This is a genomic window from Nesterenkonia sp. NBAIMH1 (assembly GCF_007922635.1).
Lineage (GTDB): Bacteria > Actinomycetota > Actinomycetes > Actinomycetales > Micrococcaceae > Nesterenkonia > Nesterenkonia pannonica.
Genome location: NZ_CP042335.1, coordinates 514,921 through 572,328, shown reverse-complemented (window position 1 = coordinate 572,328; position 57,408 = coordinate 514,921). Strand labels below are relative to the sequence as shown.

Below are 57,408 nucleotides of genomic sequence, written 5' to 3'. Positions count from 1 at the left end.
CTGGGGGTACTCGCCCGGCAGCGCGCCCAGCCCATGCCTGTTGCTGATCACCCCGTACGGGACCCGCGGGGTCAGCTCCTGGATGTCCACCCGCAGCAGGTCGCCCGGCTTCGCGCCCTCCACACGGATCGGACCGGTCACCACATGAGGCCCCGGGGCCTCGCCGGCGCGTTCGGCGCGGGCGGCGACGTCCACCGCATCCTGCAGGACCTCCTGCACCTCGTACTGGCCGAAGAAGCGCTCCGGGTCCTGTCCCTGATCCGGAAGGATCCCCTCGTGCGAGAGCGTGTCGACGGTCACCGAGGCGCCTGAGGAGACCTCGAGAACCGGGTCTGTGGCGGAGGTGGGAAGCCACCCCCACTGGGCGGTGTCCGGCGAGGTGGACAGGTAGTGCTCACCGGGAATGGGTCCGGTGCCGGGCTGAAGGACGGGGCGGTGGCTCATGGCTCTCCTCACAGAGCGGGGGCAACTGTTGAATGCTGAATTTCAGCACATTGTTTGTGCAGGCGGGACGCTTCTTTAACCATTTGGAACGATCCAAGATACGTGGCTGTAACACGCAATCCTTAGTGTCTTCACCTATGTATACATCAATGTCCACAGATGGGCATAACGTCGATATCGCCGCTCCCGGCACCGGAGGCTCCGCAGCCGACAAGGTCTACTACGGGCTGCGCGAAGACATCCGCGCCGGCAGCGTCTACCCCTGGGACCGTATGACCGAAAAGACCGTCGCCGCGCACTTCGGCGTCTCCCGGACCCCCGTGCGGGAGGCCGTGGGACGGCTCTCCGCCGAGGGGCTGCTGCAGCGGCACCCGGACGGCTTCGGCCTGGTGCTGCCCAGCGCCGAGACCATCAGCGGCCTCTACGAAGCCCGCGTGGCCATCGAGCTGCAGGGCATCCGCCGGGTGGCCGAAGGCCGAGGCGAGTACGACCGTGCGCGCCTGCAGCGCCAGCAGGCCCGGTGGGAGCAGGTCGTCGCCGAACCGCCGGCCGCCGAGCCCTGGCTGACGGCCTGGGATGAGGAGTTCCACCGCGAGATCCTCGCCGCCTCCGGCGAGCCCGCCCTGGTGGACGTGCTCAGCCACATCAACGACCGCATCCGTGCCCTGCGCATGTACGGCTACATCGCCCTCGAGCAGCTCGTCTCATCGGCCCGCGACCACCTGAAGATCCTCGAGGCCCTGCTGGTCGGCGACTACGCAGCAGCCCAGGCGGCCCTGGAGGAGCACATCGTCTCCACCCGCAACGACTCGCTGGCCCGGGCCCTCCAAGGCTCCGGGGCGGCCGGCTTCACACGCCGGGCCCCCAGCCTGGTCACCCCCGAGCCCTCACACCGCACACCGACAGAGTTCGCACCCGAATCGAACGAGGAGAAGAACCGATGAAGAAGACAGCACCCCTGCTCTCAGCTGCCGCCATCACCGGGCTGGTCGTCTCAGCCTGCGGCGACGGAGGAGCCGCATCCGCCGGCGAGCCGGAGGAGGACTTCCCTTCCAGCGACATCGAAATGGTCATCCCCTACCCGCCCGGAGGAGGCTCCGACGTGCTCTTCCGCCTCATGGCCGAGTATGCCTCCGAAGAGCTCCCGGTGACCATCACCCCTTCCAACGTCGAGGGCGCCTCCGCCACCGTGGGATCCCGCCAGGTCATGGACTCCGACCCGGACGGCTACACCATCCTTGGATCGCACCAGGTGGTTGCCGCGGCGTACCACAACGACATCGTCGACTACGGCTTCGACGCCTTCGACCCCATCGCCCTGGGAACCGTCACCCCGCACCTGCCCTCAGTCTCCGCGGACTTCGCCGAGGAGCACGGCATCGAGGACCTCCAGGACTTCCTCGACCACGTGGAGGCCAACCCCAACACCGTGAACTGGGGCTTCACCACCGGCTCCGAGGACCACTACTCCATCGCCGCCGTCCTCGACGCCGCGGGCCTGGACACCGGCATCCTCAACTATGTCGACTACGACGGCACCGGCCCGCAGTACGCCGGGCTCGTCGCCGGGGAGATCGACGGCATGACCGGCGACTACGCCTCCGCCGAGGGCTACATCGAAGACGGCGACCTCATGCCCCTGGGCATCGTCGCCGAGGAGCGCGACGAGAACCTTCCGGACCTGCCCACTGTGGCCGAGCAGGGCGTGGACTATGAGCTCACGGTCGACCGCGGCTTCTTCGCCCCCGAAGGCACCCCGGAGGAGCACATCGAGATCATCGCCGAGGCCATCGAGACCGCCGTGAACAACCCCGAGTTCCAAGAGGACGTCGAGAACCTCGGCTCCTACTCCGACTACCTCGGCCCGGAGGACTACCAGGCGCACCTCGACGAGCTCGACGAGGCCATGGCAGGGCTGTCCGACCAGATGCAGGAGTTCTGAGCCGACGTGGCAGACCGAGTATTCGCCCTGGTGCTGATGGTGCTGGTGGCCGCCTTCTGGACAGAGTCCGGGCAGCTTCCGCCGGCGTCCGGGGGCGCAGCCGTGGGGCCGGCGTTCATGCCGCGGGTCCTCCTGGCCGCCCTGTTCGCCCTGGCGGTGCTCATGCTCATCCGCAGCTTCACCAAGGCGGAGGACGCCGTGCGGTTCACCGGGATCGCAGGCTTCCTCCGCCTCCACTGGCGGGTGCCGGCCCTGCTGGCCGCCATCGGCGCCTACATCGCACTGATGGACGCACTGGGATTCGTCCTGGCATCGATCATCTTCCTGCTGGGCTCATTCGCCCTGCTGATCCGCGAGCGCACCCGCGGCATCCTCATCGCCGCGCTCCTGCTGGCCGTGGGGCTGCCCTTCGGGCTGTCCTGGCTCTTCGAAACCGCCCTGCGCACGTTCCTGCCCTAGGGGAGACACATGGATATCGCCAACATTCTTGAGGCCGCCGGCGAGCTGGCCCAGCCGATGGTGCTGCTGACCATCTTCTTCGGCGTCTTCTTCGGCATCGTGGCCGGCTCCATCCCGGGGTTCACGTTCACGATGGCGCTGGTGCTGGCCTTCCCCTTCACCTTTGCCATGGGCCCGGTCCAAGGGCTGGCGCTGATGATCGGCATCTACATCGGCGGCCTCTCCGGCGGCCTGATCGCCGGAACCCTGCTGGGCATACCCGGCACACCGTCGTCGGTGGTGACCATCTTCGACGGCTTCCCCATGACCAAGAACGGCGAGCCCGCCCGAGCACTGGGCATCGGCATCGCCGCCAGCGTCATCGGCACCATCCTCGGAGCCATCGTGCTCTTCCTGCTCGGGCCGGTGATCGGACGGCTGACCCTGAACTTCGGCCCCTGGGAGATCTTCTCCCTGGTCCTGTTCGCACTGACCCTGGTGGCAGGGCTGTCCGGAAAGCACCTGGTCAAGGGGCTCATCGCCGGGTGCCTGGGCCTGCTGGTGGCGATGGTGGGCGTGGCCCCCACCGGGCAGCTGCGCTTCAACTTCGACAACCCCCAGCTCTCAGGCGGGCTGGACGTCATCCCGGTGCTGATCGGACTCTTCGCCATCTCCCAGCTGCTCATCAACGTGGAGGAATCGCGGATCGACTCCCGCTCAGCAGCCGGGCACATCGCCAAGATACGAGTGCCGGTGCGCACCGTGGCCAAAGACATTTGGCGGGAGAAGCGCAACGTAGGCCGATCCTCCATGATCGGCACCTTCGTCGGCACCCTGCCCGCGGCCGGCGCAGAATCGGCGAACTTCATCAGCTATGACCGTGCCAAGAAGGCCGAGAAGCGAGACCCCGACGGCTACGGCAAAGGCCACCCGGGCGGGGTGGTCGCCTCCGAGGCCTCCAACTCTTCCGTGGCCGGAGGAGCGTTCATCCCCACCATCAGCCTCGGAATCCCCGGCGACGTGGCCCAGGCGATCATGATGGGCGCGCTCATCCTCCACGGCATCGCGCCCGGGCCCGGGCTCTTCGACCGGGAGCCGGTCCTGGTGAACTCGATCTACCTCTCCATCATCATCGCCGCCGTCGGAGTGCTGATCATCCAGACCCTGCTGCTGCCGTTCCTGGCCCGGGTCACCATGGTGCCCAAAGCCGTCCTGGTGCCCTGTGTGCTGGTGCTGACCGCAGTGGGCGCCTTCGCGCTGAACAACCGCATCTTCGACATGTGGGTGGTGCTCGTCTTCGGAGTGATCGGCTACATCCTCGTCAAGCTCTCGGTGCCGCTGCCTCCGGTGATCCTGGGCCTCATCCTCGGCGGGACCCTGGAGGAGTCCATGCTGCGGGCCCTGCAGATCGGAGATCCCAGCGAGTTCCTCACCCGGCCCATCTCCGCAGCGTTCCTCCTGCTGGCCGTCGCATCGATCGGCTGGGCGGTCTACCGCAGCATCCGGCAGACCTCACGGCAGCCGACCGGCTACGAAACCCAGTCCACCGGCTGAGCGCACTCCGGGCGGACGTGGCGCCCTCAGCCCGTCAGTGAGGAGCCGGACCGCTTGGCACCCGCAGGTGCGGAGCCGAACGCCCGTCGGTAGGCGCGGCTGAACGTCGCCGGGTCGCTGAACCCGCAGGCGAAGGCCGCATCCGTCACCCCGGCGCCGTCCTGAAGCAGCGCCCGCCCCTTCTGCAGCCGGGCCATGCGGATCTCCCGGGCGGGGGAGGTCTGGTGCTCACGGAAGGCGGCCTGCAGGGTGCGCAGCGAGACCCCAGCCTGGCGGGCCAGGCGCTCGGGGGTCAGCAGCGGGTCGGAGCAGGCCTGGCGCACGTACTCCACAAGATCGTCGAAGGCGACGGACGCCGACCCCGGGCATCGTGGGGCGCCTTCCGGGTCCGGCGTGAAGGTCAGCAGCCGGTGGTCCGAGTCGCGCAGCTGCGTGATCCTCCACCGCACGTGCACCATCCGGCCGCGCCGGTCCACGAAATCCTCAGAGTGGCTGCGGTGCACCGTGCCGGAGGTGGTGATGATGGGGCACTGATGGATCGGATACGGGGAGCCGTCAGGGCGCCGCGAATGCAGCGCCTCGTGGCTGCACCGGCCGATGAGCTGACCCTCACTGCTGTATCCCAGCACCGAGGCGGCCGCCTCATTGACCAGAGTGACTGCACCGTCCGGGCCGATCACCCACATGGGAGTGGGGGAGGCGTCGATGACGGGTCGGAGGAGTCCGGCGGTACCGGGGCTCATGGTGGTCCTGCTCCTTTGTCGGATGAGGAGGGTCCTATGGCATCCTCCGCTGATCCTAGGCGATGCATGTTTCACACGGCCTACACCAATGTTTCAATAATGTTTCTGCGCAAAATGACGGATAACTCTGCGCAGAATGCCTTGGGGTTCTGCGGTAATTCTCCATAGATTCGAGGGAGTCGTCGGCCCGGATGCACTCGGGCTGAGGAATTCTCACCCTTCAAGGAGGCAGTCGCTGTGAAACCATTTGTGAGCAAGCAGGAAGCCGCCCAGCAGGTGCGTGTGGCCCGGCACCGCGCAGGGATGAGCTGGGCGCAGATCGCCGAGCAGCTCGGCGTCGACAAGGAGTGGAGCACCGCCGCCCTGCTCGGCAGCCACCCCATGACCGCAGAGCAGTCACACGTCGTCCAAGAGCTCCTCGACCTCGACGACTCCACCGCAGAAGCCCTCCAGATGCAGCCCTACCGGGCGGCGCTGACGGAGGACGTCGTCTCCGACCCCACCGTCTACCGGTTCCATGAGGCGCTCATGGTCTACGGCCCGGCCATCAAGGAGCTCATCCATGAGGAGTTCGGCGACGGCATCATGTCCGCCATCAACTTCCAGATGAGCGTCCGTCGGCGCGAGCACCCCGGCGGCGACCGCGTCGTCGTCACCTTCGACGGCAAATTCCTCGACTACCAGTGGTGACCATGAACCGCCCCCACGTGCACTCGCCGGCGCAGAGCAGACGCCCCGGCAGGCTCACCCGCCGCAGCCTGCTCGGCCTGGGCGGAGGCGCGCTCGGCGCCGGGCTGCTCTCCGGGTGCAACCCCACCGGCGGCACCCCCGAGACCAACCCGCTGGGCATCGACTTCGCCGCCGCCATGGAGCCGGCCGGAGAGCTCGAGCAGCGCAATGTCACCGTCGGATTCGTGCCGATCACCTGCTCCTCGCCGATCATCAACGCCGCAGCCATGGGCATCTTCGAGCAGTACGGCCTCAACGTCACCCTGCAGCGCTACACCGGCTGGGGCGAGCTGTGGATCGCATTCGTCGCCGGGGAGCTCGACGCCACCCAGATGCTGATCCCCATGCCGCTGGGCATCCACCACAACTTCGCCGCCGGCCACCGCGCCACCCGCCTGCCCTACATCACCAACACCAACGGACAGGCGATCACACTGGGCCTGCAGCACGAAGGGCGGGTCAACGGCCCCGAAGACTTCGACGGGCTCACCCTCGCGGTCCCGTTCGACTACTCGGGCCACAATCTGCTGCTGCGCGACTACCTCGCCCTCGGCGGACTCGACCCGGACTACGACGTCGGAATCCAGGTGATGCGCCCCTCGGACATGGTCGCCGCGCTCAACGTCGGAGACATCGACGGCTTCCTCGCCCCGGACCCCTTCAACCAGCGGGCGGTGGCCATCGGCGCCGGCTACCTCTACACCCTGTCCAAGGAGCTGTGGGACGGGCACCCCTGCTGCAGCTTCGCCGTCGCCGACGAATTCGCCGCCGCAAACCCCAACACGTACGCGACCCTGCTGCGCGCCATCGGCGACTCAGCCATGTGGACCGACCAGCCCGACCACCGGTCCCTGGCCGCCGAAACCATGGCCGGGCGGGCGTTCCTCAGCCAGGACCCGGCCGTGCTGGACGCGGTGCTCAGCGGAAACTACGAGGACGGCACCGGCCAGGAGCACACGGTGGAGGACCGCATCGGGTTCCAGCCCTACCCCCACGAGAGCTACGCCATCTGGGCGCTCACTCAGCTGCAGCGGTGGGATCTCGCCCCCACCGAGGGCTACGACTCAGCGGAGGACTACCAGAGGGCCGTCCGCGACGTGCTGGACCCGGACACCGCCGTGCCCATTCTGGAGGAGCTCGGCGCTGACACCTCTCCACGGGAGACAGAAACCATCATCGGCCGCACATTCGACCCGGCAGACCCCCTGCCCTGGACCCACAAACAGGTGAACGTATGAGCACCCAAGCACCAGAGACCACCGCCGCCGCCCCATCCTCCGCCGAGCAGGGCGCCCCAGAGGCCCTGCAGCGCCGCGCCAGAGCCCAACGAGCGCGGGATCGGGTCCGCACCACGGGCCTGTTCCTCGCGTTCTTCTTCGCGTTCATCGCCGTGTGGCACCTGGGCACCGCCGGGCTCGACGACGGCGGCCTGGCGCCCACCCCGGCGGCCACATGGGACCGGCTCCTGGAGATGCTCGGGGACGCGTTCCTGCTGGACGGGCCCAACAACGTCGGCATCTTCTACCACCTGCTCGCCTCCATCCAACGGGTGCTTCTGGGCTTCGGCATCGCCGCGCTCGTCGCCATACCGCTGGGGCTGCTGCTGGGCACCTCGCAGGTGTTCAACGACGGCCTGGACCCCTTCATCCAGGTGCTGAAGCCGGTCTCCCCGCTGGCGTGGCTGCCCCTGGGACTGGCGCTGCTCCGGGACTCCCAGATGACGGCGATCTTCGTGATCTTCATGGCCGCCCTGTGGCCCATCCTCATCGCCACCATCGACGGAGTCCGACGCGTCAACCCGCTCTACCTGGACCTGGCCAAGAGCCTCGAAGCTGACACCAGGACCAGCACCTTCAAGGTGCTGCTGCCCGCCACGCTGCCCGGCATCGTCACCGGGCTGCGCACCGCCCTGTCCACCGCCTGGCTGGTGATCGTCGCCGCCGAGATGATCGTCGGCGGACGCGGCATGGGCCACTTCGTATGGAACGAATGGAACGCCCTGAACACCCCCAGCATCGTGGTGGCCATCGTGATCATCGGCGGGGTGGGATTCATCCTGGACCGCTCGATCGCGCAGCTGCAGCGACTGGTCCCCAAGGGCTGAGACGCTAAGGAGACACTGAGATGACAGCACAGACCATGCCGCAGGAGACGACGACCGCACCCCCGGTGGTGAAGATCGACGGGATCACCAAGGGCTTCCCGAACCGCAAGACGGGATTCCAGAGGATCGTCGCGGAGACGAACGTGGACATCCAGGAGGGTGAGTTCATCACCATCATTGGGCCCTCCGGCTGCGGGAAGTCGACGATTCTGAAGATGCTCGCCGGACTGGAGTCCGTGGACGAGGGCGCCATCCTCCTGGAGGGGGAGCCGATCACCGCCCCGAGCCGCCAGCTGGGCATCGTGTTCCAGCAGCACGTGCTGCTGCCGTGGATGTCCGCCCGGCAGAACGTCGTCTTCGCCCTGGAGACCGAGCCCGGCAGCACCAGCAGCAAAGAGGAGCTCCGGGACCGGGCTGACAAGTATCTGGACCTGGTGAACCTCAGCCACGCCGCTGATCAGCGCCCCTCCCAACTCTCCGGGGGCATGCAGCAGCGGGTCGGGATCGCCCGGGCCTTCGCCCTGGAGCCGAAGGTGATGCTGCTGGATGAGCCGTTGGGGGCTCTGGATGCGCTGACACGCCACGAGCTGCAGCTGCAGCTGCTTCGGCTGTGCGAGCAGCAGAAGAGGACGTTCATCATGGTCACCCACGATGTGGACGAGGCCCTGCTGCTCTCCGACCGGATCCTGGTGATGGGCTCAGGGCCCAATGCGGAGATCATCCACGACATCACCGTCCCCTTCGGCAGGCCCCGCGACGCGGAGACCGTGGAGCAGGACGCCAAGTATCACGAGCTGCGCAGCTTCCTGCTGGGCTCACTGACGAGTCATTGAGAGGCTGGGCTGATGAGTGCTGAGCAGAGCCGTCCGCCGCTGCCCCCGTTCGACGGCGAGACGGCTGCGCAGAAGGTGCGCGCGGCGGAGGACGCGTGGAACACCCGGGACCCGCACAAGGTCTCGCTGGCGTACACCGAGGACAGCAGCTGGCGTAACAGGGACCTGTTCATCACCGGCCGCGCGGCCATCGTCGACTTCCTCATCGTGAAGTGGGGCCACGAGCTGGAGTATCGCCTCATCAAAGAGCTGTGGGCCCACGAGGGGAACCGGCTGGCCGTGCGGTTCGCCTATGAGTGGCAGGACGCTGCGGGGGACTGGTTCCGCTCCCACGGCAACGAGAACTGGGAGTTCGCGGAGAACGGGCTCATGCGGGTTCGGATGGCGTCCATCAATGATCAGGCGATCGGCGAGGACGACCGGCTGTTCCGGTGGCCGCAGGGTCCACGGCCTGCTGATCACCCCGGGCTGAGCGAACTGGGTCTCTGAAGCTCGCCGGAGCTGACCCGTCCGGGTGGATGCTGCGTGTTTCGGAGCGCCGGAGTCGGCTTCCGTGCCAATCGCTGAGGTAGATCTTGGGCAGGATCTTCGTCACAGCCAGGGCGACGTACATGACCGTATTGATGGCCACGAAGCCTGCCAAGGTTTGGAACCATGCCGACTGCAGCAGCGCCGGAGAAAAGAGGACGCCCAGCTGCGTGCCGTGAGTGAGAGTGAGGCTAAGCACCAGCTGTCACCGCCGACTCGTCCGTGCGCCTGCGAGAGAGGCTCTGCGTCTCTGCCGTGGTGTTCCCCCAGGCCGCGTTCTTGCCCAGGGTGATGTCGATGACGCCTTTGACGTACACAAGGTTCAGGAACATGTCGAAGAGCAGCTCGGGGAAGAGTGTGGCCGCCAGCAGCCGCGCCCGCCAGCCGCCCCGCCACACGCTGACGACCCGTTCGACGACGAACAGCAGACCGATGCCGAGCCAGAAGGGGAACCAGATCCAGCGGTCGACGGAGAGGACCGTGATGAAGATCAGGAGGAAGAACGTGCCCAGGGCGATGACGCTGTAGCCGATGCCCAGCTGCTGCGCCCAATACCGGAACGTCTGACGGTTGATGCCGTAGGCCCCGATGTTCTCCAGGGCGCCGCGCTGCCAGCGCAGACGCTGCCTCCAGAGAAGGCGCAGGTTCGGCATCAGTTCGGTGACCACGCTGCACTCGGCCGGCGAGATCATCAGGCCGCCCAGGGACTTGATCGCGATGGTGAGCTCGTTGTCCTCGGTCAGGGCAGCGGTGTCGTACACGTCTCCGTGTCGTCCCGGAAGTGAGTTTCCGCGCTGGTCTGCGATCGTGCGCAGCGCCTTGGGCCGGAACAGTGAGGCAGTGCCCGTCAGGACGAACACGCGTCCCCGGCGGCGTCGGATCTGGCGGCCGTAGCGGGTGTATTCGTTCCGCTGGAACTGCCCGAGCAGGCCGTGACCCTCCTCGCCGTAGAAGAGCCCCCCGACGGCCATCAGCGCCCGGTCGTCGGTGAACTTGTGCACGGCAGCGTCGAGGAACCCGTCGTCGAGCCAGGTGTCGGCGTCCATCACCATCACCACGTCATTCGGTCCCTGCACGGGCAGGATCTCTTTGAGTGCCTGGTTCAGTGCGCCGGCCTTCTTCTCGGTGTTCCCGACAGTCTCGAAGACCTCGACCCCTGCTTCGCGGGCGACCTCAGCGGTGCGATCAGTGCAGTTGTCGGCCACGACGACCACCCGCGCGGGCAGATGAGACTGCGAGGCCAATGATGAGAGCGTGTGCGGAAGCGGCGTCTCCTCGTTGTGCGCGGGGATCAGCACCGTCACGGTCACGGGGCCGTGAAAGACCCCGCGCGTCTCGGCCATGACAATTTTGGGCGCCAGGGGAGTGGTGACTTCATCCGAGGACCGACGGGAGCGGTTGGTGGCTCGTCGGTCGAACAGAGATACGGCGGAAGCCACCATCAGCACCAGAACCACTGACGTGAGCACGAACCCCAGCTGCGGTGCTTGAGGGTTATAGAGCACAGAAAGCTCACCGCCGATGAGAGCCTCGCGCGGCTCAGCCGCAGTCCAGGCCTGAGCTTCTGCGAGGACGAACCATAGGAACAGGGCCATCGCCGCGGTCGTGCTGACGATGAGCACACCCGTCATCCGGTGAAGTCGTGTCACAGTGTCTGCCCTCTCAGCATGAAACGTCGTCTGCGGGACTCAGCCCGCGCAGTTCGTCTCGAGCCACTTCGGGCCCTCGCTGGGGTCCATCGGCTTCGACCATAGGAACCCCTGGGCCATGTCGCAGCCGAGGCGCTGCAGCTCCTCGAGCTGCGGCTTCGTCTCAACTCCCTCGCCGACCACTTCGATTCCCAGGGCGTGTGCGAGATCGATCACGGCTCCCACGATCAGGCCCGGACGCGGGTCGTGGTTGCCGAGCCCCTGGACGAAGGACTTGTCCAGCTTCAGAGTCTGCACCGGCAGCCGATGCAGGTAGTGCAATGAGGAGTGACCGGATCCGAAATCGTCGATGCCGAAGCAGACCCCCAGCTCAGCCGCCTCGTTCATGTGCTCTATGGCCAGATCAACGTCGGAGATCTCTTCGACCTCGGTGATCTCAAAGTGAAGCTGATGAGGCTCGATGCCGGTGACGGCCAGCAGTTCCTGGGTGTGTGTGATGAAGCTGCGGTCGTTCAAATGGCGGGTCGAGAGGTTCACTGCAACGGTGGGACTGCGCAGAGTGGGGTGGTTCGACTCCCAGTCCCGCAGCTGGCGCACGGCGCGCTCGAGAACCCATTTATCAATATCAACGATCAGGCCGCTGTCATGAGCGACGGGCAGAAACTCGGCAGGTGAGAGGAGTCCCCTCTCGGGGTGCTCCCAGCGAACAAGGGCTTCGAACCCGGCCGGCCTGTCCGTCTTCAGATTGATGATCGGCTGGAACCGCAGGCAGAGTTCGTCACGCCGCAGAGCGCCTCGCAGCTGCGATTCCGTCGCCATGCGCTGTGACGCTTTCTGCTGCATCGAATCGTGGAAGATGGCTGCCTCGCGGCGTCCGGAGTCCTTCACCTCGTACATTGCGGTATCCGACTTCCGAAGCAGGGACTCTGCTGTGTCGCCCGGCTCGGAGAATGCGATGCCCACGCTGACCTTCGAAAAGATCTCTTCGCCGTCGATCAGGAAGGGCTCGTCCACGGCTGAGGCAATGCGGGTGACGAGCCGCTGGGCGGCCTCGTCGTCCATGTCTTCGCAAACGATCACGAACTCGTCCCCTCCGAAACGAGCCAGCACATCGCTCTGCCGCGTCAGATCTCCCAAGCGTCGCGACAGCTCCACGAGCATGGCGTCACCCACAGTGTGTCCGCGAGCGTCGTTGATGATCTTGAACTGATCGAGGTCGATGAAGATGACCACTACCTGCTCGCCTGCACGCTTGGCACGCGCCAGGAAACCGTCGAGGTGCTCACCGAGGAGCCGTCGATTGGCGAGCCCGGTCAGGGGGTCGTGCATGGCCAGGTGCTCGAGATCCTGCTCAGCCTTCTTGCGCCCGGTGACATCCTGCAGGTGCACGTAGAAGGAGTCAGGCTCACCATCAGAATCACGCAAGAGGACGACGACCTGCTCTACATAGAGGATTTCGCCGTTAGGGCGGAGGTAACGGCGTTCATTGCAGAGGTGGACGTTACCATCACGCACGGCCTGCTCGAACAGCGTCGACTCGTCAGCAGTCGGAGGATGTATGAAGTCCGTGAGTCGGTGACCCAAGAGCTCACTCGGGGGACGGCCCAGCAGCGCCATCGCGGCAGGGTTCACGCGTGTGAGGCGAGCGTCAGTATCGGTCAGGACGATCCCGATGGGTGAGTGATCGATGCCCAGGGCAAACAGCCGTTCGGCTTCTTCCTGCTGGGCCTGAGCCTTGCGCAGGGGAGTGATGTCGCGGACGGAGGCTACCGTGTACGTCCGACTGTCGAACTCCAGCTTCGATGTGGACACCTCGCTGGGGAACTCTCGCCCGTCTTTGCGGCAGCCCAGGAGTTCGGAGCCTGACGTGGTTCGCGAAAACCGTCCGCGCTGAGCGGTGAGTGCTTCAGCGATCGTTGCTGTGCTCGCGCCGCCTGCCACCAGCTGCCCGGCGTGCATTCCGACGAGTTCCTCGTTGGAGTACCCAAAAAGCTCCGTGGCCTTACTGTTGGCCTCCGCTATGACTCCGCCGCCGTCGACCACCAGGACCGCATCCGGGTAAAGGTTCAAGCAACTCTTGCAGCTGAGAAGGCACGCGTCGTCTCCGCACATGAGCTGACCCATTCTTTTAATAGTTATCGTTAGTTACTCATAATTAGAACACGCGCGGGTCGCCTGAACCATTCTTCCTTGTGACGTATCTCTCATAGTGAGACCTTGGCGGACGTCCGCAGGGACTTGAAGCCGCAGACAGTTGAGGTTTCAGGGGCCGGGGTTTAGGTGCCTTGTCCACAGATCCGAGTGAGGGGGTGGCATGCGTGCGGCGCCCGGGCTAGTCTCTTGCGGGCGACCGGGACGGAGGGGGCTCTGCTTCCGGGCGCACGAACGGATTCTCTGAACGGAACGGATTTCTTCTGTGCTTCCACGCACCCTCAGCACGCCTGTGCTCACTGCAAGTACCTCTGCGCTCGTCCTGCTGCTCGTCTCCGCGTGCGCGGACGATCAGCAGGCCAGCGAAGCGGATCCTTCTGCGGACCCGGATACCGGTTCCTCGCCGGACGCCGACCCAGATTCCGACTCAGGCGCGGACAGCGCTGAAGAGGAAGAAGAGGACGAGGAGAGCGCCGAGCCGATCCCCGCTTCCGCGGACGGCCCCGCCCAGAACTGGCCCGAACCCGAGCTCCCCGACGAGATTTACGAGGAGACAGAAGAAGGCGCCGAAGCCCTGCTCCATTACTGGTGGGAGGTGCTGAATCATGCCCGCATCACGGGGGACACCGACCTCTTGGAACAGTTCTCCACGGAGGGATGTGTTCAGGGCGCTCACGAGTTGGACCTCACGCGCGATCTCTTTGACGTTGAGAGGGGTTGGTGGGGGGGGGAGTCGGCCGAGGTGCGTCGGCCATTCACTCGACTTGAGGAAGACGGATTCGCTCTATCCGTTTTCGAGCTCTACGAAACAGCCTTTGATGTTTACCTCGCCGGTGAACATGAGGTTTCAGTGGATGATGCGCTTACGGGTATCACGTGGATAGCTCACCATGCTTATTTGGACGGGTCATGGATAGTCGACGAACTGTACGTGCTTAACCCTGAACAGGTCGAGGACTGGGAGAATGCCGAATGAGGTGGTTTAAAGCACCCTCAACTCTGGCAGTCGTCTGTTGTGTCGTGCTCTTTCACCTGCCACCCCTTGCCGCAGCTTCAGCCAACCCAGAAGAGGAAGGGCCACTGTCAGGTCAGCAATATTCGGGGCATTTAAGCGAACGACACCTTGAAGTTCGTGGGTTAATAGAGTCGAGGCGTCAAGAAGTTTTCGATAATCCGAGATCTGATCGCGTTGTAAGAGCGCCGGGTAGGTCGGGTTCCAGCCGAAGTGGTTCCTCTGAGACCCGCACAGCCCCAGTGGATCCTCGTTCAATCCACGCATCTTCCAACCCGTGCATTACGTCAGAGACCGAAGCCGATTTCGACTGCGTTCGCGTGGTCAACGACACCTGTAGTGACACCGTTGAAGCGCCGGAACCTCTCCAGGCTGCTGGCGGCTCCACCATGGCCGGGGGATCTTCGCGTGCAGCACCCCGGACGCAGAACCGGTGGCCGCAGCAGAGCTTGAAGCCCCAGAGGCCGTCGATCCTGCGGTGCTCATCCACTCCGAAGTCATCGAGGAGTTCGCGCGCCTGAGCATCGACGTGGGCGACGTCCGCCACGACGCCGACGGGCTCGGATTCGGCTACCGGAAACACCCTCTCAACGTCTATGTCGACGGTGACATCGAAACCATCATCCGGCAGATGTTCGGCGCAGACGTCACCATCCGCGCCATCCCCACACAATTCAGCTTCGACTACGGAGACGGCACACCACCCAGAACCCTGCCCACGCCAGGCATGGACCGGATCGACTACGCCCAACGCACCGGGCAGCCCACAGACCAATACATCGAAACCCCCACCAGCCACACCTACCAAGAAACAGGCGTGTACGACGTCAACGTCACCACCACCTACACCGGCGAATACCAGATCAACAACGGACCCTGGACACCCATCCCAGGGACCATCACCGCACAAGCAGAACCCAGCCAATCCGACATCTGGCGCACTCGATCCGCCGCCGTCTCAGGCGACTGCGAACACGACACCCAATGGGGATGCGGCGAAGCATTCAACGGCAACCCGCCCCACATCTTCACCACCAACGGATGGTGCGAAGAAACAGGACGCTGCTAACCCTCAGCCCCCCGCAAACGGCGGCAGAACATCCAACACATCACCATCATTGATGACACCAGACTCACGCCCCGTACGCGTGCCATTCACCAAAAAGCTCGACCGAGCACACACCCGCTCCAACGACGGCGCACCCTCGTCCGCAGCAGAAGCAGGAACCAGACCCGGAAGCTCATCCACAAAAAGACCCAAAGGCATCGCCGTCCGCGGCAGAGGAACACTCAGCTCCTCAGCGCCCGCAGCATCCGCCGCCCCCGCAAAGAACCGCACCCGCACCGACAAACCACGAGCCAGCACAGTATCCGTATGAGCAAAAGACTCCGTCGCCATCACCAACTCCTCACCGCAGCACCACACAGCACAGCATCAGCCGCCGATCGCACTCATCGAACGCTCCGGCCTCGAAAAGCCCTCCCGCTCAAAACCAGGACGCGACGAACCATGCGCCGCAGGCTTCGCCCACATCGCATCCGCCCACCGATGAGCAACATCCGCATCACCCATCCGCTCATCACGCAGAAGATGCAGCAAGTCATACTCCTCAGCCGAGAACAAACAACTCATCACACGGCCCTCAGCCGTCACCCGAGTGCGCGTGCACGCCGAACAGAACGGCTCAGACACACTCGCAATCACGCCCACACGGCCCAACAGCTCACCAGAGCGCTGATCGAACACATCAAAACGCTCCGCCGGAGCGCCCGCACGATCCTCATCCGTCGGAGCAAGATCGAAACGCTCACCCAGCAGCTCACGCGTCTCCGCAGCAGAGACCGTGCCCTCACGCTTCCAATTCTGATCAGCATCCAACGGCATGTGCTCAATGAAGCGCAGCTCAAAATCATTCTCCAAGCACCACGCCAACAGGTCACCCGCCTCCGCGTCATTGATGCCCCGCATCAGCACCGCATTGACCTTCAGCGGCGTCAGCCCCGCCTCCGCAGCAGCCTCAACGCCCACCAGCACCTTCTCCAACTGATCACGCCGCGTCAGCTGCGCAAACGTCTCCCGGTGAATCGAATCCAACGAAATATTCACCCGCGTCAGCCCAGCATCCGCCAACGCCTGAGCCTTCCGCTCCAAACCGATCGCATTCGTCGTCATCGCAATCGGCAGATCAGGATGCTCACTGCGGATCGCAGCAATCACATCCACCAGATCATGGCGCACCAGCGGCTCACCGCCCGTCAGCCGCAGCTCACGCACCCCAAAAGTGTCCACCGCAATACGAACAAGCCGGACCACCTCGTCCAGGCTCATCAGCTGCTCCTTCTTCAGCCACGGCAGCCCGTTCTCCGGCATGCAGTACGTGCAGCGCAGATTGCACTTATCGATCAGAGAAATACGAAGGTCCGTGGCACGGCGGCCGAACTGATCCACCAGCCCCGCATCCAACGCGTGCGGAGAGGCAGGCGGCGGCTCAGCCCCCGGCGCCTTCGGCATGATGGATACGCTTGTCTTCATGACCAGCAATTCTACGGACCCAGGCTCTGCAGAACAGGGACACCAGCTGGACATCGCCCCGGGTGAACACCGGAACCCCGCCGGTCACCCCCCAGCCACAGCGCGCCGAGCCAGCATCGACGAGCACATCGGACGCCTCACCGCCGTCCTCAGGCCAGCCCTCAGCACCCGCGCCGCAGAGAACCTGCCCATCACCAGCCCCGGCCTCGTCGGCCGCAGCGCCGCCCAACAGATCCTCGCCCCCACCGACCTCCCCGGGTTCGACAACTCCCAAATGGACGGGTTCGCCATCTGGGCCGACGACGCCCACACAGCAGACTTCGACCTGCCCCTGGCCGGCGTCACCGCCGCCGGCAGCCCACCCCAGCACCACCCCCGCGGCACCGCGCTCGCCGTGATGACCGGGGCCCCCATGCCCCACGACGCCCCCGGATACGGCCCCGCCTCCCACCTGATCATCCCCGTGGAGAAAACAGCAGACGGCTTCGCCGACCTGACCGCCGGCCGCACCATCCGCTTCCGCGCAATCAGCCAGAAAGACATCGACCCCGGCGCCTACGTCCGCCGCGCAGGCTCAGACCTCGCCGCCGGTGAGCAGCTCGCCGCCCCCGGAGACCAGCTCACCCCCGCCCTGCTCGGCGCGCTCGCCGGCTCCGGGGTCGCCCAAGTGCCCGTGCGCGAACGCACCCGCACCCTGCTGATCACCACCGGCGACGAGATCCGCCCACCCGGAGACCCCCTGAAGCCCGGGGAGCTCTACGACGCCAACGGGGCCCTGCTCACCGCAGTGCTCGAAGGATTCGGCCACCAGGTCCACCCAGCCCAGCTCGCCACCGACCAGCCCGCCGCGTTCGCAGCCCAGCTCGACGGGCTGATCAGCGAGCACCAGCCCCACCTCATCGTCACCGTCGGCGGCGTCAGCGCCGGCGCCTTCGAAGTGGTCCGCCACGTGCTGGGCCCGCGCGGAGTCAGCTTCGGCTCCGTCGCCCAGCAGCCCGGCGGACCCCAAGGCTGGGGCACCATCACCACCGGTGCGCACCAGAGCGGAATCATCTGCCTGCCCGGCAACCCCGTCTCCGCCGCCGTCAGCATGGAGACCCTCGTACGCCCCGCCCTGGCCGCCATCAGCGCCGAAGTCCCGCCCCCGCGACGCCTCCGCGCGCAGCTCAGCGAAGCCATGAGCTCCCCGCACGGCGTCACCCAATACCGCCGGGTCACCCTGCGCCCCGGCGAAGGCACCAGCATCGAGGCCGTGCCCATGGGAGGTCCCAGCTCCCACCTGCTGGCCCACCTCGCCCGCGCAGACGCCCTGCTGGAGCTCACCGCCGACGACGCCGATGTGCCCGCAGGAGCAACCCGCAGCGCCCTGCTGCTCCCAGGCCGCACCGCACCCTGACCTGGGCGGGCCGTAGACGACGGCGCTAGGCTGGCCGTGTGACCGAACCTCAGCTCTCCCACGTCCGCGAGGACGGCAGCGCCCACATGGTCGACGTATCCGCGAAGGCCGTCACCTCCCGCACCGCCCGCGCACAGGCCGTGGTCGAGACCACCGCAGAGGTCACATCCCTGCTGGCCGAAGGCGGCCTTCCCAAAGGAGACGCGCTCGCCACCGCCCGGATCGCCGGCATCATGGCCGCCAAGCGGACCTCCGAGCTGATACCGCTGTGCCACCCCCTGCCCATCACCAAGGTGACCGTCGACCTCACAGTGGGGGAGCCCTCGCCCCACACGGTGACCATCACGTCCCTGGTGAAGACCGCCGGGCAGACCGGCGTGGAGATGGAGGCGCTCACCGCAGCCTCGGTGGCCGCCCTGACCCTGTACGACATGATCAAAGCCGTGGACAAGGGGGCAACCATCACCGAGCAGAAGGTGCTGGCCAAGTCCGGCGGCAAATCCGGCGATTGGGAGAGAGCCTGACATGCTTTACGACAACGAAGAGACATCCATGCGCGTGATCGCACCCGTGATCGTCTCCACCCGGGCCGGCAGCGGCGAGCGCAAGGACGAATCGGCGCCCATCATCGCCGAGTTCGCCGAGCAGATCGGCTTCGCCTGCCGCCCCCCGGTGATCATCCCCGATGGGGAAGGGGTGCTGGCAGCGCTGTCCGAGCTGCTGGTGCACACTGAGCCCCAGGTCATCATCACCTCCGGCGGCACCGGGCTGACCCCCGATGACCTCACACCGGAGTACACGGTGCCGCTGCTCGACAAAGAGATCCCCGGCATCATGGAAGCCGTGCGGGCCCACGGCCGGGCCAAGAACCCCCTGGCCGCCCTCTCCCGCGGAATCGCGGGGGTGACGGGCCGGACCGTCATCATCAACCTGCCCGGCTCGCCGAAGGCGGTCCGCGAAGGCATGGAGGTCCTGGCGCCGCTGCTGCCGCACCTCTGCGACCAGATCGCCGACATTCGCGCCCACGAGGACTGGGGCACCAAGACGCCCACCTCCGAGGTGCCCGACGGCAAGGCCGCCTCCGATGAGTGAGTCCCCGGAGCGCCTGAGCAGGGAGGGGCTTCAGCCGGACCAGCCGCACGAGCCTGCCGAGCATCGGCTGGTCCGCACCTCCGTCACGCACGAGGCGCTGAGCCCCGCTGAGGCGGAGGCCGTAGCGCTGAACGAGAAGGCAGGCGCCGTCGTGGTGTTCTCCGGGGTGGTGCGTGATCACGACCAGGGCCACTCGGTGCGGCAGCTGACCTACTCCTCCCACCCCACCGCCGAGGAGAGGCTCACCGAGGTGGCCGCCGGCGTCGCCGAGCGCTTCCCGACCGTGCGCATCTGGGTGTGCCACCGGGTCGGTCCGCTCACGGTGGGCGATCACGCCCTGGTGGCCGCCGTCGCCTCCGCGCACCGGCAGGAGGCCTTCGCCGCCTGTGCGGAGCTGGTGGAGACCATCAAGGCGGAGGTGCCCATCTGGAAGAAGCAGGAGTTCGAGTCCGGCAGCTCGGAGTGGGTCGGCCTCTAGGCCTGAGGGCCTCCACCACCCTCAGTGAAGACCCAGTCCCACTGAGAGAGACCGTTCACGGTCACTAAACACCCACTTGCGGCGTGATGGACTTGCGAATCTGTTTGTGAACGTTAACATCGAAGCGGCTCCTAGTTGTGACTCAGGTCACTAAATCCGGGGGGAGCCGTACGTGAGGCTCGTGAAGAGGCGGGCCCTGACGATGGAGCAGGATTATGCGCACCGCATCGAAGATGATGTTCACCGTAGCGGCAGTCTCGGCACTGGCGCTCACCGCATGTGAGGGAGAGGGAGCAGGAGCCGACGAGGTCGACTCCGACGCCGCGCCCGAGGATCTCACCGTCGGCGTGGCAATGCCCACCCAGACCTACGAGCGCTGGCTCAACGACGGTGCCGCCGTCGAAGACGGCCTCGAGGAGATGGGGTACAACGTCGAGCTGCAGTACGCCGACGACGACATTCCCACCCAGTCCCAGCAGATTGACCAGATGATCACCTCCGGAGTCGACGTGCTCATCGTCGCCTCCATCGACGGCTCCGCTCTGACCAGCCAGCTCGACGCAGCTGAGGCCGAGGGCATCCCCGTCATCGCCTATGACCGTCTGCTGACCAACAGCGAGAACGTCGACTTCTACGTCACCTTCGACAACTACGAGGTCGGCGTGAACCAGGCCAACAGCCTCCTCTACGGGCTCGGCGTGCTGGACGAGAGCTTCGAGCCGGCTGACGACGCACCGGATGAGACCCTGAACGTCGAACTGTTCGCCGGCTCCCTGGACGACAACAACGCCCACCTGTTCTGGCAGGGCGCGATCGACACCCTCGAGCCCTACATGGAGGACGGAACCATCGAGGTTCCCTCCGAGCAGACCGACATCAACCAGGCCGCCACCCAGCGGTGGGAGCAGGAGACCGCGCAGCAGCGCATGGAGAACCTCCTGACCACCCACTACAACGACGGCACCGAGCTGCACGGCGTGCTGGCTCCGGCTGACCCGCTCTCCCGCGGCATCATCACCGCCCTGCGCAACGACGGCTGGGGCGACTCCATCGAAGACGGTCTGCCGATCGTCACCGGCCAGGACGCGGAGATCGCCACCGTGTCCCTGATCGCCGACGGCGTGCAGCACTCCACCATCTTCAAGGACACCCGCATGCTCGCCGACCAGGCCGTCGAGGCAGCCAACGACTACCTCAGCGGCGAAGAGCCGGAGCCCAACGACACCGAGACCTACGACAACGGCGAGATCGTCGTCCCCTCCTACCTCCTCGAGGTGGAGATGGTGCTCGAGGAGAACTACGAGGAGATCCTCGTGGACTCCGGCTACTACACCGAGGAGCAGGTCGAAGACGGCCAGCTCTGAGACTCCGGCCCGCCAGGACAGCGTAAGGACGCACACCATGACTGATCACATTCTGCAGATGCGCAGCATCACCAAGCGCTTCGGCGGTGTGACGGCCCTGTCCGAGGTCTCCCTGCAGGTGGCACGTGGAGAGATCCACGCCATCTGCGGGGAGAACGGGGCGGGCAAGTCCACCCTGATGAAGGTGCTCTCCGGGGTCTACCCGACGGGCTCATACGAGGGCGAGATCGAATACGACGGCAGCACCGTCAGCTTCGGGTCCATCAACGACTCCGAGGCCAAGGGCATCGTCATCATCCACCAGGAGCTGGCGCTGATTCCGCACCTGTCGGTGGCCGAGAACATCTTCCTGGGCAACGAGCGCTCCACGGCCGGCATCATCGACTGGAACGCCGTCAATGCCCAGGCCAGCGACCTGCTCAGCCGAGTGGGTCTGCACGAAAACCCCACCACCCCGGTGGGCTTCCTCGGAGTCGGCAAGCAGCAGCTGGTGGAGATCGCCAAGGCCCTGAGCAAGAACGTGAAGCTGCTCATCCTCGACGAGCCCACCGCAGCGCTCAACGACGACGACTCCGAGCATCTGCTGGGACTGCTGCGAGAGCTTCGCGAAGAGGGCATCACCTGCATCATCATCTCCCACAAGCTGGGCGAGATCGCCTCGGTCGCTGACACCACCACCATCATCCGTGACGGCGCCACCATCGAGACGTTCCGCATGCAGGAGCAGCGCGACAGCGGCGAATCCATCACCGGGCGCATCATCCGCGGGATGGTCGGCCGGGACATGGACGCCATGTACCCGCACCGGGACGTGGAGATCGGCGAGGAGGTCCTGCGGATCGAGGACTGGCACGTCGGCCACCCCACCCAGCCCGGACGGACTGTGGTCGAAGGAGCGTCCCTGAACGTGCGGGCCGGCGAAGTCGTCGGCATCGCCGGTCTGATGGGCGCCGGCCGCACCGAGCTGGCCATGAGCGTCTTCGGCCGCGCCTACGGCCGTGACATCACCGGGCAGGTCTACCTGCACGGCAAGCCGGTCAAGCTGCCCGGGGTCGCCGAGGCCATCAGCGCAGGCATCGCCTACGTCTCCGAGGACCGGAAGCGGTACGGGCTGAACCTCATCCAGGACATCTGCACCAACGTGACGTCGGCCAACCTGAGCAGGCTCTCCAAGGGCGGATGGATCAACGGCAACGCTGAGATCGGAGTCGCTGAGGAGTACCGCGCCTCCATGAAGATCAAAGCACCCTCGGTGATGACCACCGTCGGCAAGCTCTCCGGCGGAAACCAGCAGAAGGTGGTGCTGAGCAAATGGCTCTACACCGAGCCTGACGTGCTGATCCTCGATGAGCCCACGCGCGGCATCGACGTCGGCGCCAAGTTCGAGATCTACACGCTCATCAACGACCTCGCCTCCCAGGGCAAGGCCGTGCTGGTGATCTCCTCCGAGCTGCCCGAGCTGCCCGAGCTCCTGGGCGTGTGCGACCGCATCTACGCACTCTCCGAGGGCCGGATCACCGGCCAGCTGCCCGCGGCGGACGCCACCCAGGAACGACTGATGGAACTGATGACGGCCGAGCCGTCTCATGAGACAAGGACCTGATCATGCTGAAGAACAACAGCGGCGGCGCCGTCACCGCCGGAACATCCAACATCTTTGAGCTGATGACGCGCAACCTGCGCCAGTCGGGCATCTACATCGCCTTCGTGGCGATCGTGGTGCTCTTCACGGTGCTCACCCAGGGCGCGCTGCTCTCACCGGGCAACCTCACCAACCTGGTGCTGCAGTACTCCTACATCCTGATCCTGGCCATCGGCATGGTGATGATCATCGTCGCCGGGCACATCGACCTCTCGGTCGGATCGGTGGTCGCGCTCACCGGCGCGGTCGCCGCCGTGGTGGTCGTCCGTGAGGGCATGCCCTGGTGGGTCGGCATCCTCGCCGCCCTGCTGACCGGTGTGCTGGTCGGAGTGTGGCAGGGCTTCTGGGTCGCCATCGTCGGCATCCCCGCCTTCATCGTCACCCTGGCCGGCATGCTCATCTTCCGCGGCATGACCATGCAGGTCCTCGACAATGTCTCCCTCTCACCCTTCCCCGCCGAGTACCAGATGATCGCCGGCGGCTTCCTCAACGGACTGCTGGGCGGAGCCGGGTACGACGTCTTCACCATGCTCATCGGTGTGCTGGCCGCAGCCGGCTTCGGCGTGCAGCAGTGGCGAGTGCGCCGGCACAAGGTGCGCTACCGTCAGCCGGTGGAGTCCATCTGGCTCTTCGCAGCGAAGGTGCTGCTGGTCTCGGCCGTCATCCTCGCCTTCGCCTGGAGGCTCGCCAACGCCCGCGGCCTGCCCATCGTGCTGATCCTGCTGGCCGCCCTGGTGCTCATCTACGGGTTCGTCACCCAGCGCACCATCTTCGGCCGCCACATCTACGCCATGGGCGGGAACCTGCAGGCAGCCAAGCTCTCCGGCATCAAGACCCGCCGGGTCAACTTCCTGCTCTTCATCAACATGGGCGTGCTCGCAGCCATCGCCGGCATCGTCTACTCCGCACGGTCCAACTCCGCCCAGCCCGGTGCCGGCTACATGTTCGAGCTCGACGCGATCGCCGCAGCCTTCATCGGCGGCGCAGCAGTCACCGGCGGCGTCGGCAAGGTCCAGGGCGCGATCATCGGCGGACTCATCATGGCGGTGATGTCCAACGGCATGCAGATCATGGGCATCGACCAGTCCACCCAGAACGTGGTCCGTGGTGTGGTCCTCGTCCTGGCCGTGGCATTCGACGTCTGGGCCAAGAAGAAGGCGGGGATCGAGCGATGAGCGCGGCAGCCCGCCCTGACGACGTCACCATCGGGATCGACTTCGGCACCCTCTCCGGACGCGCAGTGATCGTCCGGGTGGCAGACGGGGCCGAGCTCGGCAGCGGAGTCCACGAGTACGAGCACGCGGTCATGGACTCCGCGCTCACCGCCGGCGACGGCCAGCAGCTCCCGCCCGATTGGGCGCTGCAGAACCCGGCCGACTATGTGAACGTTCTCAAGAACGCCGTCCCCGCAGCGCTGCGGGACGCGGGCGTGCACCCGCAGCAGGTCATCGGAGTCGGAACCGACTTCACCGCCTGCACCATGGTGCCCACCACCGCAGACGGCACACCGCTGAACGAGCTGCCGCAGTTCGCAGACCGGCCCCACGCCTACACCAAGCTGTGGCGGCACCACGCCGCCCAGCCGCAGGCCGACCGCATCAACCAGGCGGCCCACCGCCGCTCCGAGCCGTGGATCAGCCGGTACGGCGGGTTCATCTCCTCCGAGTGGGAGTTCGCCAAAGGCCTCCAGCTGCTCGAGGAGGACCCCGAGGTCTACTCCGCCATGGAGCACTGGGTCGAGGCCGCCGACTGGATCGTCTGGCAGCTCACCGGCACCTACGTGCGCAACGCGTGCTCCGCCGGATACAAGGGGATCCTCCAGGGCGGCGAGTACCCCTCCCGCGGCTTCCTCACCGAGCTGAACCCCGAATTCGCCGGCTTCGTCGAGGAGAAGCTCGACCACCCGATCGGCCAGCTCGGCGACCGGGCCGGGGTCCTCAGCGCCCAGGCCGCAGCCTGGACGGGCCTGCTCGAAGGCATCGCCGTGGCAGTGGGCAACGTAGACGCCCACGTGACCAGCCCGGCGGCCGACGCCGTCGAGGACGGCCAGATGGTCGCGATCATGGGGACCTCCACCTGCCACGTCATGAACTCCTCCCAGCTGGCCGAAGTTCCGGGCATGTGCGGTGCGGTCGACGGCGGCATCCTCAACGGCGCGTGGGGCTACGAGGCCGGGCAGTCCGGTGTGGGAGACATCTTCGCCTGGTACGTGAAGAACCAGGTGCCTGCCGCCTACGAGGCCGAGGCCCAGCAGCGCGGACTCAGCCTGCACGAGCTGCTCACCGAGAAGGCAGCCGAGCAGCCCCCGGGTGCCCACGGGCTCATCGCCCTGGACTGGCACTCCGGCAACCGGTCGGTGCTGGTGGACCACGAGCTCTCCGGGGCGATCATCGGCCAGACCCTGGCCACCCGCCCCGAAGAGATCTACCGGGCCCTGCTGGAGGCCACCGCCTTCGGCACCCGCACCATCATCGAGGCGTTCAACGCATCCGGGGTGCCCGTGCGGGAGTTCGTCGTCGCCGGCGGGCTGCTGAGGAACCCGGTGCTGATGCAGATCTACGCTGATGTGCTGGGGCTGCCGATCTCCACCATCACCTCCGCGCAGGGACCCGCACTCGGGTCCGCCATCCACGCCGCGGTGGCCGCAGGCGCCTACCCGGACGTCCGGGCAGCCGCCCAGGCCATGGGCGGACGCTCTCGGGAGGCCTACACCCCCCGGCCGCAGGCCCAGCTGGTCTACGACCGGCTCTTCACCGAGTACACCCGGCTGCACGACTACTTCGGCCGCGGCGGCAACGACGCCATGCGCCGGCTCAAGGCCCTGCGCCGGGAGGCGCTCGCGGGTGCCTCCGAAGCCCAGCCGGAGACGGTGCCGGCATGAGCGGCGTCGTTCTGGCCGAGCTGCCCGGGCCGGTGCAGAAGCAGGTGGCCGACGCTCGGGCGACGGTCGCCGCTCTGCACGCGGAGCTGCCCCGCAACGAGCTGGTGGTCTGGACCGCCGGCAACGTCTCCCAGCGGGTGGCCGACGACGGGCAGGGACCGGAGCTGTTCGTCATCAAGCCCTCCGGGGTCTCCTACGATGAGCTCACCCCTGAGCGGATGGTCGTCTGCACCCTCGACGGAGAGAAGATCGACGACGGGACCCCCGGCTCGCTGAGCCCCTCATCGGACACCGCCGCCCACGCCTACACCTACCGGCACATGCCGCAGGTGGGCGGGGTGGTGCACACCCACTCGCCCTACGCCACCGCCTGGGCCGCCCGCTCCGAACCGATCCCGTGCGTGCTCACCATGATCGCCGACGAGTTCGGCGGAGACATCCCCGTCGGGCCCTTCGCGCTCATCGGCGACGACTCCATCGGCCGAGGAATCGTCGAGACCCTGAAGGACTCCCGCTCCCCGGCAGTGCTCATGGCAGGCCACGGTCCCTTCACCATCGGCAAGGACGCCCGCGCCGCCGTGAAGGCCGCCGTGCTCTGCGAAGAGACCGCCCGCACCGTGCACCTGGCCCGCCAGCACGGAGACCCGCCCCGGCTGGCCCAGGAGCACATCGACGCGCTCTACGCCCGCTACCAGAACGTCTACGGACAGAAGGACCCCACAGCATGAACACCCAGCTCAGCGACCCCTACGCGGACAAGTGCGTCTGGTTCCTCACCGGATCCCAGGACCTCTACGGCGAAGAGACCCTCGCCCAGGTCGAAGCCCAGTCCCGCAAGATCGCCGTCCGACTCGACGCCGCCTCCGAGGTGCCCGCAGGCGTGGCATGGAAGCCGATCCTCAAGGACCGGGACTCCATCCGAGCCGCAGCCCTGGCCGCCAACGCCGACCCCGACTGCCTGGGCGTCATCGTCTGGATGCACACCTTCTCCCCGGCGAAGATGTGGATCGCCGGGCTCGACGCCCTGGACAAGCCGGTGCTGCACCTGCACACCCAGGCGGAGGCGGCCCTGCCGTGGGAGTCCATCGACATGGACTTCATGAACCTGAACCAGGCAGCCCACGGCGACCGCGAGTTCGCCTACATGGCCACCCGTATGGGCGTCTCCCGCAAAACCGTGGTGGGCCACGTCTCCGATGAGGACGTGCGCGGCCGCGTGGGCACCTGGGTGCGCGCCGCGGCCGGCTGGCAGGCCCTGCGGGGCATGAAGGTCTGCCGCTTCGGCGACAATATGCGCAATGTGGCCGTCACCGAGGGCGACAAGACCGAAGCAGAGATCCGTCTGGGCGCCTCGGTCAACACCTGGGCGGTCAACGAGCTGGCCGAGGCTGTCGAGCAGACATCCGCTGCCGACGTGGAGCCGCTTCTCAAGGAGTACGAAGAGCTCTACGACGTCGCCCCCGAGCTGCGCGCCGACGGGGACCGCCGAGAGTCCCTGGTCTACGCGGCACGCCAGGAGCACGCGATGCGGCGCTTCCTCGACGACGGAGGCTTCACCGCATTCACCACCAACTTCGAGGACCTCGGCGCGCTGCGTCAGCTCCCCGGCCTAGCCGTGCAGAGGCTGATGGCCGCCGGGTTCGGGTTCGGCGCCGAAGGCGACTGGAAGACGGCCCTGCTGGTCCGGGCCGCGAAGGTGATGGGCCACGGGCTGCCCGGCGGGGCCTCCCTGATGGAGGACTACACCTACGAGATGACCCCGGGCAAGGAGAAGATCCTCGGCGCCCACATGCTCGAGGTCTGCCCCAGCCTCACCACCTCCCGCCCCTCCCTGGAGGTCCACCCGCTGGGCATCGGCGGCCGGGAGGACCCGGTGCGCCTGGTCTTCACCGCGGACCCCGGCCCCGGCATCGTGGTGGCCATGTCTGATCTGCGCGAGAGGTTCCGGCTCACCGCCAACGTGGTGCAGCTGGTGGAGCCCGACGCGCCCCTGCCGAACCTTCCGGTGGCCCGGGCCGTCTGGGAGCCGGCGCCCTCCTTCGCAGCCAGTGCCGAATGCTGGCTCAGTGCAGGCGGCGCCCACCACACGGTCATGTCCACCGCCGTGGGCAGGGAGGCGTTCGAGGATCTCGCCGACATCGCCGACGTGGAGCTGGCGCTCATCGACGAGACCAGCATCCCGCGGCAGTTCGCCCAGCAGCTGCGGTGGAACGCCGCATACCACCGCCTCGCCCAAGGCCTGTAGGACCCCGACGTCCGGGCGGCGCGGGGCATCGTGCCCTCGCCGCCCGGGCTGCTAGGCGGTGCGCCGCGCGCCCGGAGCAGGCTCCGCGGTCAGCATCAGCGGCGCCTCCAGGCCCCGCCGCTCAGCCTGGGACGCGGCCGCAGCGACCACCGCCTCATGAGCGTCCTGGGGGACCAGGGCGATCACGCAGCCGCCGAAGCCGCCGCCCACCTGACGTGCCCCCCACGCACCCGCCTGCAGGACGGTCTCCACCAGCCGGTCCGTCTCCGGGACAGTGATCTCAAAATCCTCCTGCTGGGAGACGTGCGCTGCGTTGAGGATCTCGCCGAGTTCGGCAGGGTCGCCGTCCCTCAGCAGCTGGGCAGCCTCCAGCACCCGCGCGTTCTCCGTCAGCACATGGCGCACCCTGCGCCGGACCACGTCGTCCTCCACGGAGACGTCCAGCTCCTCCGGTGTGGTGCCCTGATCCGTCAGCACCCGCAGAGATTCGATGCCCAACGTCCGGGCCCCCTCCTCGCACTGGCGCCGCCGGTCCGCATACTCGCCGTCCACCAGCCGGTGCGGCGCCTGCGCATCGATGACCAGCAGGCTCAGCCCCGCGCGCTCAAGCTCCAGAGGCACATGCTCCAGCTGCATCGACCGAGTGTCGAGCAGCAGAGCATGCCCCTGCCTGCCCGTCGTCGACGCCGTCTGATCCATGATCCCGCAGGGCATGCCCACGTAGTCGTTCTCCGCCCGCTGTGCCATGCGGGCCAAGGCCAGTGGGTCCAGCTCAATGCCCGCGCTCTCGGCCGCCGCCAGGCCGACGGCGCACTCCAGCGCCGCCGAGGAGGACAGCCCCGCGCCGGTGGGGACCGAGGAGCCCAGCAGAACATCCATGCCCCGCAGCCGGTGCCCGGCCTGCTCGAGTGCCCACAGCACACCCACCGGGTAGGCCGCCCAGCCGGACACTCGTCTTCCCGGCTGCAGGGCATCACTGCGCGCCAGGGCGTCCAGGTCAACCTTCGCTGAGTCCTCCTGCTGCCCCGACAGGATCCGCACCGTGCGGTCCTCGCGGGCCCGCACCGCAGCCTGGACCGTCTCAGACAGCGCGAACGGCAGCACGAACCCGTCGTTGTAGTCGGTGTGCTCGCCCACCAGGTTCACCCGGCCCGGGGCCTCCCAGACCCCGTCCGGGTCCGCGCCGAAAGCCCGGGGAAAAGCCTCTTTCAGCTCCCGGATCCGCGCATCGCCGCGCTGCGTCATCGCTCCCACGCCGTCCATGCGTCCTCCACCATCTCCTTCACCGTTCGCCGCGGATGCCATCCCAGGCCCTCCGCAGCCTTCTGGCCCGAGGCCACCAGCACCGCAGGATCCCCCGGCCGACGAGGATGCTCCTCCGCCGGCACCGGATGCCCCGTCGCCTCCCGCACCGCACCGATCACCTCACGCACACTCGTGCCGGTCCCGGTGCCCAAGTTGTAGACCTCATGCACTCCAGCCTCCGCAGCGTCCAGTGCCCGCACATGCGCCTCGGCCAGATCCACCACATGGATGTAGTCCCGGATGCACGTGCCGTCGCGGGTCGGGTAGTCCGTGCCGAAGATCGACGCGGAGCTGCGCTCGTCGGCGGCCACTTTCAGCAGATTGGGGATCAGGTGCGTCTCCGGATCGTGCCGCTCCGCCAGCACGCCGCCGTCCTCGACGAAGGCCGCTCCCGCCACATTGAAGTAGCGCAGAGAGACCGCTGCCAGCCCGTGGGCTGCCGCCTCCGCGGTGAGCATGTGGTCGATGGCGAGCTTCGAGGCGCCGTACGGATTGGTGGGACGGGTCGGCTGGTCCTCCGTGATGCTGTCCACGGCCGGCTCTCCGTAGGTCGCAGCGGTCGAGGAGAACACCATGCGCGGCACTCCGGCCTCACGCATGGCATCGAGCAGGTGCAGGGTCTGCACCATGTTGCCGTGCCAGTACCGCTCCGGCCGGCTCACGGACTCCCCGACGAGGGACTTCGCGGCGAAGTGCAGCACCGCGTCGAAGCTGGAGTCCAGCACCTGTGCCGCCTCGCCGATGGGCAGACGGTGCAGCCGCGCCCCGGCCGGCACGCTCGCCGCATGGCCTGTGCTGAGGTCATCGATGACCTCCACGGTGTGGCCGGCGGCCAGCACCTGCTGCGTCACCACTGAGCCGATGTAGCCGGCTCCGCCGGTCACCAGAACCTTCATGCGTCATCTCCTGCGTCTCTGAGCCTCGCGGCCATGTCCTCGGGGGCGATGTCGTTGATGAAGACGCCCATGCCGGACTCCGAGCCTGCCAGATACTTCAGCTTGTTCGATGCCCGGCGGATGGAGAACAGCTGCAGATGCAGACGCATGTCCTCGCCCGTGGCGCCGCGCGGCGCCTGCTGCCATCCGGAGATGTACGGCAGGGGCCCGTCGAAGAGCTGGTCGCCGCGCCGCAGCACCTCCAAGTACATGGCTGCGAATTCGGTCCGCTCCGCCTCCGTCAGCTCGTGGAGCCGGCCGACGCTGCGGTGCGGCAGGATCATGATCTCGACCGGCCAGCGCGCCCATGGCGGCACCATGGCGGTCCAGCGCTCGCCGGCCAGAATGACGGGGGAGCCCTGGGGAGGCTCTGCGGAGAGGATCTCGTCGAAGAGGTCCTTGCCGTGCCGGCGCCGGAACCCGTCCGCCTGAGCCATGATCTTCTGGGTCCGCGGCGTGCGGAACGGGTAGCCGTAGATCTGGCCGTGCGGGTGGTGGAGCGTCACGCCGATCTCCTCGCCGCGGTTTTCGAAGATGTAGACCTGCTCCACCCCCGGCTCGCGCATCAGCGCCTCGGTGCGGTCCGCCCAGGCATCCACCACGGTGCGCATGCGCGCTGCGGGGACCTCGGCGAGCTGCCCGGTGTGCTGGTCGGTGAACACCACCACTTCGCACCGGCCCGCCCCAGGGCGGACGAGCCCGCCCGCCTCCTCCGCCGGCTCGAGGTGCTCCAGCACGTCAGGCGGCACGGGCGCCTCGCCGCGGAATGAGGGGAACCGGTTCTCGAACACGACGACGTCGAACTCAGCCTCCGGGACCTCTGTGGCCCGCTCTGGGGTGCTGGGGCAGAGGGGGCAGGCGTCGGCGCTGGGCTTGTGCGTGCGGTTCTGGCGCGCCGCCGCTACGGCCGTCCACTCGCCGAGCAGCGGGTCGAAGCGCATCTCATTGGCGCCCTCGGGACGGGCGATGTCGCGGCCGTCGTGGACGCTGCGGGTGCGGGTCTCGTCGTCGTAGAAGAAGATGTCGCGGCCGTCGGCCAGCTGTGCAGTGGTGCGGTTCACGGGCGGAGTCACTTTCATGCGTTGTGTTAACGATCACATTCTGGCACGGAGGCGGTGCTCGCGGAGAGATAGGCTGAACCCATGAGCAAGAGCATCAGAGTGGCCGTCCTGGGAGCCTCAGGACGAATGGGCTCGGAAGCGGTGAAGGCCGTGGACGCTGCCGAAGACATGGAACTCGCGACGACCCTGGGCCGAGGCGATCCGCTGGAGCGCATCCTCGAGTCCGGAGCAAGCCACATCGTGGACCTCACTGTTCCCGGTGCGACGCAGGACAACGTCGCCTTCGCCGTGGAGAACGGCCTGCACGCAGTGGTCGGCACCACCGGGTGGACGGAGGAGAGGCTCGCCGCGCTCGAGGCCCAGCTGGCCCAGCACCGCGAGGTGGGAGTGCTCATCGCTCCGAACTTCGCGCTCGGAGCAGTGCTCGCCACAGCCTTCGCCGCCAAGGCGGCCCAGTATTTCGAATCTGCGGAGATCGTTGAGCTGCACCACCCGCAGAAGGTGGACGCCCCCTCAGGCACAGCCGCCCGCACCGCCTCCCTGATGGGCCAGGCGCGGCGCAGCGCCGGCGTGGCACCCTCGCCCGACGCCACGGAGTCCGACCCCGGCGGCGCCCGCGGTGCGGTGGTGGAGGACATCCATGTGCACGCGGTCCGGCTGCGCGGCCTCGTCGCCCACCAGGAGGTCCTCCTCGGCTCGGCGGGAGAGCAGCTGACCATCCGCCACGACAGCTTCGACCGCGGCAGCTTCATGCCCGGGGTGCTGCTGGGACTGCGTCAGGCAGCCCGGCGCCCCGGCCTGACGCACGGCCTCGACGGCTACCTCGATCTCGGACTGTAAGGAGGCACCGTGAAATCGAAGTTCTTCACCTTCCTGATGGTCGGACTGCTGGGCATCTTCCTGGTGGCATCCTGGCTCATCGGCATCCGCTTCCTGCGGACAGGGGACCTCACCGCCCAGCTCATCGGCGCCGGCACCATCGCCCTGACCATTCTGGGCTCATGGGTGCTGTTCCGCGAGATCAGCTTCGGCCGCGGCATCGAGCGGCTCGGCGGTCAGCTGCACCGCGAAGGAGGCCTCCCCGAGGACGTCGTCGAACGCTCCCCGGGAGGACGCGCGAACAGGTCCCAGGCCGACGAGCAGTTCGAGAAGTACAAGGCCCAGGCAGAGGCCAAGCCCGACGACTGGCGATCGTGGTTCCGCCTGTCCATGGCCTACGACACCGCCGGGGATCGCACCCGTGCGCGGCAGTCGATGCGCCGGGCCATCGACATGGAGCGCGCCGCACGCGCCCGAGGTCAGGGTCCGGGCCGGCGATGAAGCACCGTGGGGACGCCCGGCCTCCGTCGATGACCGACGTGGCGCGGGAGGCCGGCGTCTCCCACCAGACCGTCTCCCGAGTGCTCAACGAGCCGGAGGCCGTCCGATCAGCCACCCGGCGCCGGGTGGAGCGCGCCATCGCGAAGCTGGGCTACCGGCGCAGCAACGCGGCGCGCTCCCTGCGCACCCGGTCCACCCGAACTATAGGCGTCGTCGCCCCCGGGGACCGGACGTTCGGGCCCGCGCGCACCACCCAGGCGGTGGAGCAGGCGGCCAGGGCCCACCACTACGCCACCATCATGACCGTGGTGGATGAGGCGTCGAAGCCCACAGTGGACGCCGCCATGAACTTCTTCGCCGAGCACGGAGTCGACGGCATCGTCGTCATCGCCCACCAGGACCCCGTCGCCGAGGCGGCCCTGCAGATGGCCGAGCAGCTGCCGGTGGTGGTGATCAGCTCCGGCATCGCGCCCGGCTACGGTCGCCACGTGGTCGGCATCGACCAGAAGGAGGGTGCCCGGCTGGCCGTGGACCACCTCCTCGGCAGAGGCTTTGCGGACATCGCGCACATCTCCGGCCCCAGCGCCTGGTTCGACGCGCGCGAGCGCGCCTCGGGCTGGCAGGAGCGCATGCTGAGCACCGACGCGGAGCTGCCGCGTCTGGTGCGCGGCGGGTGGAGCGCTGAGGACGGCTACCAGGCCGCCCAGCGTCTGCTCGGAGGGGCGAAGCCGCCGGAGGCCGTGTTCTCCGCCAACGACTACATGGCCCTCGGCATCATCCGTGCACTCGCAGAGAGGGGCCTGCGGGTCCCGGAGGACGTAGCGGTGGTGGGGTTCGACGATGTGGACGCCTCGGACTTCTTCTCCCCGCCGCTGACCACCATCCGGCAGCCCTTCGAAGCCGCCGGAGAGGCTGCGCTGGATGCCCTGTTCGCGGTGATCGACGGTGCGGAGCAGTCCTACTCGCTCATCGCCCCTGAGCTCATCGTCCGCACATCCTGACCCGCTGAGACGCTGCGCTCACGCGATGGTCAGGGCTTCGGGCCGGCCAGGGCGTGCGCTGCCCCTGCCGTCGCGGCCTCCAGGGGCCCTCGCCTCTTCACCAGCACCTTCACCAGACCCAGGACCAGGAACGCGACGATGAACCCAGTCCAGAGCATCGGTGGGGTGACCGTCTCCTGCAGGTCTTCGCTGGGATGCCACACTGCCAGCACCAGCAGGTGGGCGGTGTAGAGCGTCAGCGGCATCGCGCCGGCGCCGGCCAGGGGTGCGGTGAGCCAGGGGAGGGCCGCAGCGATGAGCAGGAGGACGCCGAGGGTCAGCATCGAGGTGCTCAGCGTGTGGATGAGATCCACCGGGGATCCCTGATGCGGGGTGACCAGGCCGAACCAGGCCGGGTGGGTGATGAAGGGCAGCAGGTGGTCGTTGGTCTCCAGGGCGCCCTGCACCTCGTGCGGCTCATAGCCGGAGAGCTGCTGGAGGTGGCCGAACATGCCGGAGGTCTCCACCGTCGCCCACCCGATCAGGTAGGTGGCCGCAGCGCCCGCAGCACCGGCGGCGGCCAGGGCGGCCGCCGTGGAGAGGCGGCGCAGGTTCAGGCGGCCGATGGCCATGCCCGCGAAGAAGTACGCCGGCCACACCAGCAGCGGGTAGTAGCCGGTCACCGTCAGGTCCAGCGCCAGGGTGCCCGGATCCACGAAGGTCTCCGGACTGTCCGAGAGGTCCAGGAAGGTGGGGGAGTGCCAGAGCCGCTCCGGCTGGCTGCTGAGCGTCTCCCGCAATGCGTTCTGCCACAGGTAGAGGGCCGCAGGGCCCAGAAGTGCGAAGCCCGCCGCGAGTCCAGCTAGGGCTTTGGCGCCCAGCCGCAGGAAAGGCAGCGCTAGGAGGAACATGAGCCCGTAGTTGACCAGGATCACCGCCACGCCGTGATTCATCAGGGCGAGGAAGGCGCCCAGCACGATGATCAGCCCGGCGCGCACCGCCACGGCACGACGCGTCCACGAGAGCGTCAGCGCATCCGAGGTGCGCGAGCTCATCAGGGCCAGTCCCACTCCCGCCAGCACCGCGAAGAGGGCCGCGGAGCGGCCGGAGAGCACCAGGCCTGCGGTGGAGGCGGTGCCGTCCGGGTTCTGGCTGCTGATCACGTGCACAGTCATCATGCCGATCAGTGCGGCCCCGCGAGCGGCATCCACGCCGAGGAGACGTCCGGTGGCTCTCCGAGATTCGGTGCCGGTGCGAGACTTCACACGCGTTACAGTACTTTGTATGACCGGCGACCAGGACACCACCCGCGAGTTCGACCCCTATCTGGCTGAGGGGGAGATCAAGCACCCTGATCAGACCGACCCCTACTTCGGGCACCTGGCCACTGCCATGGTCACACCCTTCACCGCGGATGACCGGGTCGACTTCGAGGCGTTCGAGGCCCTGGCGCACAAGCTCGTCGAGGAGGGCAACGACTCGCTGGTGGTCTCCGGGACCACCGGAGAGACATCCACCCTCGAGGACTACGAGAAGGCTGACCTGGTCCGCGCCGCCAAATCCGCGGTGGGGGACCGGGCCAAGATCATCGCCGGCACCTCCACCAACCACACCAGCCACGACCTCGAGATGGCCGCGAAGGCCGAGCGAGCGGGAGCCGACGGCCAGCTGGTGGTCACCCCGTACTACAACAAGCCCTCCCAGGACGGCGTGCTCGCCCACTTCAGGGCCGTCGCGGACGCGGCGGACCTGCCGCTGATGATCTATGACATCCCCGGACGCACCGGCATCCCGATCGCCACCGAGACCATCCTCCGGCTGGCCGAGCACCCGCGCATCATGTCGCTCAAGGACGCAAAGAACGACATCACGGCCACCACTGAGGTGCTCACCAAGACCGAGCTGGAGATCTACTCGGGCGATGACCAGAACGTGCTCGCATGGATGGCGATGGGCGCCGCCGGCGTGGTCTCGGTCACCAGCCATGTGGCCTCCCCGACCTTCCGGCGCATGATCGACGCGCTGCTGAACTATCAGCTGAAGGACGCCCGCATCGCTCACGGCGAGCTGGGCCCCGTGATCCGCGCCATGATGACCCGCGTGCAGGGCAGCGTGGCCTCCAAGCTGACCCTGAACTGGATCGGATTCCCCATCCGCACTGACGTTCGCCTGCCCCTGGTGCAGGCAAATGAGGCTGAGCAGGAGCTCATCCTCCACGACCTGCGGGAGGCCGGCTGGCAGCTGTGAGGCTGCCGTCGACCCCCGTGCCGCTACTGAGACTTTGAGGAGTCGCCTGTGACAACAGAGACACTGATCACCCCGCCCAAGCTGAAGAACGGAACGATGCGCATCGTGCCGCTCGGAGGGCTCGGTGAGATCGGCCGAAACATGACCGTGTTCGAGCTCAACGGGAAGCTGCTGCTCGTGGACTGCGGCGTGCTCTTCCCCGAGGAGGAGCAGCCCGGAGTCGACCTGATCCTCCCGGACTTCAGCTACATCGAAGACCGGCTCGACGACGTCGTCGGACTCGTGCTCACCCACGGGCACGAGGACCACATCGGCGCCGTGCCCTACCTGCTGCGCAAGAACGACCAGATCCCGCTCATCGGCTCGAGGCTCACCCTCGCACTCATCGAGGCCAAGCTCGCCGAGCACCGGATCAAGCCCTACACGCTGACCGTCGAAGAGGGGGGCGTGGAGAGCTTCGGCCCCTTCGAGTGCGAGTTCGTCGCAGTCAACCACTCCATCCCCGACTCCCTGGCCGTGTTCATCCGCAGCGAGGCCGGAAACGTGTTCCACACCGGCGACTTCAAGATGGACCAGCTGCCGATGGACGGCCGGATCACGGACCTCCGGCACTTCGCCCGCCTGGGGGAGGAGGGTGTGGACCTGTTCCTCTCCGACTCCACCAACGCCCACGTGCCGGGCTTCACCGCGCCGGAGAAGAACATCGGCCCGGTCATCGAGTCCTACTTCCGCGACTCTGAGCGGCGCATCATCGTGGCGTCCTTCGCCTCGCACATCCACCGGGTGCAGCAGGTGCTCGACGCGGCCCACAAGCACGGCCGCAAGGTGGCCTTCGTGGGGCGCTCGATGGTCCGCAACATGGGCATCGCCGACAAGCTCGGCTACCTGGACGTGCCTGAGGGTCTTCTCGTCGACATCAAGAAGGTCGACGACGTGCCGGACCACAAGCTGGTGCTCATGTCGACCGGATCCCAGGGCGAGCCGATGGCTGCCCTGTCACGGATGGCCAACGGCGACCACCAGGTCCAGGTGGGCGAGGGCGACACCATCATCCTCGCCTCCTCGCTCATCCCCGGCAACGAGACCAGCGTGTACCGGGTGATCAACGGTCTGATGAAGACCGGCGCCGACGTGGTGCACAAGGACAACGCCAACGTGCACGTCTCGGGGCACGCCTCGGCCGGCGAGCTGCTGTACTGCTACAACATCCTGAAGCCTCGAAACGTCATGCCGGTGCACGGAGAGACCAGGCACCTGATCGCCAATGGTCGGCTCGCCGAGGAGACCGGTGTGCTCCCGGACAGCGTCCTGCTCTGCGAGGACGGATCCGTCGTTGATCTGCGCGACGGGCAGGCCCGGATCACAGGCCAGATCGAGTGCGGCTACGTCTACGTCGACGGCTCCAGCATCGGCGAGATCACCGACACCGACCTCAAGGACCGCCGCACCCTCGGCGAGGAGGGCTTCATCTCGGTGATCACGGTGGTGAACCGTCAGACCGGCACCATCGTCTCCGGGCCGGACATCCACGCCCGCGGCGTGGCCGAGGAGGACGCCGTGTTCAAGGGCATCAAGCCCAAGATCGAGAAGGCTCTCATCGAGGCGATCGAGTCCAACAAGGAGCACACCACCCACCAGCTCCAGCAGGTGGTGCGGCGCACGATCGGGTCCTGGGTCAGCCGCAAGCTGCGCCGCAAACCGATGATCGTTCCTGTCGTCGTGGAGACCTGAGCCGCGTATATACACGTCAAGTCGGCTCCTCACCGCTAGGTTGGGGGTATGGCGACACGTACTTCCCCCTCGCGGTCGTCCGGACAGAAGAGCTCCTCCGGCCGCGGGACGACGTCTGGAAAGAAGAAGCAGCAGCCTGCTGAGGAGCAGGTGCCGCTTCCCGCGCGCATCCTCACGGCCCTGTGGATGGCACTGGCGACCCCTGTCGGGACCAGTGTGCGCGGAGTCGGACGGCAGGTGAAGATCCACCCCGACGACCGTCGCGACGCGGCGGGCCTGGTGTTTCTGCTGCTGGCCGCACTCACCGCCGTCGTCGACTGGTGGGGCGCCCGGCACTGGGACCACTGGGTCCCCGAGCTCATCCATCGGCTGACTGCGGGGTCATTGGGCTGGGCGAGCGTGATCCTTCCCCTTGCCCTGCTCATCACCAGCGTGCGGCTCTTCCGCACGCCGCAGGCCCATGACAATAACGGGCGCGTCGCGCTGGGCCTGGCGATCATTCTCGCCGCGGGCGCCGGCCTGGCCCACCTCGCAGCGGGTCTGCCGAGCATCAACGAGACCTTCGAGCAGGGAGAGGCCGGCGGCTTCGAGCAGATGCTCAGCTCCGGCGGCGTGATCGGCTACCTCGTGGCCGTGCCGATGGCCTCCCTGGTGACGGCCTACCCGGTGTGGTTCATCCTCAGCGCCATCCTCATCGCAGGGATCCTGGTGCTCACCGACACCCCCGTCCGCCGCATCCCCGAGCGGATCGACGTGGCACGCCACTACCTGATCGGCGAGGCGGCGCCGCGCCCTGCCCGCTCCGAGGACGCCGACGCCGAGCAGATGCCCTCCGGCGGCGATTCGCAGCAGCAGACCGCCCAGTACACCGGCGTGAGCCCGCAGGCGCCCAAGTCCAAGACCAAGGCCAAGTCGCAGCGCCCCGGCTTCTTCTCCAAGATCGGGAGCAGCGACTCCGAAGAGGACGAGGCCGCGCAGACCCAGGCCACCGAGATCCTTGCGGAGAGCGCCCCAGAGGGTGCCTACGATTCGCCCGTGCAGGTGGAGCCGGCGCAGAACGATGAGTCGGCTCCGAAGCCCGGCACCAAGCGGCCCACCAAGCAGCAGCGCGAAATCCAGGCGGCCAAGGAGGCCGCGGGCCTGTACGACTATGAGGAGATGGTCGGCCAGAAGGCGGCCGCGGCGCCCAAGGACGGCGCCTCGTCGTCTGCGGGATCGATCCCCATGACCAACGAGCCGGAGAAGCCGGCGCCCATCACCGACTTCCCCGTCCGCTCGGAGCAGCTGGAGCTCGCCGGCGACGTCACCTACACCCTGCCGGACCAGAAGCTTCTGCCCGCCGGCCCGGTGCCCAAGGAGCACACGGCCGCCAATGACGAGATCGTCGAGGCGCTCAACCACACCTTCGACCAGTTCAAGGTCGAGGCGCAGGTGACCGGCTTCTCGCGCGGGCCCACCGTGACCCGCTACGAGGTCGAGCTCACCCCTGGCACCAAGGTGGAGAAGGTCACCAGCCTCGAGAAGAACATCTCCCTGGCCGTGGCATCCAACGAGGTGCGCATCCTCAGCCCGATCCCCGGCAAGTCAGCGATCGGCATCGAGATCCCCAACCGGGACAAGGAAGTCGTAGCGCTCGGCGACGTCATGCGCTCCAACGCAGCACGCCGCACCGAGCACCCGATGGTGATGGGAGTGGGCAAGGACGTCGAGGGCGGCTACGTCGTGGCCAACCTCGCGAAGATGCCCCACATGCTCGTCGCCGGTGCGACGGGAGCCGGCAAGTCAGCGTTCATCAACTCGATGATCACCTCCGTGCTGATGCGGGCCACCCCGGATGAGGTGCGCATGGTCATGGTGGACCCCAAGCGGGTCGAGCTGACCGGCTACGACGGCATCCCTCACCTGATCACGCCCATCATCACCGACCCCAAGAAGGCCGCCGAGGCGCTGGAATGGGTCGTCAAGGAGATGGACAACCGGTACGACGACCTCGCCCACTTCGGCTACAAGCACGTCGACGACTTCAACAAGGCGGTGCGCGCCGGAAAGATCCAGCTGCCGCCCGACTCCCAGCGCGTGCTCCGCCCGTACCCCTACCTGCTGGTGATCGTCGACGAGCTGGCTGACCTGATGATGGTCGCCCCCAGGGATGTCGAGGACAGCATCGTGCGCATCACCCAGCTCGCGCGCGCTGCGGGCATCCACCTGGTGCTGGCGACCCAGCGCCCCTCGGTCAACGTGGTCACCGGCCTCATCAAGGCCAACGTGCCCTCCCGCATGGCCTTCGCCACCTCCTCTGCCACCGACTCCCGCGTGGTGCTGGACTCCGTCGGCGCGGAGAAGCTGCTCGGCCAGGGCGACGCCCTCTTCCTGCCCATGGGCGCCTCCAAACCGATGCGTGTGCAGGGCGCCTGGGTCAACGAGTCCGAAGTCCATGCGGTGGTTGAGCATGTGAAGTCGCAGCTGAAGGCGCAGTACGTCGACGATGCTGTGAAGGCCATGGAGCCGAAGAAGAAGGACATCGACGAGGACATCGGCGATGACCTCGAGCTGCTGCTGGCCGCGACCGAACTGGTGGTCACCACGCAGTTCGGCTCCACCTCCATGCTGCAGCGCAAGCTCAGGGTCGGCTTCGCCAAAGCGGGCCGGCTCATGGACCTCATGGAGTCGCGCGGGGTCGTCGGCCCCTCCGAAGGGTCGAAGGCCCGCGACGTCCTCGTGCCCCCGGACGAGCTCCCTGATGTGCTGGCGACCATCAAGGGCGAGGACGCTCCGCAGGACGAGGAGCCCTACAACGGGGCGGCCGTCGGCGTGGAGACGGCACAGGGCACGGCGGTGCCCGAGCCGCAGCAGGCCCCGGCCGGCGCACCTCCCCAGGGAGGCACCACAGGCACCGTGCACACCGGCGAGGTCCAGGACCTCATCGCCGCCGATCTGGCCGAACGGACCCAGCAGATCCCGAAGGCAGCCGACTACTACGACGGCCACGATTCTGACGGTGCCGAGGACGCGTGGGAGCTCACCGGAAGAGGCTGAGCGGCAGGGGCTGAGCAGGCCCTATCTGCCAGGAATCTGAGGGGGTCGAGGCTGTAGAGTCGCAGGTATGGATGATCGCCGCGTACCGCTGTGGAACATCGCCAATGTGCTGACGATGCTGCGCATAGCTCTGGTGCCGGTCTTCGTGGCGGCGCTGCTGCTGGACGCGGAGGGCCTCGAGCCCCAGGAGGACATCTGGCGGTGGGTCGCGGCTGCGGTCTTCGCCCTCGCGGTCATCACCGACAAGATCGACGGCGACGTCGCGCGCGCACGTAATCTGGTGACGGATTTCGGCAAGATCGCGGACCCCATCGCCGACAAGCTGCTCATCGGGTCGGCGCTCGTCATGCTCTCCGTGCTGGGGGAGCTGCCCTGGTGGGTCACCATCGTCATTCTCGTGCGCGAGGTCGGCGTCACCCTGCTTCGCATGTGGATGATCCGCACCCAGGTCATGCCCGCCTCCCGGGGCGGCAAGCTCAAGACGGTGCTCCAGGCCGCGGGGCTGCAGCTGATGCTTCTGCCCCTGGCCGTCATCGCCGGATGGCTGAGCACCGTGGCCCTGTGGATCGTCATCGTCGCCGCCGTGGTCACTGTGGTCACAGGCATCGACTACGTCGTCCAGGCGATGCGCATCAGGCGCGCAGCACGATGACCGTGCAGGGGCCGGCAGTCCACGTGGCCGAGGACGCCAGCCGCAGGCAGGACCCGGTGGAGCTGGTGCAGCGATGCGCCCACCGCGGAATCACCCTGGCGACCGCCGAGTCGCTGACAGCCGGCTCTCTGTCCGCGCGGATCGCTGATGTGCCGGGAGCCTCAGAGGTGCTTCAGGGTGGAATCGTCTCCTACTCCGTCCTGGTCAAGGAAGAGGTCCTGGAGGTCCCGCGCGAGGTTCTGCAGGAATGCGGAGCCGTGGACGGCCGGGTCGCCGCCTACATGGCCCGCGGTGCGGCCCGCAGATGCCGGGCACAGGTGGGAGTCTCCACCACAGGGGTGGCCGGTCCGGCTCCCCACGAGGGCAAGGACGTCGGCACCGTGTACCTGGGCCTCGCACTCCATAAGGACACAGCATCGCGTCTGAGCCTGACGCTGCCGCCGGAGGCCCATCCCCACGAGCTCGACGGCGACTGGCTCACCGGCGCCCTCCTGCTCGACCTGGCCCCCGACGACGACGTGGACAGCACGCGCCAGCACATCAGGGACGCCTCCCTGGAGGGGGCCCTGAAGCTGACCTACGATCTGCTCCTCACCGAACCTGAGGGGATCGTGGGGACGGACCAGCCGTGAGCCCCAAGCCCCGCGGGGGCTCCCGCTCTCAGCCCATTGCGGCTACTGTGGGAACAAGTCAGCCGCCCCTTCCGTTGTTCTAGGTCAGTCCGAAAAAAGTCCGAGCCTCAGCCGCAGCCGCTCAGCAAGGAGTCAGCACATGGTGCGACAGCCAGTCACCGTCAACGGAGTCACCCGGTGGAAGGACGCCGAGGAGCAGCTCCCCCGAGCAGAAGCCCCAGAGTCCAAGGGAGTGACGATGCGCCAGGAGATCGGTGATGTGCTGCGCAGCATCCGCCAGGAGGAGGGACGCACACTGCGTGACGTCTCCCATGATGCGCGAGTCTCGCTGGGCTACCTCTCCGAAGTGGAGCGCGGTCAGAAGGAAGCCTCCTCGGAGCTTCTGGCGTCGATCTGCGCTGCGCTGAACGTGCCTCTGGCCGTCATGCTCTTCCAGGTCGCCGAGCGCATCGCAGTGGCCGAAGGCATCACCATTCCCGATACCGTCCCCGCTGAGTTTCAGCAGGAGTTTGGAACCGACGAGCTCATCGGTGCGTGAGTCGAGGTTCTGGTCCCTCATGGAGGGCGAGTTCGGCGCGGGCTACGCCCCCGTGCTCGCCGGTGAGCTGGTCATCAGTGAGTACCAGCTCACCGCGCAGCAGGCGCTGAGGGCCGGGGTCGAGCCACGCCGTGTGTGGGAGGCGCTGTGCAGGCAGCAGGACGTGCCCGAGGAGCGACTTCTCGGCGCGGATGTTCCGCTGAAGCGCGACTGAGCCGACCTGCCCCGGAGCCGACGACGGCGCGGTCGGCGTGTTGGTTCGAATATGTGTTCGATCCGGGACTAGAGTCTTGCAGTGACGCAGCGTCGCGATGGCGGCCACGCCGGCCCGCACCTTTTCATGGTGATGACACAGCACGTGTCATAGGTCCGCCGTAGTCTCGATCGCGTACCCACAGACCACAACCCCGTGAGGTGAATCATGGCAGCAAGCCCTGACCGCGAGAAGGCCTTGGAAGCGGCCCTTGCCCAGATCGACAAGCAGTACGGCAAGGGGTCGGTGATGCGTCTGGGCGATGACACCCGCGCTCCTATCGAGGCCATTCCGACCTCATCGATCTCCATGGATGCCGCATTGGGCATCGGCGGGTTCCCCCGCGGCCGTGTCGTGGAGATCTACGGCCCCGAGTCCAGCGGCAAGACGACGGTCGCCCTCCACGCCGTTGCCAACGCCCAGAAGAGCGGCGGCATTGCGGCGTTCATCGATGCCGAGCACGCGCTCGACCCCGCCTACGCCGCCAAGCTGGGCGTGGACACCGACGCTCTGCTGGTCTCCCAGCCGGACACCGGTGAGCAGGCCCTGGAGATCATGGACATGCTGGTCTCGTCCGGATCGCTGGACATCGTCGTCATCGACTCCGTGGCCGCACTGGTGCCTCGCGCTGAGATCGAGGGCGAGATGGGCGATTCGCACGTGGGCCTGCAGGCCCGCCTGATGTCGCAGGCGCTGCGAAAGATCACCGGCCGCCTGGCGCAGACGAAGACGACAGCGATCTTCGTCAACCAGCTCCGCGAGAAGGTCGGAGTCTTCTTCGGCTCCCCGGAGACCACGTCCGGCGGCAAGGCCCTGAAGTTCTATGCCTCAGTCCGTGTCGATGTGCGACGCATCGAGACACTGAAGGAGGGTGTGAACGCCGTCGGCAACCGCACCCGGGCCAAGATCGTGAAGAACAAGATGGCTCCGCCGTTCAAACAGGCCGAGTTCGACATCCTCTACGGAGAGGGCATCTCCCGTGAGGGCGGCCTGATCGACGTGGGCGTGGAGAATGGCCTGGTCAAGAAGTCCGGCGCCTGGTTCACCTACGAAGGGGATCAGCTCGGCCAGGGCAAGGAGAAGGCCCGCCACTTCCTCAAGGACAACCCCGACCTCGCCGATGAGATCGAGCGCCGCATCAAGGAGAAGCTCGGCATCATCAAAACCGAAGGCGAGGAATCGGGCCCTGAGCTGAAGGCCGTCTGATGGCTGACCCTGAGGGTGCACAGCCAGACAAGCTGGACAAGCTCCGCCAGACTCTCGAGAAGCTGGAGTCTGGAGAACTTCGCTCCGACCTGTTCGACGCGAAGGCCGCTGAGGCTCCTGCCGGCTCCGGGAAGGGGAGTCGGCAGGAGCCCCCAGGGGCTCACGAAGAGGTCTCGGAGTACTCGAAGGCCCGCGCACTGGTGCTGCGGAAGCTCACCGGATCGCCCAAGTCCCGCCATCAATTGGCCCAGGCTCTGCGCGAGAAGGAATTCCCCGAAGAGACCATCGTCAGCGTGCTGGACAGAATGCAGGCCGTCCAACTGATCGACGATGAAGCGTTCGCGCACACATGGGTGCGCACACGCCACGAGCTCAAAGGCCTTGGCGCCTCCGCGCTGCGCCGCGAGCTGCAGGACAAAGGCATTGAGCCCGAGAACATCGAGGCCGCCCTCGACCAGCTCAGTGTGGAGGACCAGGAAGCGGCAGCGCGCGAACTCGTGGAGAATAAGCTGCGAGGAGTCGCAGTGCCCTCCGGCCACGCGCCGGAGGAGCGCAAGGAGCGGGACAAGATCACACGCCGGCTGGTGGACATGCTCGCCCGACGCGGCCACAGCCCGGGCGCCGCGTTCACGGTCGTCAGGGATGCCTTGGACACCCGCGCCGCGTAGACTCTCCTCTTGTTCCTGACCCGCCACCCCACCTGAGCAGAGCCGATGACAGACACCCTCGAGGACCTTTCCGCACCGACCGCTGGCGCTGTCCGCACCTACGAAGTGCGCACCTTCGGCTGCCAGATGAACGTCCACGATTCGGAGCGGATCTCCGGCCTCCTCGAAAGCTCCGGCTACGTCGAGGCGCAGGAGGGGCAGAGCCCTGACCTGGTGGTCTTCAACACCTGCGCAGTGCGGGAGAACGCCGACAACCGGCTCTACGGGAACCTCGGCCAGCTCAAGAGCACCAAGGACGTGCAGCCAGGGATGCAGATCGCCGTCGGCGGGTGCCTCGCCCAGAAGGACCAGAACACGGTCCTGGAGAAGGCGCCCTGGGTCGACGTGGTCTTCGGCACCCACAACATCGGATCCCTTCCCACGCTCCTCCAAAGGGCGCGGCACAACGCCGCAGCCGAGCTGGAGATCCTCGAATCCCTCGACACCTTCCCGTCCACCCTGCCCACCAAGCGCGAATCCGTGCACTCGGGCTGGGTGTCGATATCAGTCGGGTGCAACAACTCATGCACCTTCTGCATTGTGCCCTCACTGCGCGGCAAGGAGAAGGACCGCCGGCCCGGCGAGATCCTCGCCGAAGTCCAGGCGCTCGTCGACGACGGCGCCGTGGAGGTCACCCTGCTCGGCCAGAACGTCAACACCTACGGCGTCGAATTCCGCGACCGCGGAGCCTTCGCCAAGCTTCTGCGCGCCTGCGGCGACATCGAAGGTCTTGAACGGGTGCGCTTCACCAGCCCCCACCCAGCCTCCTTCACCGACGACGTCATCGACGCCATGGCAGAGACGCCCAACGCCATGCCCCAGCTGCACATGCCCCTGCAGTCCGGCTCAGACCGGATCCTCAAATCGATGCGCCGGTCCTACCGCTCCAGCCGGTTCCTCTCCATCCTGGAGAAGGTGCGGGACCGGATGCCCCACGCAGCCGTCACCACCGACATCATCGTCGGGTTCCCCGGTGAGACCGAAGAGGACTTCCAAGAGACCATGCGGGTCGTCGAGGAGGCCCGCTTCGCCAGCGCCTACACGTTCCAATACTCCCCGCGGCCCGGAACCCCCGCCGCTGAGTTCGACGAGCAGCTCCCCAAAGAAGTCGTCCAAGAGCGCTTCGAGCGGCTCATCGCCCTGCAGAACCGAATCTCCGGAGAAGAGAACAGAAAGCTCGTCGGCACGCGCCAGGAGCTCCTCGTCACCGCAGACTCCGGACGCAAATCCGCCCAGACGTCCCGCCTCACGGGGCGTGCGGCAGACAACCGGCTCGCCCACTTCGCCGTCCCCACGGGCAGCCCGGAGCCCCGCCCCGGCGACTTCGTCACCGTGCCCATCACCCAGGGCGGAAAAGCGCACCTCATCGCCGATCCCCAGCCCGAGGAGTACGCGCTGCGCCGCTCCCGCGCAGGCGAGGCCTGGGACCGCTGGCAGGCCGAATCGTGCGGAGTGGGCACCACTCAGGTCGACGGCACCAAACCGGCCTCCGTCTCCCTCGGCATGCCCAGCCTCCCGCCTGCCGGCAGCGTCCGAGTCTGAGCGCCGCGGTGACCGCACCCCTGATCACGGTGGTGGGCCCTACCGCCTCCGGAAAGTCGGGACTCGCCGTCGAGCTCGCCCACCGGCTGGCCGAGACCGGCGCGCCCGGTGAAGTCATCAACGCAGACTCCATGCAGTTCTACCGCGGCATGGACATCGGGACCGCCAAGGTCACCGAAGACGAGATGCGCGGCATACCCCACCACCTCTTCGACATCCTCGACGTCTCACAGGAAGCCGCAGCCTCCGAATACCAGCCGCTGGCGCGGCAGAAGATCGCCGAGATCCGGAGCCGGGGCGGCACCCCCATCCTCGTCGGCGGCTCCGGCCTCTACGTCCGGGCAGCCATGGACATCATCGACTTCCCACCTGCCGACCACACGGTCCGCACCCAGCTGCAGCAGGAGCTCACCGACAGGGGCAGCGAGGCCCTCCGTGAGGAGCTCCGCGCCAAAGACCCCGCATCCGAGGCCGTGATCCGTGACGACCGCCGCCTCATCCGCGCCCTCGAAGTGGTGCGCATCACCGGCGGCACCTTCACCGCCTTCATGCCCCCGCACCGGTACGAGCCCTCCGTGGAGCCGGTCGTTCAGCTCGGCACCGACGTGCCCCGACCGGTGCTCAGAGAACGGATCGGTCAGCGCGTGCACGACATGGTGCGCCACGGGCTGGCCGATGAGGTGCGCGCACTGGAGCACGAAGGGCTGCGTCACGGCAGAACCGCCTCACGCGCCATCGGCTACCAGCAGTTCCTCGCCGTCCTCGACGGCCAGCACACCCACGCCGAAGCCGTCGAGCAGACCATCAACGCCACCCGGAAGCTCGCGCGCCGCCAAGACACATGGTTCCGCGCCGACCGGCGCATCGCCTGGGTTCCGGCGCTGGAGACGGACCGCCTTGAGCAGGCGATGCGCATCATCAGCTCCGCCGCCCATGGTTAGGTAGAAGGATGCAGTTCACCAAGGCCCACGCCACGGGAAACGACTTTGTGCTCCTCGCCGACCCCGCAGGCCAGATGGACCTGGACCACGGCTTCGTCACCGCAGTATGCGACAGACACCTCGGAGTGGGCGCCGACGGACTGATCCGGGCGGTGCCGGCCCACCTCATGGCAAAAGGACGCAGACTCCTGGACGAGCACTCGATGACCAGCACCGTCGACGCACCGGTGTGGTTCATGGACTACGTCAACAGCGACGGCTCCATGGCGCAGATGTGCGGCAACGCAGTCCGCGCCCTCGTCCACTTCCTCGTCGCCGAAGGCCTCGTCACCCTCACGGAGGGCGACGAGCTGCCCATCATGACCCGATCCGGGCTCAGAGCCGTCCGACGCGTGGAGGAGGGATACGCGGTGGGAATGGGCGTCTGGTCCTTCATCGACCCCGAGATGGCCGCCGAGCAGGCCAGCGACTCGCTCGTCAAAGCCGCCAGCGAGGCAGAGCCCCGCCCCGCCCTCAGCATCTCCATGGGGAACCCGCACACCGTCGTGGCCCTGCCCGACGACGCTGCCCTCAATCGTCTGAGCCTCACCAGCGCACCCACCGTCGAGCCGACGCCGCCGCACGGGACCAACGTGGAGTTCGTCGTCCCGGGGTCCCCGCTCGTGCAGGACGGCATCGGCCACGTGCGGATGCGGGTCCACGAGCGGGGCGTCGGCGAGACCCTCTCCTGCGGCACGGGAGCCTGCGCCGCGGCCGCGGCGACGAGGGTCTGGGCCGCCGATGAGGGCGTCGACGCATGGAAGGTCGCCACAGCCGGCGGGGAGCTCACCGTGAGCTTCGCCGCGCGTCAGGACGGGGCCGAAGAGGTCACTCTTGCGGGTCCGGCGACGATTGTCTTCACGGGGGAGCTGGTGCCGTGACTGTCGTTGAGATCATCGCGCTGGCGGTGACCGGGCTGCTGCTCACCGCGGGGCTCATCCTCTCCACGCGGCGCGCCCTGGGAACCAAGACAGGGCTGACCCGAACCGCGATCTCCTGCTTGGCGGCGGTGATCAGCCTGTGGCCCCTGGGCCTGCTCTTCGCTCGGCCCCTCGGGCTGGTGGACGACGAGGGCGTATGGGACGCCGGCGGACCGGCACTGCTGGCATCGATGCTGCTGGCCCTGCTGTGGATCCAAGTCGCCTCACTCATCCTGCTGGTGGCGCTCGAGGCCCTGGTCCCCACAGCCTCCGTGCCCTCGCTGCCGCAGCTCGCCCGCCGCACCTACTCGCGGATCCGACGCACCCGCAGAATCGCCCAGCTGGCCAAGATCGCCTCCTCCTCAGGTCTGACCCGGGTGCTGCGCACAGGACCGGCCCACCAGGACTTCGCCGACTCCCTCGTCACGGCCATCAACCGTTCAGGGGTGACGTTCGTGAAGATGGGCCAGCTCCTCGCCACCCGTCAGGACCTGCTGTCGGACAACGTCACCCGCACCCTGGCCTCCCTCCAGGCCCACGCCTCACCCATCCCGTTGGAGCAGGTGCGCCGGGTCATACGCACTGAGCTCGGCGCGGACCCCGAGGAGCTGTTCGCCAGCTTCACCCCCGAGCCGATGGCCGCAGCCTCCGTCGCCCAGATCCACGCGGCGCGCACCCACGACGGCCGGGAGGTGGTCGTCAAAGTGCAGCGGCCGGCCGCCCGAGCACAGGTGCGGGACGACATCGCGGTGCTGCGCCACGCTGCGAAGATCGCGTCGCAGAGATTCGAATGGGCGCGGAACATGCACCTCACCAGCCTCGTCGATGAGCTGATGGAGACTATCCGGCGGGAGCTCGACTACCGCGAGGAGCTGACCAACACCCGCGCCCTGGAGCACGCACTGAGGGACGTCGACCGCATCGGCACCCCCGTGCCCGTCCCCGAACTGACCACCTCCAGAGTATTGGTGGTCTCCCGGCTGGCCGGCATCCCCATCAGTGAGGCGCATGGCCGCATTGAGCGGCTGGACACCGACGTGAGGGAGCAGCTGGCGGACGATCTCGTCTCGGCGCTCGTCGAAGGAGTGTTCATCCGGGGGATCTTCCACGCAGACCTGCACCCCGGCAACATCATGCTCCTGGACAGCGGCACGCTCGGGCTGCTGGACTTCGGCTCCATCGGGGTCCTGGACTCGGAGGCGCGGCAGGTCCTGGCCACGCTGCTCTACGGGATCGTCAACGACGACGCCGTCACCGCCGCCAACGCGTTCGTGCTCGGCTTCGACGTCCCCGACGACGTCGACCACACGCAGCTGCAGCGAGACATCGGTCGGGAGATCGCGCTCGTCCAGGGCAGCTACGAGGTCGACGCAGGCCTCTTCGGACGGCTGTTCGAACTCGCCCGCGACCATGGCATCGGCGTGCCTGCAGGGTTCACGGCCGCGTTCAGGAGCCTGGCCGCCGTCGAGTCCTCACTGGTGCTGCTGAACCCGAACATGTCGCTGCTCGAAGCAGCCCGCGGCCGCATGGGAAGCATCATGCGCCGCCTCAACTCTCCTGGGCGGCTTGCTGCCCAGTCGCTCGGCACCGCGGCCGTCTCCTCCGCGATCGCCCGCCGCATGCCGATGCGCGTCGAAGAGGTCACCTCAGCGCTCGCCGAGGGCCGTCTCACCGTCGACGCCCGGCCCTTCGCATGGAGCGGGGACCGCGCCTACGTTCGGGGCCTGGTCGACGACGGGATCGGGGCCATCATCGCCGTGGCGGCCCTGCTGGTGGCCGCGCTGCTGCTGACCACCGAGGGCGGCACAGACGTGCTCGGCCCGCTGAGCCTCTATGAGGTCCTCGGGGTCGGCTTCGCCTTCAGCGGATGCCTGCTGGCGCTGCGCTCCATTGTGCGCATCTTCCAGCGCTCCGTCGTGTAGCAGCGGCTAGCGCTCCGGCCCCGGAGCAACGAACAGTGCGGCAGCATCTGCGTGCAGCGTTCGCAGCGTCAGTGCGGTGAACAGGACCGTGCCTGCTGCCAGGGTGCGGCGTCCGCGCAGCAGCTCCTGCAGCTGCCCGGACCCGGGAGCCTCATGGACGTCCGGCCCCAGGTCATGCAGCGTGACCCACTCCCAGGGCCACACCTGCCGCGGGGAGTGCCGGTGTACGCGCCCGGCAGCTCGACGAAGCGTCGTGCCCCCCGGAATTCGCCCAGTGCGTCGATGAAGCCCTCGATGTCCTTGCCGGGGGGCAGGCACACCAGCACCTGGTCAATGCCGCCCATCTGGTCCTCGGCGAACCGCAGTGCTGCCTCCAGCCCTGGGCCGGACACCGCCGAGTCCACCACGCATCGGCCCTGCGGGGCCTCATGCACGGAGAGCCTCCCGGGATAGTTCACCGTCCGCAGCGCCTCGGCCGTCTCCGAAGGGGCGTGAGCGCCTCCGGCCATCCGCAGAGCCGCGGTGACGCCGGCGGCCGCATTGCTCCGCTGGAACCCCTCCGGCATATGCCGCACCAGCTCGAAGGCCTCAGGGGTGGGCTGCAGCAGCACCGTGCCCGTGGCCCGAGCCCGCGCGGGAACGGCCGGATGCTCGTCGGCGAGGCTGACGCAGAAGCGGGTGCGGGCTCCCATGACTGCGGCCTTATCTTTGGCCACATCACTCACGGTGGGCCCCAGAATGTCGAGGTGCTCGCCGAATATCTGGGTGAGCACCACAGCCTCCAGCGGCCAATGGCTCAGGTCATCGGATGCGCCGCCGATGCCGGCCTCGGCCACCGCAGCATCGACAGCCAGCTCGTCAAAGATCAGCAGCCCCATGAGCAGAAACAGACCGGTCGGCGCGAGATAGCCGGTGTCCGGGTCGGCCGCGGGCAGTCGACGGCGCGCCTCCTCGATGCGGATCAGCGCTGCCCGTCGCGTCTGCTCATCCACCATGCGCCCGTCGATGCGGATCCGATCGGCGTTGCTGAGCACCCCCGGGCTCATCACCGTCCCCACGCGTCGCCCCAGGCCGGTCAGCGCGGCTGAGGCGTAGGCGGCCGCGGTTCCTTTGCCCTTGGAGCCGACGACCCCCAGCACGGGGAACCGCAGCTCAGACGGTCGGTGTCCCAGGGCGGCCATGAGCTCGGCGGTCCGTTCCAGCGAGCGGGCGGAGGTGTGCCTCAGGCGCCTCCACTCGGAGAACACGACCGCCTCCTCCAGGTCGGCCGTGGGCAGCCGGCGGAGGTCTTCGAGCGTGCTCACCGACGAACCCTCAGCAGGCGGAAGCCCTTGTCAGTCTCGGGCCTGTCGACGGAATGCTCGGCCGGCAGTGAGGCGGCCAGCCATTTCTGCAGCGAGTCGGCGCCCAGGTTCTTCTGGACCACAAGCCACGCCTCTGCGTCGGCATCGAGGCGCGGCAGCCAGCTCAGCAGGATGTCGTGCAGCGCAGCCTTGCCCACCCGGATCGGCGGGTTGGACCATATGGTGCTGAACCGCAGGTCCGTCGGCACCTCCTCCGGAGCCGCTGCGATGACGTTGCTCAGGCCCAACGAGGCCGCGTTCTCGGCGCAGAGGGTCCGAGAGCGGGCGTTGATGTCCACCGCCCACACTCGGGCGTCGGGGGAGCGCTGAGCCATGGTCAGGGCGATGGGCCCCCATCCGCAGCCGATGTCCAGAAGCTCGCCCTCCGGGGACGGGTCCGGCACGTGCTTGAGGAGCACGGCAGTGCCCTTGTCGAGGCCGTCGGGGGAGAAGATGCCCCCGGAGGTGGACACCGCCACCTCTGCGCCGTTGAGCGCAGCGCTGATTCTCCTGCGCTCGAAGGGCCCTTCAGGATCTGACGAGAAATAGTGCGCGGTGCTCACGAGTTGCTAGGGTAGTACGTATGAAGATCTGGGCCCGTACGTGCTTCGTCCGCCTCCGCGGCTGAACTGCACCTCGCAAGAACCTGCTCCCGCCCTGCTTCCGCCGGCTGCGGTTGAGCCTCACGCCCAGAACACTTCCCAAGGACATTCATGACTGAACAGAACAATCACCCCTCAGACGCGTCCATCGACGAGACGATCGCCCGCATCCTCGCCGCCGACGACACCGCCCGCAGCACCGAGGCCAGCACCTTCACCCAGGCTGAGGATGATGCGGAGACCGCTGACGCGAACCGTGCCTCCGCACGCCGCTCCGTCCTTCAGGGCCGGGCCCGGGAGCTCGCGGACCTCGGCGAGCACACCGAGCACGACGGCGACCAGTTCGACCTGGTCGAGCGCCGCAGCCTCAGACGCGTGGAGGGCCTCTCCACGGAGCTCGAAGACGTCACCGAGGTCGAGTACCGGCAGCTGCGCCTTGAGCGCGTGGTGCTCGCCGGCCTCTACACCGGCAGCAGCACCGCCGAGGCGGAATATTCGCTCCGGGAGCTCGCAGCGCTGGCTGAGACGGCCGGCTCGACGGTGCTCGACGGCTTCCTGCAGCGGCGCGCCACCCCAGACCCCGGAACGTTCTTCGGGTCGGGCAAGGCCGAGGAGATGCGGATCGCTGTCGCGGAGCTCGGCGCGGACACCGTCGTGGTGGACTCCGAGCTGGCCCCGTCTCAGCGCCGCGGGCTTGAGGACATCGTCAAGGTCAAGGTGATCGACCGCACCGGCCTCATCCTGGACATCTTCGCCCAGCACGCCAAGTCCCGGGAGGGCAAGGCTCAGGTGGAGCTGGCCCAGTTGGAGTACCTGCTGCCGCGCCTGCGCGGCTGGGGCGACTCCATGTCCCGTCAGGCCGGCGGTCAGGCGGCCGGCGGTGCCGGCATGGGCTCCCGCGGCCCCGGTGAGACCAAGATCGAGCTGGACAGGCGTCGCATCAATCAGCGCATGGCGAAGCTGCGCCGCGAGATCGCGGGCATGAAGCCCGCGCGTGAGGCCAAGCGGGCCAATCGTCGGCGCAACGCGGTCCCGTCCGTGGCCATCGCCGGCTACACCAACGCGGGCAAGTCCAGTCTGCTCAACCGCCTCACCGACGCGGGAGTCCTGGTGGAGAACGCTCTGTTCGCCACACTGGACCCCACCACCCGCAAGGCGGTCACCCCGGACGGCATCGGATACACGCTCTCGGACACCGTGGGCTTCGTCCGTCAGCTGCCCACTCAGCTGGTCGAGGCCTTCCGGTCCACGCTCGAAGAGGTCGCCGAGGCAGACCTCATCCTCCACGTGGTGGACGCTTCGCACCCTGAGCCTGAGGGGCAGATCGCCGCGGTGCGGCAGGTGCTCGCCGACGTGGACGCGCACGAGGTCGACGAGATCATTGTGCTGAACAAGGCTGATGCCGCCGAGGACCACGTCATCGACCGGATCAGGCGCCGCGAGCCCCATGTTGCGGTGGTCTCCGCCCACACAGGCCTGGGTATCGAGGAGCTGAAGCAGCGGATTGCCGACTCCATCCCTCGGCCCAACATCGATATGGATCTGCTCGTGCCGTACTCCGCCGGCGACGTCGTGTCCCGGCTTCACGCGGCGGACGCGGAGATCCTGCACACCGAGTACGAGGAGGAGGGCACGCGCCTGAAGGTCAGGGTGCGCGGCCCGCTGGCGGCAGAGCTGCAGCAGTACCGGGTGCAGGACCGCCCCGCATGACCTCGGCGACCGCTGACGCGCCTGCTGCCGGGAAGAAGGCTCAGCAGCTTCTCGGAACCGCTGTGGAGGCCTTCGGCGGCACCCGCCGTGAGGGTCAGGAGGAGATGGCGCGCCGGGTCGCTGGTGCCCTGGACCGAGGCCGGCACCTGCTGGTCCAGGCCGGCACGGGCACGGGCAAGTCATTGGCCTACCTGGTGCCCGCCGTCGCCCACGCGACCGCCGCGGAGAAGCCGGTGCTGGTCTCCACGGCCACGCTGGCTCTGCAGGCCCAGATCATGGGCCGCGACCTCCCGCGACTCCTGGAGAGCCTCGAGCCGGAGCTTGAGAGGCCGGTCAACGTGGCTCTGGTCAAGGGCCGCGCGAACTACCTGTGCAAGCAGAAGCTCGCCGGCGGCTTCCCGGAGGATGATGACGACGCGGAGGCCCTCTTCTCCGTGGCGGCGGAGCCCTCCGGGGGAGTCACCGCCTACGAGCCGACCTCGAAGCTCGGCAAGCAGGTCGTGATGCTGCGTGAATGGGCTGAACGGACCGAGACCGGCGACCGGGACGACCTGCCCGAGGGCGTCACCGATCAGGCCTGGCGTCAGGTCTCGGTCAACGCGGTGGACTGTCTGGGCAGAAAGTGCCCCATGGTCGAGGAGTGCTTCGCCGAGGAGGCGCGGGCCCAGGCGGTCGACGCCGACATCGTCGTCACGAACCATGCGATGCTCGCCATCGATGCCTTCGAGGGCCTTGAGGTGCTCCCGGACCACGACGCGGTGATCATCGATGAGGGCCACGAGCTGGCAGAACGGGTGACGTCGGCGGTCACGGTCCACCTGTCGGCTGGCATGCTCCAGGCTGCGGCATCCTCCGCCCGTCGGCATACGGCAATCCGCGTCGAGCCCCTGCAGGAGGCCGCCAACGCTCTGGAGGCCGCCTTCGCCGGCATCGAAGACGGGCTGCTCCATAAGACGAATGGGAAGCCGACGGGACTGAACGAACGGCAGCTCTCGGCGGTGCAGGCCGCACGCGACGCTGCCCGAACCGCACTGTCAGACTCCAAGCCCTCGGGCGACGGCACCGGAGGCGAGGCGGATGCGGGCCGAACCACCGCACGTGCTCGCCTGCAGGCCGTCTACGATGTGGCCAACCGCATCGTCGAGGCCGACGAGACCCCTGACGTCGTATGGCTCAGCCGGCCTGGAACCTTCACTCCGGGTCAGGGGTACACGCAGGCCGATCCCTCGGAGCCGCCGCTGATCTATGTGGCGCCCACTTCCGTGGCGGGACGGCTGCGCGAAGGGCTGTTCGGCTCGCGCACGGTGGTGCTGACCTCGGCCACGCTGACGGTGGGGGACAGCTTCGACGCGGTCGCCGGCCAGCTGGGGCTCTCAGGCCCTCGCGCGCCCCGATGGGACGGCGTCGATGTGGGGAGCCCCTTCGACTATCCGTCCCAAGGAATGCTCTATGTGGCCAAGCACCTGCCGCCCCCGTCTCTGAAGACTCAGGACGCCCAGCGGGAGGAGCTAGGGAAGCTCATCGAAGCCTCGAAAGGCGCGACGCTTGCTCTGTTCTCCTCGCGCCGGGCCGCGGAGGAGGCGGCCGAGCAGCTGCGGGAGACGCTGGACGTGCCGATTCTCTGTCAGGGCGACGCGACCATGTCTGCGCTGGTCCGGGAGTTCGCTGAGGATGAGGAGACGTGCCTGTTCGGCACGATGTCCCTGTGGCAGGGCGTCGATGTTCCGGGACGGTCATGCCGGCTTGTGGCGATCGACCGGATCCCGTTCCCTCGGCCGGACGATCCGCTGATGAATGCGCGCACCCAGGAGGTGGGACGCGCAGGTGGCAACGGCTTCATGGCGGTCTCCGCCGCGCACGCAGCAGTCCGGATGGCACAGGGTGCGGGACGTCTCATCCGGACCTCCGAGGATCGCGGCGTGCTCGCCGTACTCGACTCCCGGCTGGCGACCAAGCAGTACGGGTCCTACCTGAAGAAGTCGATGCCGGACTTCTGGGCCACGACGGACAGCGACGTGGCCAGAGGCGCCCTCCGGCGCCTCGCCGAGGCGTAGCCCTCAGAGGCTGCGGAGCACGGTCACCACTTTGCCCATGATGGTGGCCTCATCGCCCAGGATCGGCTCGTAGTGCCGGTTCTGCGGGAGCAGCCACTGGTGGCCGTCGCGCCGCTTGAGCGTCTTGACCGTTGCTTCCTCGTCCAGCAGCGCTGCCACGATGTCGCCGTTCTCCGCCGCGGCCTGCTGCCTGACGACCACCCAGTCGTCCTCGAAGATGCCTGCCTCGATCATGGAGTCTCCGCGAACCTGAAGCATGAACAGCTCGCCCTCTCCGGTGAGCTGACGCGGCAGAGCCATGACGTCTTCGACGTTCTGCTCGGCGACGATGGGGCCTCCGGCGGCGATCTGGCCCACGAGCGGCACCTCGGAGATGCGTGAGTCCGCCTGCTGGCGGTACGCGTTGAGGTCCACCACGCCGGCAGGCTCGTCCCGCACCTCAGGAGTCCCCGCCCCTGAGGAGGAGCTCTCGGCATGGGGCGTCTCTGCGCCCATGGGCTCGGCAAGGACCCGGCCGGAGGAGTCGCGGAGGACCTCCATGGCACGCGGTCGCCCCGGATCGCGCCGAATGTACCCGAGCTGCTGAAGCCGGCCCAGCTGATGCGTCACTGAGGAGAGCGAAGCCAGGCCGCAGGCGTCGCCGATCTCACGCATGGAGGGGGGATAGCTGCGTTCGGCCAGCGCCTGCTGAATGATCTCGACGATTCGTCGCTGACGCTCCGTCAGCGCAGCTGCGTCGTTCTCCATGTCATACCCCCGCCGTTGAATGGTGCTCGTCTTCGAATGTTGGTTCGAAGCCTACGACAGTTCGGACACAGTTTCCATCATTGTGTTCGAGTAAAGGTGGAGGCGTTCGAAGATATGTGCTAAGAATAGAACAGATGTTCGAATAGCTGTTCGAGCTCACACAAGGAGGACGTCATGACCACCAGCACCGCACCGCAGAGCTCAGGAATCCACCTGACCCGCCGTGGCAGGCTCGTCCTGCTCGGCCTGCCGTCCCTGCTTGCCTCAGTGGCCGTGGCGGCTATCCTGATCTTCGGCATCACCGGCCTGATGAATCAGGCGCAGGCATCATCGGAGCACGTCTCGGGAGTCGAGGCGGTTGAGGTGACGGTCGCCCCGGGGGACACTCTGTGGGACCTGGCCCACGAGGCCGAGAGCGAGGCGCCGGTGCAGGAGACGATCGCTCGAATCGCTGAGATCAATGGTCTGAGCTCCTCGCAGGTCGAGGCGGGCCAGAGCCTGTATCTGCCGACCGAGTGACGCGCGTTGAGTTCGGTGAGTCCGAGCGATCGTAGGATGGAACGGTGACTAACGCTCAGACTTCGAACGAACGCGCTGACCGCCTGGCCGCTCTGCCGATCCGCGAGGAGCTCCACGGGCAGGAGCCGTATGGTGCGCCCCAGCTGACGGTGCGTGCGATGCTCAACGTCAACGAGACCACCCACGAAGTGCCGGCGGATGTGGTGGAAGCGATTACGAAGCAGGTCCATGCAGCCGCTTCGCAGATGAACCGGTACCCGGATCGCGAGTTCACTGAGCTCAGGCGGAAGCTCGCCGACTTCCTCAGCCGCGACCTTCCGGGCGGGGACCTATCGGCGGAGAACATCTGGGCCGCCAACGGGTCCAATGAGGTGATGCAGCACCTCCTCCAGGCCTTCGCCGGGCCGGGGCGGTCGGTGATGGCATTCCCTCCCACGTACTCGATGTACCCCCTCTACGCGAGAGGGACCTACAGCGACTACATCGCAGGAACGCGGAACGCGGACTACACGCAGTCCGCGGACGATGTGGCCGACCAGATTCGCCGCAGCCGCCCGCACGTCGTCATCCTCACTTCGCCGAACAATCCCACCGGCACCGCGCTGGAGCTGGACGTAGTGCGCGCCGCCTACGAGGCGGCCGCGGAGTCCAACACGCTGCTGATCGTCGATGAGGCCTACGGAGAGTTCCGGCAGCCGGGCGTCCCCT

Annotated in this window: 54 protein-coding genes (2 of these 54 cut by a window edge); 41 read left to right on the top strand and 13 right to left on the bottom strand. The window is 67.5% G+C overall.

Annotation, left to right across the window (positions count from 1 at the left end):
- Window positions 1-444, bottom strand: the 5' portion of a protein-coding gene (locus tag FS388_RS02685; RefSeq protein ID WP_146339439.1) for an acetamidase/formamidase family protein. It extends 633 nt beyond the left edge of the window; only the first 444 of its 1,077 coding nucleotides appear in the window; the start codon lies at window positions 442-444; its stop codon lies off the left edge, out of view.
- A gap of 137 nt (window positions 445-581) precedes the next feature.
- Between FS388_RS02685 and FS388_RS02680 the strand changes: the two genes are divergently transcribed.
- The 4 genes from FS388_RS02680 to FS388_RS02665 are packed head-to-tail and all read left to right on the top strand — an operon-like array spanning window position 582 to window position 4,378.
- Window positions 582-1,388 carry a GntR family transcriptional regulator gene (locus FS388_RS02680; RefSeq protein WP_168198571.1) on the top strand — a complete coding sequence of 269 codons (807 nt, stop codon included), beginning with the start codon at window positions 582-584 and terminating at the stop codon, window positions 1,386-1,388.
- Window positions 1,385-2,386, top strand: a complete 1,002-nt coding sequence (locus FS388_RS02675; RefSeq protein WP_146339435.1) for a tripartite tricarboxylate transporter substrate binding protein — start codon at window positions 1,385-1,387, stop codon at window positions 2,384-2,386. Before FS388_RS02680 ends, FS388_RS02675 begins: the two co-directional genes overlap by 4 nt.
- A 6-nt stretch (window positions 2,387-2,392) precedes the next feature.
- A complete protein-coding gene (locus FS388_RS02670; RefSeq protein ID WP_146339433.1) occupies window positions 2,393-2,845 on the top strand; it encodes a tripartite tricarboxylate transporter TctB family protein in 453 nt (150 codons plus the stop codon).
- 9 nt (window positions 2,846-2,854) lie between these two features.
- Entirely contained in the window at window positions 2,855-4,378 is a 1,524-nt protein-coding gene (locus FS388_RS02665; RefSeq protein WP_146339431.1) for a tripartite tricarboxylate transporter permease, read from the top strand.
- Window positions 4,379-4,404: 26 nt separating this feature from the next.
- Here FS388_RS02665 and FS388_RS02660 read toward each other — a convergent pair whose 3' ends face one another.
- Entirely contained in the window at window positions 4,405-5,121 is a 717-nt protein-coding gene (locus FS388_RS02660) for a helix-turn-helix domain-containing protein (RefSeq protein WP_146339429.1), read from the bottom strand.
- A gap of 237 nt (window positions 5,122-5,358) precedes the next feature.
- Between FS388_RS02660 and cynS the strand changes: the two genes are divergently transcribed.
- The 5 genes from cynS to FS388_RS02635 are packed head-to-tail and all read left to right on the top strand — an operon-like array spanning window position 5,359 to window position 9,276.
- Window positions 5,359-5,811, top strand: a complete 453-nt coding sequence (gene cynS / locus FS388_RS02655; protein WP_146339427.1) for a cyanase — start codon at window positions 5,359-5,361, stop codon at window positions 5,809-5,811.
- Window positions 5,812-5,813: 2 nt separating this feature from the next.
- Complete coding sequence (locus tag FS388_RS02650) at window positions 5,814-7,088, top strand: ABC transporter substrate-binding protein (RefSeq protein WP_246836335.1); 1,275 nt, start codon at window positions 5,814-5,816, stop codon at window positions 7,086-7,088.
- Entirely contained in the window at window positions 7,085-7,954 is an 870-nt protein-coding gene (locus tag FS388_RS02645; protein ID WP_146339423.1) for an ABC transporter permease, read from the top strand. Before FS388_RS02650 ends, FS388_RS02645 begins: the two co-directional genes overlap by 4 nt.
- Before the next feature lie 20 nt (window positions 7,955-7,974).
- On the top strand, window positions 7,975-8,787 hold the full coding sequence (locus FS388_RS02640; RefSeq protein ID WP_210410224.1) for an ABC transporter ATP-binding protein: 813 nt from the start codon (window positions 7,975-7,977) through the stop codon (window positions 8,785-8,787).
- Between the two features lie 12 nt (window positions 8,788-8,799).
- A complete protein-coding gene (locus FS388_RS02635) occupies window positions 8,800-9,276 on the top strand; it encodes a nuclear transport factor 2 family protein (RefSeq protein WP_146339421.1) in 477 nt (158 codons plus the stop codon).
- Window positions 9,277-9,506: 230 nt separating this feature from the next.
- On the opposite strand, the gene FS388_RS02625 is transcribed toward FS388_RS02635, so the two are convergent.
- Together FS388_RS02625 and FS388_RS02620 are read right to left on the bottom strand one after the other, a co-directional pair.
- Window positions 9,507-10,964, bottom strand: a complete 1,458-nt coding sequence (locus FS388_RS02625; protein WP_246836273.1) for a glycosyltransferase — start codon at window positions 10,962-10,964, stop codon at window positions 9,507-9,509.
- Between the two features lie 39 nt (window positions 10,965-11,003).
- Window positions 11,004-13,034, bottom strand: coding sequence for a bifunctional diguanylate cyclase/phosphodiesterase (locus tag FS388_RS02620; RefSeq protein ID WP_168198570.1), 2,031 nt, complete (start codon window positions 13,032-13,034; stop codon window positions 11,004-11,006).
- A 373-nt stretch (window positions 13,035-13,407) separates the two neighbouring features.
- Here FS388_RS02620 and FS388_RS02615 point away from each other — a divergent pair, with 373 nt between their 5' ends.
- Both FS388_RS02615 and FS388_RS02610 read left to right on the top strand, forming a co-directional pair.
- On the top strand, window positions 13,408-14,091 hold the full coding sequence (locus FS388_RS02615) for a DUF6318 family protein (RefSeq protein WP_146339417.1): 684 nt from the start codon (window positions 13,408-13,410) through the stop codon (window positions 14,089-14,091).
- Window positions 14,092-14,560: 469 nt separating this feature from the next.
- A complete protein-coding gene (locus tag FS388_RS02610; RefSeq protein WP_146339415.1) occupies window positions 14,561-15,196 on the top strand; it encodes a hypothetical protein in 636 nt (211 codons plus the stop codon).
- A 3-nt stretch (window positions 15,197-15,199) separates the two neighbouring features.
- On the opposite strand, the gene FS388_RS02605 is transcribed toward FS388_RS02610, so the two are convergent.
- Window positions 15,200-15,526, bottom strand: coding sequence for a MoaD/ThiS family protein (locus FS388_RS02605; protein WP_210410223.1), 327 nt, complete (start codon window positions 15,524-15,526; stop codon window positions 15,200-15,202).
- Between the two features lie 36 nt (window positions 15,527-15,562).
- The gene (gene moaA / locus FS388_RS02600) at window positions 15,563-16,660 is read right to left on the bottom strand and encodes a GTP 3',8-cyclase MoaA (protein WP_371708561.1); all 1,098 of its coding nucleotides are present in this window, start codon (window positions 16,658-16,660) and stop codon (window positions 15,563-15,565) included.
- Here moaA and glp point away from each other — a divergent pair.
- From glp to araA, 10 genes are all read left to right on the top strand, one after another.
- Entirely contained in the window at window positions 16,659-18,056 is a 1,398-nt protein-coding gene (gene glp, locus FS388_RS02595; RefSeq protein WP_168198569.1) for a gephyrin-like molybdotransferase Glp, read from the top strand. The two genes, moaA and glp, sit on opposite strands and share 2 nt — an antisense overlap.
- A gap of 86 nt (window positions 18,057-18,142) precedes the next feature.
- Entirely contained in the window at window positions 18,143-18,580 is a 438-nt protein-coding gene (moaC, locus tag FS388_RS02590; protein WP_146341835.1) for a cyclic pyranopterin monophosphate synthase MoaC, read from the top strand.
- Between the two features lies 1 nt (window position 18,581).
- Entirely contained in the window at window positions 18,582-19,148 is a 567-nt protein-coding gene (locus tag FS388_RS02585) for a molybdenum cofactor biosynthesis protein B (RefSeq protein ID WP_146339410.1), read from the top strand.
- A complete protein-coding gene (locus FS388_RS02580) occupies window positions 19,141-19,626 on the top strand; it encodes a molybdenum cofactor biosynthesis protein MoaE (protein WP_146339408.1) in 486 nt (161 codons plus the stop codon). Before FS388_RS02585 ends, FS388_RS02580 begins: the two co-directional genes overlap by 8 nt.
- 215 nt (window positions 19,627-19,841) lie before the next feature.
- On the top strand, window positions 19,842-20,990 hold the full coding sequence (chvE, locus tag FS388_RS02575) for a multiple monosaccharide ABC transporter substrate-binding protein (RefSeq protein ID WP_146339406.1): 1,149 nt from the start codon (window positions 19,842-19,844) through the stop codon (window positions 20,988-20,990).
- A 37-nt stretch (window positions 20,991-21,027) separates the two neighbouring features.
- Entirely contained in the window at window positions 21,028-22,593 is a 1,566-nt protein-coding gene (mmsA, locus tag FS388_RS02570) for a multiple monosaccharide ABC transporter ATP-binding protein (protein ID WP_146339404.1), read from the top strand.
- Window positions 22,594-22,595: 2 nt separating this feature from the next.
- Window positions 22,596-23,807 carry a multiple monosaccharide ABC transporter permease gene (gene mmsB, locus FS388_RS02565; protein ID WP_146339402.1) on the top strand — a complete coding sequence of 404 codons (1,212 nt, stop codon included), beginning with the start codon at window positions 22,596-22,598 and terminating at the stop codon, window positions 23,805-23,807.
- Complete coding sequence (araB, locus tag FS388_RS02560) at window positions 23,804-25,513, top strand: ribulokinase (RefSeq protein ID WP_146339400.1); 1,710 nt, start codon at window positions 23,804-23,806, stop codon at window positions 25,511-25,513. Before mmsB ends, araB begins: the two co-directional genes overlap by 4 nt.
- Window positions 25,510-26,241: an L-ribulose-5-phosphate 4-epimerase gene (locus FS388_RS02555; RefSeq protein WP_146339398.1), complete on the top strand. Its 732-nt coding sequence runs from the start codon at window positions 25,510-25,512 to the stop codon at window positions 26,239-26,241. The genes araB and FS388_RS02555 overlap by 4 nt, the downstream gene beginning before the upstream one ends.
- Complete coding sequence (araA, locus tag FS388_RS02550) at window positions 26,238-27,758, top strand: L-arabinose isomerase (protein ID WP_146339396.1); 1,521 nt, start codon at window positions 26,238-26,240, stop codon at window positions 27,756-27,758. Before FS388_RS02555 ends, araA begins: the two co-directional genes overlap by 4 nt.
- Before the next feature lie 51 nt (window positions 27,759-27,809).
- On the opposite strand, the gene galK is transcribed toward araA, so the two are convergent.
- The 3 genes from galK to galT are packed head-to-tail and all read right to left on the bottom strand — an operon-like array spanning window position 27,810 to window position 31,059.
- Window positions 27,810-29,021 (bottom strand): galactokinase, encoded by a 1,212-nt coding sequence (gene galK, locus FS388_RS02545; RefSeq protein ID WP_246836272.1) that lies wholly within the window; start codon window positions 29,019-29,021, stop codon window positions 27,810-27,812.
- Window positions 29,000-29,959: a UDP-glucose 4-epimerase GalE gene (galE, locus tag FS388_RS02540; protein ID WP_146339394.1), complete on the bottom strand. Its 960-nt coding sequence runs from the start codon at window positions 29,957-29,959 to the stop codon at window positions 29,000-29,002. The genes galK and galE overlap by 22 nt, the downstream gene beginning before the upstream one ends.
- Window positions 29,956-31,059 (bottom strand): galactose-1-phosphate uridylyltransferase, encoded by a 1,104-nt coding sequence (gene galT / locus FS388_RS02535; RefSeq protein WP_210410222.1) that lies wholly within the window; start codon window positions 31,057-31,059, stop codon window positions 29,956-29,958. Before galT ends, galE begins: the two co-directional genes overlap by 4 nt.
- Before the next feature lie 81 nt (window positions 31,060-31,140).
- Between galT and dapB the strand changes: the two genes are divergently transcribed.
- From dapB to FS388_RS02520, 3 genes are read left to right on the top strand one after another with little or no spacing between them, the layout of a single operon-like run.
- Window positions 31,141-31,899, top strand: a complete 759-nt coding sequence (dapB, locus tag FS388_RS02530; protein WP_146339390.1) for a 4-hydroxy-tetrahydrodipicolinate reductase — start codon at window positions 31,141-31,143, stop codon at window positions 31,897-31,899.
- A gap of 9 nt (window positions 31,900-31,908) precedes the next feature.
- Window positions 31,909-32,379, top strand: coding sequence for a tetratricopeptide repeat protein (locus FS388_RS02525; protein WP_246836271.1), 471 nt, complete (start codon window positions 31,909-31,911; stop codon window positions 32,377-32,379).
- Window positions 32,380-32,408: 29 nt separating this feature from the next.
- Window positions 32,409-33,380 (top strand): LacI family DNA-binding transcriptional regulator, encoded by a 972-nt coding sequence (locus tag FS388_RS02520; protein ID WP_168198568.1) that lies wholly within the window; start codon window positions 32,409-32,411, stop codon window positions 33,378-33,380.
- Window positions 33,381-33,409: 29 nt separating this feature from the next.
- Here the strand turns inward: FS388_RS02520 and FS388_RS02515 are convergent, their stop codons facing one another.
- Window positions 33,410-34,624, bottom strand: coding sequence for a heparan-alpha-glucosaminide N-acetyltransferase domain-containing protein (locus FS388_RS02515; protein WP_146339386.1), 1,215 nt, complete (start codon window positions 34,622-34,624; stop codon window positions 33,410-33,412).
- A 19-nt stretch (window positions 34,625-34,643) separates the two neighbouring features.
- Between FS388_RS02515 and dapA the strand changes: the two genes are divergently transcribed.
- The 13 genes from dapA to FS388_RS02450 all read left to right on the top strand — a co-directional run bounded on the left by dapA (window position 34,644) and on the right by FS388_RS02450 (window position 49,725).
- A complete protein-coding gene (dapA, locus tag FS388_RS02510; RefSeq protein ID WP_146339384.1) occupies window positions 34,644-35,606 on the top strand; it encodes a 4-hydroxy-tetrahydrodipicolinate synthase in 963 nt (320 codons plus the stop codon).
- A 96-nt stretch (window positions 35,607-35,702) separates the two neighbouring features.
- The gene (locus FS388_RS02505) at window positions 35,703-37,337 is read left to right on the top strand and encodes a ribonuclease J (protein WP_146341832.1); all 1,635 of its coding nucleotides are present in this window, start codon (window positions 35,703-35,705) and stop codon (window positions 37,335-37,337) included.
- A gap of 48 nt (window positions 37,338-37,385) precedes the next feature.
- Complete coding sequence (locus FS388_RS02500; protein ID WP_146339382.1) at window positions 37,386-40,373, top strand: DNA translocase FtsK; 2,988 nt, start codon at window positions 37,386-37,388, stop codon at window positions 40,371-40,373.
- A gap of 67 nt (window positions 40,374-40,440) precedes the next feature.
- Complete coding sequence (gene pgsA, locus FS388_RS02495; RefSeq protein ID WP_146339380.1) at window positions 40,441-41,025, top strand: CDP-diacylglycerol--glycerol-3-phosphate 3-phosphatidyltransferase; 585 nt, start codon at window positions 40,441-40,443, stop codon at window positions 41,023-41,025.
- Complete coding sequence (locus FS388_RS02490; protein ID WP_146339378.1) at window positions 41,022-41,657, top strand: CinA family protein; 636 nt, start codon at window positions 41,022-41,024, stop codon at window positions 41,655-41,657. Before pgsA ends, FS388_RS02490 begins: the two co-directional genes overlap by 4 nt.
- 139 nt (window positions 41,658-41,796) lie before the next feature.
- On the top strand, window positions 41,797-42,195 hold the full coding sequence (locus FS388_RS02485) for a helix-turn-helix domain-containing protein (protein ID WP_146339376.1): 399 nt from the start codon (window positions 41,797-41,799) through the stop codon (window positions 42,193-42,195).
- A complete protein-coding gene (locus tag FS388_RS02480; protein WP_146339374.1) occupies window positions 42,188-42,409 on the top strand; it encodes a DUF3046 domain-containing protein in 222 nt (73 codons plus the stop codon). The genes FS388_RS02485 and FS388_RS02480 overlap by 8 nt, the downstream gene beginning before the upstream one ends.
- 207 nt (window positions 42,410-42,616) lie before the next feature.
- On the top strand, window positions 42,617-43,654 hold the full coding sequence (gene recA / locus FS388_RS02475) for a recombinase RecA (protein WP_146339372.1): 1,038 nt from the start codon (window positions 42,617-42,619) through the stop codon (window positions 43,652-43,654).
- The gene (locus tag FS388_RS02470; RefSeq protein ID WP_146339370.1) at window positions 43,654-44,322 is read left to right on the top strand and encodes a regulatory protein RecX; all 669 of its coding nucleotides are present in this window, start codon (window positions 43,654-43,656) and stop codon (window positions 44,320-44,322) included. Before recA ends, FS388_RS02470 begins: the two co-directional genes overlap by 1 nt.
- A gap of 45 nt (window positions 44,323-44,367) precedes the next feature.
- On the top strand, window positions 44,368-45,903 hold the full coding sequence (gene miaB, locus FS388_RS02465; RefSeq protein ID WP_146339368.1) for a tRNA (N6-isopentenyl adenosine(37)-C2)-methylthiotransferase MiaB: 1,536 nt from the start codon (window positions 44,368-44,370) through the stop codon (window positions 45,901-45,903).
- A gap of 8 nt (window positions 45,904-45,911) precedes the next feature.
- Window positions 45,912-46,844, top strand: a complete 933-nt coding sequence (gene miaA / locus FS388_RS02460; RefSeq protein WP_371708551.1) for a tRNA (adenosine(37)-N6)-dimethylallyltransferase MiaA — start codon at window positions 45,912-45,914, stop codon at window positions 46,842-46,844.
- Between the two features lie 8 nt (window positions 46,845-46,852).
- Complete coding sequence (gene dapF / locus FS388_RS02455) at window positions 46,853-47,764, top strand: diaminopimelate epimerase (protein ID WP_146339366.1); 912 nt, start codon at window positions 46,853-46,855, stop codon at window positions 47,762-47,764.
- Window positions 47,761-49,725, top strand: a complete 1,965-nt coding sequence (locus FS388_RS02450) for an AarF/ABC1/UbiB kinase family protein (protein ID WP_168198567.1) — start codon at window positions 47,761-47,763, stop codon at window positions 49,723-49,725. Before dapF ends, FS388_RS02450 begins: the two co-directional genes overlap by 4 nt.
- A 68-nt stretch (window positions 49,726-49,793) precedes the next feature.
- On the opposite strand, the gene FS388_RS02445 is transcribed toward FS388_RS02450, so the two are convergent.
- Window positions 49,794-51,029: a hypothetical protein gene (locus tag FS388_RS02445; protein WP_146339362.1), complete on the bottom strand. Its 1,236-nt coding sequence runs from the start codon at window positions 51,027-51,029 to the stop codon at window positions 49,794-49,796.
- Window positions 51,026-51,631, bottom strand: a complete 606-nt coding sequence (locus FS388_RS02440) for a class I SAM-dependent methyltransferase (protein ID WP_146339360.1) — start codon at window positions 51,629-51,631, stop codon at window positions 51,026-51,028. Before FS388_RS02440 ends, FS388_RS02445 begins: the two co-directional genes overlap by 4 nt.
- Before the next feature lie 150 nt (window positions 51,632-51,781).
- Between FS388_RS02440 and hflX the strand changes: the two genes are divergently transcribed.
- On the top strand, window positions 51,782-53,380 hold the full coding sequence (gene hflX, locus FS388_RS02435) for a GTPase HflX (protein ID WP_146339358.1): 1,599 nt from the start codon (window positions 51,782-51,784) through the stop codon (window positions 53,378-53,380).
- Window positions 53,377-55,434, top strand: a complete 2,058-nt coding sequence (locus tag FS388_RS02430; RefSeq protein WP_146339356.1) for an ATP-dependent DNA helicase — start codon at window positions 53,377-53,379, stop codon at window positions 55,432-55,434. Before hflX ends, FS388_RS02430 begins: the two co-directional genes overlap by 4 nt.
- 3 nt (window positions 55,435-55,437) lie before the next feature.
- Here FS388_RS02430 and lexA read toward each other — a convergent pair whose 3' ends face one another.
- Entirely contained in the window at window positions 55,438-56,181 is a 744-nt protein-coding gene (gene lexA, locus FS388_RS02425; RefSeq protein WP_146339354.1) for a transcriptional repressor LexA, read from the bottom strand.
- Window positions 56,182-56,355: 174 nt separating this feature from the next.
- On the opposite strand from lexA, the gene FS388_RS02420 reads away from it, so the two are divergent.
- Both FS388_RS02420 and FS388_RS02415 read left to right on the top strand, forming a co-directional pair.
- On the top strand, window positions 56,356-56,700 hold the full coding sequence (locus tag FS388_RS02420) for a LysM peptidoglycan-binding domain-containing protein (RefSeq protein ID WP_146339352.1): 345 nt from the start codon (window positions 56,356-56,358) through the stop codon (window positions 56,698-56,700).
- 44 nt (window positions 56,701-56,744) lie between these two features.
- Window positions 56,745-57,408: the 5' portion of a histidinol-phosphate transaminase gene (locus FS388_RS02415; protein ID WP_146339350.1), read on the top strand. Its footprint extends 470 nt past the window's final position; 664 of the gene's 1,134 nt are visible here — the first part of the coding sequence; it begins with the start codon at window positions 56,745-56,747; its stop codon lies off the right edge, out of view.

Bases quoted from the DNA above. Each gene is read 5' to 3' on its own strand.
- FS388_RS02665 (WP_146339431.1), top strand. From the start codon at position 2,855: ATGGATATCGCCAACATTCTTGAGGCCGCCGGCGAGCTGGCCCAGCCG.
- FS388_RS02585 (WP_146339410.1), top strand. From the start codon at position 18,582: ATGCTTTACGACAACGAAGAGACATCCATGCGCGTGATCGCACCCGTG.
- araA (WP_146339396.1), top strand. From the start codon at position 26,238: ATGAACACCCAGCTCAGCGACCCCTACGCGGACAAGTGCGTCTGGTTC.
- FS388_RS02635 (WP_146339421.1), top strand. From the start codon at position 8,800: ATGAGTGCTGAGCAGAGCCGTCCGCCGCTGCCCCCGTTCGACGGCGAG.
- FS388_RS02470 (WP_146339370.1), top strand. From the start codon at position 43,654: ATGGCTGACCCTGAGGGTGCACAGCCAGACAAGCTGGACAAGCTCCGC.
- FS388_RS02430 (WP_146339356.1), top strand. From the start codon at position 53,377: ATGACCTCGGCGACCGCTGACGCGCCTGCTGCCGGGAAGAAGGCTCAG.
- FS388_RS02485 (WP_146339376.1), top strand. From the start codon at position 41,797: ATGGTGCGACAGCCAGTCACCGTCAACGGAGTCACCCGGTGGAAGGAC.
- moaC (WP_146341835.1), top strand. From the start codon at position 18,143: ATGGTCGACGTATCCGCGAAGGCCGTCACCTCCCGCACCGCCCGCGCA.
- recA (WP_146339372.1), top strand. From the start codon at position 42,617: ATGGCAGCAAGCCCTGACCGCGAGAAGGCCTTGGAAGCGGCCCTTGCC.
- dapA (WP_146339384.1), top strand. From the start codon at position 34,644: ATGACCGGCGACCAGGACACCACCCGCGAGTTCGACCCCTATCTGGCT.
- lexA (WP_146339354.1), bottom strand. From the start codon at position 56,181: ATGGAGAACGACGCAGCTGCGCTGACGGAGCGTCAGCGACGAATCGTC.
- glp (WP_168198569.1), top strand. From the start codon at position 16,659: ATGACCAGCAATTCTACGGACCCAGGCTCTGCAGAACAGGGACACCAG.
- pgsA (WP_146339380.1), top strand. From the start codon at position 40,441: ATGGATGATCGCCGCGTACCGCTGTGGAACATCGCCAATGTGCTGACG.
- FS388_RS02500 (WP_146339382.1), top strand. From the start codon at position 37,386: ATGGCGACACGTACTTCCCCCTCGCGGTCGTCCGGACAGAAGAGCTCC.
- chvE (WP_146339406.1), top strand. From the start codon at position 19,842: ATGCGCACCGCATCGAAGATGATGTTCACCGTAGCGGCAGTCTCGGCA.
- FS388_RS02650 (WP_246836335.1), top strand. From the start codon at position 5,814: ATGAACCGCCCCCACGTGCACTCGCCGGCGCAGAGCAGACGCCCCGGC.
- hflX (WP_146339358.1), top strand. From the start codon at position 51,782: ATGACTGAACAGAACAATCACCCCTCAGACGCGTCCATCGACGAGACG.
- FS388_RS02520 (WP_168198568.1), top strand. From the start codon at position 32,409: ATGACCGACGTGGCGCGGGAGGCCGGCGTCTCCCACCAGACCGTCTCC.
- FS388_RS02660 (WP_146339429.1), bottom strand. From the start codon at position 5,121: ATGAGCCCCGGTACCGCCGGACTCCTCCGACCCGTCATCGACGCCTCC.
- dapB (WP_146339390.1), top strand. From the start codon at position 31,141: ATGAGCAAGAGCATCAGAGTGGCCGTCCTGGGAGCCTCAGGACGAATG.
- FS388_RS02505 (WP_146341832.1), top strand. From the start codon at position 35,703: ATGCGCATCGTGCCGCTCGGAGGGCTCGGTGAGATCGGCCGAAACATG.
- FS388_RS02645 (WP_146339423.1), top strand. From the start codon at position 7,085: ATGAGCACCCAAGCACCAGAGACCACCGCCGCCGCCCCATCCTCCGCC.
- FS388_RS02680 (WP_168198571.1), top strand. From the start codon at position 582: ATGTATACATCAATGTCCACAGATGGGCATAACGTCGATATCGCCGCT.
- moaA (WP_371708561.1), bottom strand. From the start codon at position 16,660: ATGAAGACAAGCGTATCCATCATGCCGAAGGCGCCGGGGGCTGAGCCG.
- dapF (WP_146339366.1), top strand. From the start codon at position 46,853: ATGCAGTTCACCAAGGCCCACGCCACGGGAAACGACTTTGTGCTCCTC.
- FS388_RS02640 (WP_210410224.1), top strand. From the start codon at position 7,975: ATGACAGCACAGACCATGCCGCAGGAGACGACGACCGCACCCCCGGTG.
- araB (WP_146339400.1), top strand. From the start codon at position 23,804: ATGAGCGCGGCAGCCCGCCCTGACGACGTCACCATCGGGATCGACTTC.
- mmsB (WP_146339402.1), top strand. From the start codon at position 22,596: ATGCTGAAGAACAACAGCGGCGGCGCCGTCACCGCCGGAACATCCAAC.
- FS388_RS02555 (WP_146339398.1), top strand. From the start codon at position 25,510: ATGAGCGGCGTCGTTCTGGCCGAGCTGCCCGGGCCGGTGCAGAAGCAG.
- FS388_RS02605 (WP_210410223.1), bottom strand. From the start codon at position 15,526: ATGGCGACGGAGTCTTTTGCTCATACGGATACTGTGCTGGCTCGTGGT.
- FS388_RS02580 (WP_146339408.1), top strand. From the start codon at position 19,141: ATGAGTGAGTCCCCGGAGCGCCTGAGCAGGGAGGGGCTTCAGCCGGAC.
- mmsA (WP_146339404.1), top strand. From the start codon at position 21,028: ATGACTGATCACATTCTGCAGATGCGCAGCATCACCAAGCGCTTCGGC.
- FS388_RS02420 (WP_146339352.1), top strand. From the start codon at position 56,356: ATGACCACCAGCACCGCACCGCAGAGCTCAGGAATCCACCTGACCCGC.
- miaB (WP_146339368.1), top strand. From the start codon at position 44,368: ATGACAGACACCCTCGAGGACCTTTCCGCACCGACCGCTGGCGCTGTC.
- galK (WP_246836272.1), bottom strand. From the start codon at position 29,021: ATGGACGGCGTGGGAGCGATGACGCAGCGCGGCGATGCGCGGATCCGG.
- FS388_RS02490 (WP_146339378.1), top strand. From the start codon at position 41,022: ATGACCGTGCAGGGGCCGGCAGTCCACGTGGCCGAGGACGCCAGCCGC.
- FS388_RS02675 (WP_146339435.1), top strand. From the start codon at position 1,385: ATGAAGAAGACAGCACCCCTGCTCTCAGCTGCCGCCATCACCGGGCTG.
- galE (WP_146339394.1), bottom strand. From the start codon at position 29,959: ATGAAGGTTCTGGTGACCGGCGGAGCCGGCTACATCGGCTCAGTGGTG.